Source organism: Hydrogenophaga sp. (genome assembly GCF_011772445.1).
GTDB lineage: Bacteria > Pseudomonadota > Gammaproteobacteria > Burkholderiales > Burkholderiaceae_C > Hydrogenophaga.
Map to the genome: position 1 here is coordinate 1 of NZ_WVZN01000032.1, position 56651 is coordinate 56651.

Consider the following 56651-nt stretch of genomic DNA (forward strand, 5'->3'; position numbering starts at 1 on the left):
GAATGTCCCCCGGACCGGCTGCGCCGGTCCTCCTCCTTTATTTCGCTACACAGAGCGCCCTGGCGCCCGATCCTCCAACCACGTGGGCGTGCCGCAGGTGGTGGTGTGCCTGGCTCTCCGTTGCCCGAGGGCGCTGGGTGGCCGACGCAGCGAAATAAAGGAGGAGCCAAGGGCACAGCCCTTGGCGGGGGACATTCGCGGAGTCGGCCACCCAGTGGCCTCGGGCCAGCAGAAGCAGTGGCCAGCAAGCGCCGGCCAACAACTACTCAGCCGTCCGCACGGTTGCTCTCCACCGAAGGCGGATCGATCGGCAACTTCGTCGCCATCACCTTGTCGATGGTGCGCCCGTCCATGTCCACGATCTCCAGGCGCCAGCCCTCCCAGGTGGCGCAGTCGCCCACGCGCGGCAGGCGGCCCGTCAGCAGCATCAGCATGCCGCTGAGCGTGTGGTAGCGGCCGCGCTCCTCGTCGGGCACGCTCGCCAGCTCCAGCCGGTCCTTCAACTCGGGCACGGGGATGTGGCCATCCAGCAGCCAGGAGCCGTCCTCGCGCTGCGTGGCCCAGGCGGTCTCCGGGTCGCGCGGCTGGAACTCGCCGGTGATGGCCTCGATGAGGTCCTGCAGCGTGACGATGCCCTGCAGCTCGCCGTACTCGTCGATGACGAAGGCCATCTGCACGTCGGAGAGGCGGAAGTTGTCCAGCAGCTCCATGCCCGTGATGGTCTCGGGCACGTACAGCGGAGGCTGCAGCGGCTGCTCGGCCAGCTCGCGCGCCGCGCCGCGCAGGGCCTGCGCCATCCACTGGCGCGCGTTCAGCACGCCCTGCAAGTTGCCCAGGTTGCCCTTGACCACGGGGAAGCGCGAATGCTCGCTGCTCTCCACGCGCGCCATGTTCACCTCGAAGGACTCTTCCAGGTCGAGCACCACGACGTCGCTGCGCGGCACCATGAGCGAGCCGATCTGGCGGTCGTCCAGGCGGAACACGTTGCGCACCATGGCGTGCTCGTGCGATTCGATCACGCCCGCGCTCGTGCCTTCGGCCAGCATGGCGTGGATCTCTTCCTCGGTCACGGCGTTGACGTTGCCTTCCTTCACCCCCAGCAGGCGCAGCAGCGCGCGCGTGGACACCGACAGCAGGATCACGAAGGGCTTGGTGGCCTTGGACAGCCAGTCGATGGGCCGCGCCACCAGGCGCGCGAGCGCCTCGGGGTAGGTCTGGCCCAGGCGCTTGGGCACCAGTTCACCCACCACGATGGAGAAGTAGGTGATGACCACCACCACCAGCGCCGTGGCGCCGTATTGGCTGGCCTGCGCCGGCGCGCCCAGGGTCTGCAGCCACAGCGCCAGCGGGCCGGCCAGCGCCGCCTCGCCGACGATGCCGTTGAGCACGCCGATGGAGGTGATGCCGATCTGGATGGTGGAGAGGAAGCGGTTCGGGTCCTCGCCGAGCTTGACGGCCGCGGCGGCCGCGCCGTCCCCTTCGTCGATGAGTTTCTGCAGGCGCGCCTTGCGCGCGGTCACGAGCGCCAGCTCCGACATGGCGAAGACGCCGTTGAGGAGGATGAGCGCGATCAGTAAGGCAATTTCCATGGGGGTGTGAGAAGCAAGTGCCGGGCCGTCCGCGGCCACTGCGCGGTGCGGCGGCGCTCGAAGGCGGACGGGGCGTGGGAAACGGGGGCCGGGTCAGGCGCGCCGGGGCGGGCGGAACGGGCCGTCCAGCAGGGGCCAGCTCGGCAGGCCCACGTTCGTGGACGCCCGGGCCGGCGTCATCACGTGCGCCAGCAGCGGTGCGGCGCGCCGCTGCAGCGTGTCGGGGAGGTCGGGGAGCTCGTCGCCCAGCGCGTGCTCCAGGTCGGCCAGGCCCTTCTGGCTCTTGGCGAGCGGGTCGCTGGTGGCGGACGTGGCCAGCGCGTCGGCCGCGCGCGGCACGTCGACGATGTGGTCCGGGATGCTGAAGCCCACCACCCCGAGCAGGAAATGGCAGGCGAACAGCGCGATGAGCCAGCGGCGCATGATGGACGGGCGATTCTACGGGACCGTCTCCGCAGGCCCGTGCAGAGGACCCGCGATCAGCGCGCGAGCGACTGTCCGTGCGCCTTCACGATTTCCAGGAAACGGCGCAGCCGCGCGGCCTGGAAACGCGCCGGCGGGTAGACCAGTTGCACGGGCAGCGGCTCGGCGCGCCAGTCGGGCACCAGGTGCACGAGTCGACCGTCGCGCAGGTCCTGCGCCACGAGCCAGGCCGAGACGATGGCCACCCCCAGACCCGCGAGCACGGCGTTGCGCAGGGCGTACAGGCTGTCGGTGCGCAGGCGCGGGCGGATGTCGAAGCGCTGCGCGTTGCCGCCGCCCACAGGGTGCAGGACCACGCGGTCCCGGTAGAAGGTCTGCAGGGCCAGCCAGGGCAGTTCGCGCAGCTGATCGGGCGTGCGCGGCGCCTTGTGCCGGCCCAGCAGCACGGGCGCGCCGATCACGATGCGCGGCAACTCGAACAGCGGCACGGCCACCAGGTTCGGGTCGCGCACCTCGCCGACCTGGATCGCGCAGTCGATGCCCTCGGCCGCAAAGTCGGGCTGGCGGTCGGCCAACAGCCATTCCACGCGCACCTCGGGGTGCGCGCGCAGGTACTCGGCCAGCGGCGCCATGAGGTGCTCCTGCCCCAGCGCGTGCGGCACCTGCACCTTGAGCGTGCCGCTGGCGGTGCGCCGCGAGCCACGCAGTTCTTCCTGCATGGCGTCCCACTCGTCGATCAGCGAACGCGCCATGGCCAGACAGCGTTCGCCGTCGGGCGTGAGCGTGGCCGCGTGGGTGGAGCGGCGCAGCAGGCGCACGCCGAAGTGGCGCTCCAGCGCCTGCAGGCGGCGGCTCACGGTGGGCTGGGTGGTGTTCAGTCGCTCGGCCGCGGCCGACAGGCTGCCGCTCTCGACGATGCGCACGAAGGTCTGCAGCAACTCGATGCGGTCGATGGCGAGTGTGGCTTCTTTCATGCGTTCGACGTATGAAGGGTGTTCGCGGTGAAGTCTATCCGGGGCGGCTTTTGTTGGGAAGAATTCGCCCCATTCCACAAACCGCATAGAGATCTCGACATGTCTTCCATTCATATGACGCATGACCAGCTCGCGACCCGGGCGGTCCCGGCCGGGCTGGCCCCGCTGCTCGCGGCCGGCGCGGGCTTCAGCGTCGCGGCCATCTACTACAGCCAGCCGCTGCTGCCCGACCTGGCGCGCAGCCTGCAGGCCGGCGAGGGCGCCATCGGCGCCGTGCCCATGCTCACGCAACTGGGCTACGCGGCCGGCATCCTGCTGCTCGCGCCGCTGGGGGATCGCTACGACCGGCGCCGCGTGATGCTGGTGAAGGCCGGGCTGCTGGCGCTGGCGCTGCTGGCCAGCGCGCTGGCGCCCGGCATGGCCGTGCTGCTGGCCGCGAGCCTGTTCGTGGGCCTCACGGCCACGCTGGCCCAGGACTTCGTGCCCGCGGCCGTGTCGCTGGCGCCCGAGCACCAGCGCGGCAAGGCGGTGGGCGCGGTGATGACGGGCCTGCTGCTGGGCATCCTGCTGTCGCGCGTGGTGAGCGGCCTGGTCACGCAGGCGCTGGGCTGGCGCGCCATGTTCGGGTTGGCCGCCGCGAGCCTGGTGTTGCTGGCCGTGGCGGTGTACTGGCGCGTGCCTTCGTTCCCGGCCGCCACGCGCCTGGGGTACGGCCAGTTGCTGCGGTCCATGGCGGGGCTGTGGCGCCAGCACCCGCCGCTGCGCCGCGCTGCGCTGGCGCAGGGACTGCTCGGCCTGGGCTTCAGCGCCTTCTGGTCCACGCTGGCCGTGATGCTGCACGCCCGCTTCGACCTGGGCAGCGGCGCGGCGGGCGCCTTCGGCCTGGCGGGGGCGGCGGGTGCGCTGGCCGCGCAGCTGGCGGGCCGCCTGGCCGACCGGCGTGGTCCGCGCCGCGTGGCCGTGCTGGGCGCCGGCGTCGCCGCGCTGGCCTATGCGCTGATGCTGGGCATGGACTGGCTGCCCGTGTCGGGCCAACTCCTGCTGCTGGTGCTCAGCGCCATCGGCTTCGATTTCGGCTTCCAGTCGGCGCTGATCGCCCACCAGAGCACCGTCTACGGGTTGGACGCGGCGGCGCGCAGCCGCCTCAATGCCATGCTCATCACGGCCATGTTCGCGGGCATGGCCGCTGGCTCCGTGCTGGGTGCGTTCGCCTACGCGCACTGGGGTTGGCCGGCCATCGCGGCCATCGGCGTGGTGAGTTCGGCGCTGGCCGCGCTGTGGCGCTGGCGGGCATAGCGCAGGGCGTCGCATGGGCTTCGTGTGACTGTCATGTGAACGTCACACACCGGGGCAATACTGGCCTGTTCGGTAGAAGAAGGACTGCGCCATGCTCATGAACCACAACGACGACCTGATGCGCCGCCTGAGTGACGACCTCATGGACGGCTACGACGAGGAACTCGAGATGGAAATCGAGGACCGCGACCTGAAGGAGGACGCGGACCCCGAAGCCGCCGCGCAGCGCAAGGAGGCGCGACGGGTCTACTTCCGCGAACTGTTCCGGCTGCAGGCCGAGCTGGTGAAGCTGCAGGATTGGGTGGTGAGCACCGGCCACAAGCTGGTGGTGGTGTTCGAGGGCCGCGACGCGGCCGGCAAGGGCGGCGTGATCAAGCGCATCACGCAGCGGCTGAACCCGCGCGTGTGCCGCGTGGTGGCGCTGCCCGCGCCCAACGAGCGCGAGCGCACGCAGTGGTACTTCCAGCGCTACGTGCCGCACCTGCCCGCGGCCGGCGAGATCGTGCTGTTCGACCGCAGCTGGTACAACCGCGCCGGCGTGGAGCGCGTCATGGGCTTCTGCGACGACGCGCAGCTCGAGTCCTTCTTCCGCACCGTGCCCGAGTTCGAGAAGATGCTCGTCAATTCCGGCATCCAGCTCGTGAAGTACTGGTTTTCCATCTCCGACGAAGAGCAGGAGGCGCGCTTCCTCGGCCGCATCCACGACCCGCTCAAGCAGTGGAAGCTCAGCCCCATGGACCTGGAAAGCCGCCGCCGCTGGGAGCTCTACACCAAGGCCAAGGAAGAGATGCTGGCGCGCACGAACATCCCCGAGTCGCCGTGGTGGGTGGTCCCGGCGGACGACAAGAAGACGGCGCGGCTCAACTGCATCCACCACCTGCTCTCGCTCATTCCGTACCACGAGGTGGAGCGGCCCGGCATCACGCTGCCCGAGCGCATCCGCCACGAGGGCTACCGCCGCCATCAGGTGCCCGGCGAGATCTACGTGCCCCAGGTGTACTGAACGCCGCGGGCGTCGCGCGGGCGAAAAAAAGCCGCCAGGCCGGGGCCTGGCGGCAATGCCTTGGATGTGCGGTCCGGTCAGAACTTGTAGTTGGCGGTGAGCGTGGCCGAGCGCGGAGCGCCCAGGGCCAGGCGGCCGCCGCCGTTGTTCAGCGCCATCAGGTATTCCTCGTCGAACAGGTTGTAGATGTTCAACTGCAGGCTGAGCTTCGGGTTGACCTGGTACTTGGCCATGGCGTCGGCGACCCAGTAAGACGGCACGTTGGGCATGTTGCCCTGGGCGCCGCTGGTGTTGACGAAGCGCTTGGCTTCCGACACGTAGCGTGCACCAAAGCCCATCGTGAGCTTGTCCCACTGGTACGAGGTCCACAACGTGGCGGTCAAGTCGGGCGACCAACGCACGCCGTCGGTGCCCACGCCTGCCGCGTTCAGCACGTCGATCTGCTTGGTGCTGGTCTTGGCCAGGCCAGCGGTGATCTGCCAGAAACGGGTGATCTGACCCGTTGCCGACAGCTCGATGCCCTGCACCTGGGTCTTGCCTTCCTGGACCGTGGCCCCAGTCAGTTGGTCCACCGTGGTCTGGTTGTCGTTGACGGTGCGGAAGATCGCGGCCGCGACGTTCAAACGCTTGTCGAGCAGGTCCCACTTGGTGCCCAGCTCGACCGTGTTGGTCTTTTGCGGGTCGAACGCAGGGTTGTTGATGTTGGTGGCGCTCGCGCTCAACTGGGTGAAGGCACCGGGAGGGGTGGAGGAGGTGGCGTACGACGCATAGACGCTCCCGTTTTCCGCGGGCTTGTAGACGCTGCCGATGCTCCAGCTCACCAGGCTGCGCGAGTCCTCGATCGGGGTGGCCCCCACGGCAGAACTCGAACTCAGCTTGTAGACGTCCACGCGCGCGCCGCCATTGATGGACCAGCGCTCGTTGAGCTCAGCGTTGTCGAAGGCGTAGACGCTGATGGTGTTGGTGGTGGTGCCCGATTCGTCGCCCGTGCGAGGACCGAAGTTGCCCATGGCCCGGTACGGGTCGGGGTTGTACAGATTGGCCGGCGCAGTGGCAGGCGTCGCGGCAACGTGCGCGAAGCTCGTCTGCTTCTCATGCAGCAGTTCCACGCCCGCGGCCAGCGAGTGCTTCACGCTGCCCGAGTTGAATTCGGTGTTCAGGCTGGTCTGGTTTGCCAGGATGCTGTTTTCCTGGTCGACACGCTGGCGCGACAGGTTCACCGTCCAGGCCGACAGTGGCCCGCCCGTATTGCCGATCCCCGCTCCGCCTGTGTTCATGCCGGTGAGCGTGCGGTCCATGTGCGTCTTGCCGTAGCGCGTGACGTTGCGAATCGTCGTGGCCTCTCCCAGGTCGTGTTCGACCTTGACGGTGAACATGTCGGCGTCGACCTTCTCGCGGTCGTTGACGCTGCCGTAGAAGTTCTCACGGCGCACTTTGGGGCCGATGACCGAGGTGTAGCCTTCGTAACCGATGGCCGGGATGCCGCCGTCGGGCACGTTGTCCTGGCGCAGGTGCTGGCTGAACAGGTGCACTCGGGTGGGCGTGTTCAGGCCGCTCACGTAGGAAAGGCCCAGGCCGTAACCCTTGTTCTCCACGAAGTCGCGGCCGTCCACACCGCTGTCTTGCGCCATGGCATTGAGGCGGAAGGCCGAGGTGTCGCTGAGTTGGCGGTTCAGGTCCACCGAGGCGCGGCGGCGGTCGCCGGTGCCGACGGTGCCGGTGACGCTGCTCTCGTCGCCCAGATGGGCCTGCTTGGACACCAAGTTGATGAAGCCCGAACTGGCACCACGACCGGTTTCGGCACCGGCGGCGCCTTTGACGATTTCGACCTGTTCCAGGTTGAACGTGTCGCGCGTGACGGCGCCCAGGTCGCGGATGCCGTCCACGAAGATCGACTGCTGCAGTGAAAAGCCGCGCAGCTGGAAGGTGTCGCCGGCGGAGGTGTTGCCGTTCTCACCCATCTGCATGGTGATGCCGGGGGTGTTGCGCAGGGCTTCCATCAGCGTGACGGCGCCTTGCTCCTCGATCACCTCCTTCTTGATGATCTGCACCGTCTTGGGCGTGTCCAGCAGCGGGGCGGTGAATTTCTCGTTGGCCGATTTTTCGGCCTTGTACGGCACCTCGGCCGCCTCTTTCACCGTGACGGTGGGCAGGGTGGTGCTGGTGGTGCCTTGCGCCATGCCGGCGGCGGGCGCGACGGCGGCCAGCAGGGCCAGGAGTTGGGTGGAAGGGCGAGGGGAGCAGCGGTGCTTGCGTGCCATGTTGGGTCCTTGAGGCAGTGGTGAGTCGGCTGGCTGGCTTCCTCATCACGGCGCGCAAGTGCCGGTGGGCACGAAGGGGAACGCTGGGTCGGTGGCTGGCTGCGGGCGAGATTATTGCTAATGAAAACGGTTCGCATTCACAATACATGCAAAATTTCCACACACTTTGTTGCGTTGGCACATCAACAGCCGCCCCTGGGCGTACCGATTGCCTGTGACAGCAGGAGGTGTCATTTCTGCTGCAAAGCACAAAAATCCCTATGGGCTGGATAAAGACTATTAATCCGACTCATCCATAGTCATCGACTATGATTGACCCTGTCGCGTTGAACACTGTTCGGCGCCGTCACCGTCTTTCCCTTTCCCCTTCAACCGCAACCAGGAGTTCCCATGTCCCTGATCAACACCACCGTTCAACCCTTCTCCACCACGGCCTTCCACAACGGCAAGTTCGTGCCGGTGAGCGACCAGAGCCTGCGCGGCGAGTGGTCGGTGCTGGTGTTCATGCCGGCGGCCTTCACCTTCAACTGCCCCACCGAAGTGGAAGACGCGGCCGACAACTACGCCGAATTCCAGAAGCTGGGCGCGGAGGTGTACATCGTCACCACCGACACGCACTTCTCGCACAAGGTGTGGCACGAGACCTCGCCCGCCGTGGGCAAGGCCAAGTTCCCGCTGGTGGGCGATCCGACGCACGCCCTGACCCGCGCCTTCGGCGTGCACATCGAGGAAGAAGGCCTGGCGCTGCGCGGCACCTTCATCATCAACCCCGAGGGCGTGATCAAGACCGCCGAGATCCACGACAACGCCATCGCGCGCGACATGAAGGAAACCCTGCGCAAGCTCAAGGCCGCCCAGTTCGTGGCCAAGAACCCCGGCCAGGTGTGCCCCGCCAAGTGGAACGACGGCGCCAAGACCCTGACGCCCTCGCTGGACCTGGTCGGAAAAATCTGACCACCCCCGCGCCGCGCCTGCGGCGCGTCACCCCCTCAAGGGGGCGATGCCTACCGACCGGCAAAGCCGGATCGGTGGCATCCCTGGTTGGAGCCCCTCGCTCCGCTGCTTCTGGCAGTACCGCTGCCCGATGGGCTTCGTGGCCCATCCAACAGCGGCATTGACGCCGGTCTTCATTGAAAGGAGTCCCCCATGCTCGACGACACCCTCAAGGCCCAGTTGCAGGCTTACCTGGGCAAGCTGCAGCGGCCCATCCGCCTCATCGGCTCGTTCGACGATTCCGCCTCGTCGCAGGAACTGCGCGAGCTGCTGCAGACCATCGCCGGCCTGTCGGACCAGGTGTCCTTCGACGACAGCGGCACGGACGAGCGCAAGCCGTCCTTCGTGATCGCCCGCGAAGGCGAGACCACGGGCGTGCGCTTCGCCGCCATTCCCCTTGGCCACGAGTTCACGTCGCTGGTGCTGGCGCTGCTGTGGACGGGTGGTCATCCGCCCAAGGCCGAGCAGGAGACGCTGGATGCCATCGCCACGCTGCAGGGCGATCTGCGCTTCGAGGTCTACATGAGCCTGAGCTGCCACAACTGCCCGGACGTGGTGCAGGCGCTGTCGCTGATGGCGATCCGCAACCCGGCCGTGCAGGTGACGGTGATCGACGGCGGCCTGTTCCAGGCCGAGGTGGAGCGCCGCCAGGTGATGGCGGTGCCCATGGTCTTCCTCAATGGCGAGGAGTTCGGCGGTGGCCGCATGTCGCTGGAAGAGATCGTCGCCAAGCTCGACGTGAACGCCGATGCGCGCGAAGCGGCCAAGCTGGACGCGAAAGACCCGTTCGACGTGCTGATCGTGGGCGGTGGCCCGGCCGGTGCCGCGGCGGCCGTGTACGCGGCGCGCAAGGGCATTCGCGTGGGCGTGGCGGCCGAGCGCTTCGGCGGTCAGGTGAACGACACGCTGGCGATCGAGAACTACATCAGCGTGCTGGAAACCGACGGCCCGAAGTTTGCCGCCGCGCTGGAAGCGCAGGTGCGCCACTACGGCGTGGACATCATGAACCTGCAGCGCGCCGAGAAGCTCGTGCCCGCCAGCGAGCCGGGCGGTCTGGTGGAGGTGCACATGGCCAATGGCGCCGCACTCAAGGCGCGCAGCGTCATCCTGTCGACCGGCGCGCGCTGGCGCAACGTGAACGTGCCCGGCGAGGCCGAGTACCGCAACAAGGGCGTGGCCTACTGCCCGCACTGCGACGGCCCGCTGTTCAAGGGCAAGCGCGTGGCGGTGATCGGTGGTGGCAACTCGGGTGTCGAGGCCGCGATCGACCTCGCTGGCATCGTCGAGCACGTGACGCTGATCGAGTTCGCCGACGCGCTGAAGGCCGACGCGGTGCTGGTGCGCAAGCTCCAGAGCCTGTCCAACGTGACGATCCACGTCAACGCGCAGACGACCGAGATCACGGGCGCCAACGGCACGGTGAACGGCCTGGGCTACAAGGACCGCGTGAGCGGCGAGCAGCACCACGTGGCACTGGAAGGGGTGTTCGTGCAGATCGGCCTGGTGCCCAACACCGAATGGCTCAAGGGCACGGTGGAGCTGAGCCGCTTCGGCGAGATCGTGATCGACGCCAAGGGCCACACCAACGTGGAAGGGGTGTTCGCGGCCGGCGACTGCACCACGGTGCCGTACAAGCAGATCGTGATCGCCGCGGGCGCAGGGTCCACGGCCGCGCTGAGCGCGTTCGATCACCTGATCCGCCTGCCGGTGGTGGAGGCGGCGGCGGCCGCGTGATCAGGCGGCCCCTGCCGTCCCCGCATAGCGCCTGAAGCGCTGCAGCAGCAGCGCTGCCGCTGCCCGGTGTGCAGCGGAGCGCTGGCCCGCGTCGGCCAGCCCGAGCAGGAACTCGAGCTGGTCGGCCGGCGATTTCCACAGCCAGTTCGAGCCCGCATGGGCGTGCAGGTCGACCAGCATGGCGTCGATGCCCGCTTGCGCCTGGGCCAGCCGGTCCTTGTCGAGCGCTTGCAGGATGAGCAGTTCGGCGTCCGCCACGGCGCTCCAGAAGTTCGGCGCGCGGGCGTGCTGGCGGCGCAGGCTGGTGCTGGCCTGCGCCAGGCGCCGCGGCTCCAGGGGGCGCCCGCGCACCACGTCGGCGGCCAGCAGGTTCATCGCGGGATGGAAGGCCTCGTCCTGGCCCTGGCGCAGGGCCAGGGTTTCAGCGCGCTGGTAGTGCTCGGCCATGCCCTCCAACGCCTTCGCGCAGGCCGAGTCGTCGGGAGCCAGTCCGCGCTCATGTGCCAGCCGCTCGATCTGCGCCAGTCGCTTGAAGGTGCCGCCTTGCAGGCTGGCGCGCTCGACGGAATCCGCCAGCGCCACCAGGGCCTGCAGGCTGTCGAGCGCGCGCGCCACGTCAGCTCGGGCCTGTCGCAGCGCCTCGGGCAGCGCGTCGGTCTGGCCGACGGCGTCGCGCAGGCGGTACCAGGCCCGGCGCGCCAGCACGTTGGCCAGTTGTTCCGCCGCCCGGATGCCCGCGCTGCCGTCGCCGGCGCGCACCGCCTGCTCGAACCAGCGCACGGCCTCGTCGAGCCGATCGGCTTCGCGCCAGGCCAGGCCGAAGGCCTCGGCAATGGCGCCGCTGCCGCCCCAGGGTTCCTGGAAACGGTCTTGCAGGTGGCGCAGGCGCTCGACCATTTCCGCGGGAGCGAGGTCGCCGGTGTTGCATTGCGCGATGAGCGATTCCAGCGCCACCACCAGCGCCGGCGGTGAAGCCACCGAGGCGTAGCGCTGCTCGGCCGGCAAGGGGGCGTGGGCCGCCTCGCCGCCAGCGCGCTGCCAGACCCAGTCGGGGTCGCCATAGCACTGGTAGGCGGCCCAGGTGTTGCTGCCGCCATCGGCGCGGTAGGCCTCGACGCGACCGGCCCACGCGGCGTCCATGAAGCGCTGGCCATCGAGCAGCCGGCGGTAGAAGGTGGTCGCGAAGGCCGCGGCGGCGCCGTCGGACACGGCCCAGCCGGCCGCCACCACGCAGCGCACGCCGATGCGGATCAACTGCTGGGCCAGGCCGGCGGCGAGTTCGCTGCGGTTGTCGGCCCCAGCCAGCGAGGCGCTCTTGTCCGCCGCGAGGTGGCAGCAGTTCAGGAACACCAGCTCCGGCACCACGCGCATGGCTTCGATTTCGCGCGGGCCGATGAAGGCGCCGTCGCTGAGCACCACGCCGCGCAGGGCCGGGCGGATCGGGCCCTTGTCGCGCGCGAGGGCGGCCTCGCCATGGCCGGCGATGTGCAGGACCCGGTAGGGCCGCTCGAACAGCGCGTTGATGATGTCGGCGGCGCCGGGCTTGTGGCCGTCTTCGTCGGCGATGAGGCGGCACACCTCGCTCTCCGCCAGGCCCTTGGGGCCCAGCAAGGCCGCGGCCACGGCACGGGCCTCGGCGCGTGCGCCCGGCAGTTCGGCCAGGGGCTGGGGGCCGCTGGCGGGCTCGCCCACCACCAGGGCGTGGTCCTCGATCGTGGCGTCGCGCACCTGGGCGCGGAACACCTCGGTGCGCAGGCGGCGCACCAGGCGGTTGCGGATGGCCCAGGGTTCCTTGGGGTCGCGCCGGCGGTCCAGCGGCGCGTCGAGCAGTTCCCAGGGAACGGTGGCCGAGCGGTCGTCGAGCTCGAGCACGAGTTCGCTGGTGCCTTCCAGGCTGCTCTCCAGGTCCTGCGGCACGAGCAACTGGAACAGCGTGCGGCCGAGCTGAGGATCGCGTGTGAGGTGGTTGGACGCGGTGGCGACCAGGTCGTGGATCAGGCGCTGCTGCAGCGGCTGCTGGCGCACCTCGCTGCGTGCGCGCTTGGTGTCCAGGGTGTAGGTGATCACGGGCTCGCCGTGGCGGTCGTCGTGCACGGTGGCGCTGACGAAGTCGTAGCCGGTGCCGCGGTAGCCGCTGTCCAGCGGGCGGCGCAGGGCGCCGGGTCCGGACTCGATGAGCGGGGCGAGGCGGAAATGCCCCTGCGCGGCGCCCGCCAGCATCTGCAGCGCCGACCAGGCCTCGGTCGCGCGGTCCAGGAACAACTCGTTGATGTGCAGGTGGCTCACCTGGGGCCAGCGGCCCTGGGCCAGGCGGGCGTTGGCTTCGCGCACGCCGTGCGCCAGGGCCTGGGCCGAGGTGCCCACGTGAATGCCGCTGCCGCCGCTGGCGATCAGCGTGCTGGTCAGCTCGAACTGCGCTGGCGGCCCCGCCGGGTCTTCGGCCAGGCGCAGGGCCCAGGCGATGGTGGCCTGGCAGATGGTGTGCACGAGCTGCGCGCTGCCCAGCTTGCCTTCGGCGCCGAGGCCGGCCACCACCACCCAGGGCGGCTGGGGCAGGCTCAGGGGACGCGCGGGGTGCTCGTGCCGGTTGACGAAGATCTGGTGGGTGCCGGGCGCTTCGGGGTACAGGCCGGCGGCCAGCGAGGCCGACAGCACGCCGCCCAGCAAGCGGTCCGCCACCGCCTCGGTCCCGGTGAGTCGGGACGAGACGTAGTGGCCCACCAGCAGTGTCTGACCGACGAAGACCAGGTCGCGGTTGTGCACGGTGATGGCCAGCGGCGGGGCGCCGGGCGGTGGCGCCGGTGCCGCAAGGGGCTCTTCGGGGTCGAGCAGCGCGTGCACGTCGACCAGTGGCTCGTCCACGGCGCGCCCCTGGCGCGAGGGGCGGCTGCGCACCGAGGGTGTCCCGGTGGGCCCGCCGGGCGCGCCGCGCGCGGCGCCACCCACCGGCTCCAGCCGCGTGGTCTCGCCGCGCTCGAGCAGGTCGAGGTAGGCGTCGAAGGCGCGCTCGGCCTTGGGCAGGTCGCCGTGGGCGCAGTCCAGCCGCCAGGCGCGCACGCCGGGCAGCAGGGCGCTCTCTTGTGTCACGCGGCCGTCGCCGCCATCGGGGCGGTCAAGGTAGACCAGGCCTTCGTCCTCGTCGAGTTCGTAGCCGGCGGGTGTGAAACGCGAGCGGCCGATCACCATGACGAGGCGGTCGCGGAACGCGGGCAGGGCCTCGCGCGCCTGCCGGTCGAGCCGCTCGCGCAGCGCGCGCGCCTGGTCCAGCACGGACTGCGGCGGGATGCCCCAGCGGTAGATGGCGCGCTGCGGTCCTTCGCTGTGCCACGCCAGCGCCCGCTCCAGGGTCTTCATGTCCTGCTCGGCCAGCTCGCTCCAGCGCTGGCTGGAGGCCAGACCCAGCGCCGGGTCCAGCAGGCCGGCCTGCAACTGCAGGAAGCCCGGCATGGCGGCCATGATCTGGCGCGCGCGGTGGTCCTGGAAAGGCAGGCCGAAGGCCACCAGCGCGTTGCCGAAGTTGTCGTCGCCCGAGAGCACCTGCATGGGCGCGAAGGAGCCGCCGTTGGGCGTGCCCAGCATGAGCAGGCGCGCGCCGGGGCGCTGCGCCCAGCGCTCCCACACGTCCGGCCGTTCGAGCTGTGCCGTGCGCGCAAGCACGCCGCCCATGGAGTGGGCGAGCAGGCGCACCGGTTGGCCGCTGTCCTCGCGCGCGGCCAGGGCCCGTTCCATGCACTCGGCAAGCCGGCGGGCTTCTTCCTCGATCGGGCGTCGCCAGTCGAAGTCGAAGGGAATGAGCTCGTGCGTCTCGCTCAGGCGCCGCGCGAGCTTGTCGTAGAAGGCGCCGATCGGGCCGTCGGGACGCACCTCGCCCGGCTGCCCCTGCCAGGCCAGGCGGTCGAGTCCGCCGATGATGCGCAGGCCCAGCCACACGCGCTGTCCGTCAACGGCCAGGTGGCTGCCCAGGATGCCGGGCAAGAGGATCACGGCGGGTCTGCGCGCCGCCTCCCGTGCGTCGCCGCGCGTGGGGGGCGCGCGCACGCCGGTCTCGCTCTGCCCCGCCCAGGACAGCGGGCCGATGGGGCGAAAGCCCGCCGGCTGTTCCTGCATGAGGCCGTCGCACACCGCCTGGGCGGTGCGCGGGTGGCTGAAGTAGGCGAAGTGCGTGACGTTTCCGCCGCGTTCGAGCACGAAGCTCGCGCCGGCCTGCGCGCCGTCGGCCGCGCGCGGCGCGCCGCCGTACATGGAGCGCGTCTGCACCACGAGGTCGTTGTCGGTCCAGTAGAAGGCGTCGGCCAGCAGCGTCTTGACCCAGGCGCGGACCGAGTCGCCTTCGATGTCGCCCGCCACCACGCGCAACTGGCCGGGCAGGGGGCCGCGCGCGTCGCTGGCGTGCAGCCACTGCACCAGTGGGCTCAACGGCGTCATGGCCTGCAAGCCAGGCAGCTCCTGCGGGTCGGTGCGGTGGCTGGCGACCTCGCCCAGGAAGTGGAGCAGTTGCGGCGCCACCGGCACACCGGCGAGCTCCAGCGTCCACTTGAGCACCGACACGTAGGCGTCGAGCCGTCCGGAGGCCAGCAGCGTGCCACGCGCGGGGCAGGCCACGCGCAGCAAGCGCTCGACGCGGATGTCGCGGCCCTTGAGCTCCGCCGCGAGCGCGCGCAGGGCGCGCAACTGGTCGCGGTGTCCCTCGGCCTTGAACGGCGCGAGCGCGGCTTCGTCGAGTTCGGGGTGCGCGCACACGCGCGCCAGCACCTCGCCCACCAGGCCGCCGCGCGAGTGGGTGAGCAGGTGCACGCGCGCGCCGTCGGGCAGGGCCTTGGCCAGCATCAGGGCGTTGTCGATCGGGCTCACGCTCAGCGTGGGGTGGTCGAGCGCGTAGACGCGGCCAGCGTAGTGGCCGAACAGCTCGCGCACGCGCTGCGGGTGGTGCAGCCAGAGCTTGCCGAAGGTGCCGTGGGTGTCGGAGAAGGTGCCGTGCAGCAGCACCAGCAGCGGCGCGCCCGCCGGCGCGGCGGGGATGCGTTCCAGCGGCGCCTCCCCCTTGAGCGAATCGCTCATGGCTTCGGCCGAGAGCGGGTGCACGCCGGGCGTCACCTGCTCGTCGAAGCGCCTGGCGAGGCGGCGCGCGGTGAACCGCGCCGCGGGCTCCAGCGCCATCCCGGTGATCACCTCCACCGCCGACAGCAGCGCGCTGCCCAGGCCGGCGCGTGTGGCGCCGCGCGGCGCCAGCCCGGGCCAAGCCAGTTGCGCGGGAATGGCGGTCTCGTCCGCGCCGGCGCGCACCGCCGCGGCCTGGGCCTGCATCAGGGCCTGCGCGGTGAGCGGGTGCAACACCAGAGAGGGCCCGTCGGTGATGTGCAGCACCACGGCGTCCTGTCCGGGCCGTGCGCTCAGGCGTTGGGGCGNNCGCGCCCACCTGCACACGCTGAAGCACCTGGCCCCGTGCACCGAGCGCGCTCGGCGCGCTGGCCGGACCGCCGCGCGTGGCGTCCGGGGACGCGGCCTGGCCGTGGACCACGAACACGATGGGGGGGCGGTCGACGCTCATGGATTCACCTCCGTGTGGCTCGCCCGCCCCCGGCCAGCGGTGCTGCGGGGGAGGGCGGCCCCGGGCGCCGGTCGACGCGCCGCCGTGGCCACGGGCGCTTGCCGCTGCGACCGGTGCAGCACCCCAGGCCCCGAGCGCGGCACCGCCAGGCGCTCGATGAAGTCGTTGCAGACCCAGCCTTCCAGGTCGGTCTCGCCGACCACCGCCACGCGGCTCCAGCGGTCCAGCGGCTCCAGCAGGATCAGCTCGGTCCCGCGCCGCAGCGCGGTGCCCAGCGCGGCGTGCTCGGCGCCCGGTCCGCCGCGGATGTTCAGCTTCGTGGCGGTGACCACCCAGCGCGGCGGCGCGTCGCTCCCGCGCCCCAGCGCACGGCCGCGCACGGCGGCCAGCGGAAACGCGGGGCCCGGGTCCAGCTTGCGCCCGCGCGCCACGTCCTCGTGGCCCAGCACGTCCTCCAGGTCGTAGTGCGCCACCAGCAGCTCGCACAGCTCCAGCGCGCGCCCGATCTGCGCTTCGGTGTAGTGGTGCCAGGGCCGCAGGCCGCCGCCGTGCTTGTGCTCGGCCAGCACCACCTCGTCCTCGGGGTAGGCCCGGCCGAACCAGGACACGCAGCGATCGCCTTCGCGGTGCAGCAGGCCGGCGTTGTCCATCTCGATGCCGATGGCCACCGGGTTGAGGCCATTGACACCGGCCCACTGGCTCACGCCCGCATGCCAGGTGACCAGGTTGAAGTCGGCCAGTTGCACGATGCGCCCGTCGCGCCCGAGCACGAGGTGGGCGGAGGCATTGCCTTGCGGCTTGCGCGCGCACAGCGAACGCACGGCGCTGTCGGTGTCGCGCCCCGCCGTGTAGTGCAGCACCAGGAAGCGCGGACGCAGCGTCCCGCCGGTATTGGGCGTCGCCTGGTGGCTCACGCCCGGCCCGCTCAGCCGGTGGTTGGCGATCTTGAGCATCTCGGCTCCTCGGACGAGAGGGGCACGCTGGAAAGGCGGTCGTGCCCGGACCGCTGGTTACACCGTAAAGGGCGTCTGTTGCAGGAATCCGGCCGCCGGGCCGAGCGTGAACAGATTGGGTGACTGCGTGGCCGGCAGGCCCGCGCGCACCAGCGCGTGCAGACGCGCATGGCTGCCCTTGAAGCGGCCGTCGTTCCACACGCGCAGCAGTTGGCCGGTGAAGGCGCCGTTGTGGTCGCCGTCCATGGAGAACTGGTTGTCCTGGCAGCCCGAGATCAGGATGACGGCGGGCTTGAAGTCCTTGACGATGGCGCTGAGGCGCTGGCTCACGGCGACATTGGCCAGCGCCGTGTCGGGGTCCACCGGTGCGGCGCTGGCGGCCTTGGCCACGTCCCGCTGCAGGTCGTCGTAGAAGGCGCGGTGCGCCTGGTACACGCGGCGGGCGATGTCGCGCGGCATCTGGCGCGGACGGCCATTGGCCAGGGCCGGATCGGGCGCGCGCGTGACGGTGCCGCTGTGGCAACTGTCGGACAGCACCAGCACGCGCACGCCCTGGCCAAAGCGGCTCAGTTCCAGGTACAGCTCGTCGTCGATGAACTGGCCGTCGTACAGGCACCAGGTTTCGTCGAGCTTGTCGTCCTCCTCGTCCTGGTCGCCGGTCACGTCGTCGACCTGACCCCCGTGGCCGGAGAACGTCAGCAGGAACAGATCGCCCGCCACGAGTGCCTTGGCGGCGGCGCGCAAGGCGCGCAGCACGTTGCGGCGCGTGGCCTTGGGGGTGATGAGCAGGCTGGCCTTCAGGCCGCGGGCGACGGCCAATGCGGCCATGTCATGGGCGTCGGCCTCGCAGGCCGCCAGCGGCCCGGTCCAGCCTTCGTAGGCATCGGCGCTCACCTCGTTGATGCCGATGTGCAGCGACAGTCCCCGGGGGGCGCCGCCGCTGTCCGCCTTGCCCTTCTTCGTCATGGCACCCTCCAGGGGTAACAATCCGTGAAACGCCGCACGGATTCTGGGAGGGCACCACAGGCGCGTCAATCGCGGGGGTCGCGCCGCTCCCCCAACTGAGGGAGGCGGGCCGCGGCGATCCGCCGGGGGCCATCAATATTCCAGGCGCTCGGGCCGCAGCTCCTGCAGGATGGTGGTGGCGATCTCCTCGATCGACTTGGTGGTGGTGGACAGCCAGCGGATGCCTTCGCGGCGCATCATGGCCTCGGCCTCGGCCACCTCGTTGCGGCAGTTCTCCAGGTCGGCGTAGCGCGAATTGGGGCGGCGCTCGTTGCGGATCTCGCTCAGGCGGTCGGGCGCGATGGTCAGGCCGAAGAGCTTCTTGCGGTGCGCCACCAGGGCCGGCGGCAGCTTGCGGCGTTCGAAGTCTTCGGGGATCAGGGGGTAGTTGGATGCCTTCAGGCCGTACTGCATGGCCAGGTAGAGCGAGGTCGGCGTCTTGCCGCTGCGGCTCACGCCCACCAGGATCACGTCGGCGCTCTCCAGGTCCTTGTCGCTCTGGCCATCGTCGTGCGCCAGCGAGTAGTTGATGGCCTCGATGCGGTCGTGGTAGGCCTTGCTCTTGGAGGCATCGGAGAAGCGGCCCACGCGGTGGTTGCTCTTGATGCCAAGCTCTTCCTCCAGCGGTTGAACGAAGGTGCCGAACATGTCGAGCAGCATGCCGCGGCAGTGGTGCTGGAAGACGTCGAGCACCTCGTCGTTGACCACGGTGGTGAACACCAGCGGGCGCTTGCCCTCCACTTCGGCGGTGTGGTTGATCTGGCGCACGGCCTGGTGGGCCTTGTCCACGCTGTCCAGGAAGGGCAGTCGCACCCGGCGCACCGTGGCCTCGAACTGGGCGAGGATGGCGTTACCGAAGGTTTCGGCGGTGATGCCGGTGCCGTCGGAGACGAAGAAAACCGTTCTGAGGGACATGGGAGGGCGTCCTTACAATCCGCTGCTGTTGCGTGGCGGGCCATTATCCGGGCCACGCCGCCCCCCGATTTCCGCCTTGCCCGGTGGCCGACCCACAACAGAAGCACAGGTCACACGCTGGCGCATGGACCCCCGGTTTTTCAACCTCAGGAGTTTTTCCATGTCCAACCTGTTCGAGCCGACCGCCCTGGTCGTGCCCTTCGAAAAGCTGCGAATGAGCGACGTCGAGTCGGTCGGCGGCAAGAACGCCAGCCTCGGCGAGATGATTTCGCAGCTGCCCAGCGGCGTGAAGGTGCCCACGGGTTTTGCCACCACGGCGCACGCCTTCCGGGAATTCCTCAAGCACGATGGCCTGGCCGACCGCATCAACGCCCGCCTGGGCTCGCTCGACACCGAGGACGTGCGCGCCCTGGCCGCGGCCGGCGCCGAGATCCGCGGCTGGGTCGAGGCCCAGCCGTTCCCGGCCGATCTGGAACAGGCCATCCGCGCGGCGTTCATCACCCTGAGCGAAGGCAATGACAAGGCCTCGTTCGCGGTGCGCTCCTCCGCCACCGCCGAGGACCTGCCCGACGCGTCCTTCGCCGGCCAGCAGGAGACCTTCCTCAACGTGGTCGGCATCGACGAGGTGCTGCACAAGATGAAGGAGGTCTTCGCCAGCCTCTACAACGACCGCGCCATCAGCTACCGCGTGCACAAGGGTTTCGCCCACGCCGACGTGGCGCTGTCGGCCGGCGTGCAGCGCATGGTGCGCTCCGACCTGGGCGCGGCCGGCGTGATGTTCACCATCGACACCGAGAGCGGCTTCTCCGACGTGGTCTTCATCACCAGCAGCTACGGCCTGGGCGAGACGGTGGTGCAGGGCGCGGTGAACCCCGACGAGTTCTACGTGCACAAGCCCATGCTCAAGGCGGGCAAGCGCGCGCTGATCCGCCGCAACCTGGGCAGCAAGCTGATCCAGATGGTGTTCAGCACGGCCGAGGAGAAGGCCGCGGAAGGCCCGCTCAAGGGCAAGCTGGTGAAGACCGTGGACGTGCCGGTGGAGCAGCGCAACCGCTACAGCCTGAGCGACGCCGACGTGGCGCAACTGGCGCAATACGCGCTGGTGATCGAGCAGCACTACGGCCGGCCCATGGACATCGAGTGGGGCAAGGACGGCACCGACGGCCAGATCTACATCCTGCAGGCCCGCCCCGAGACGGTGAAGAGCCAGGGCGCGGGCAAGACCGAGGTGCGCTACAAGCTCAAGGGCAAGGGCGCGGTGCTGGCCAGCGGCCGGGCCATCGGGCAGAAGGTGGGCACGGGCCCGGTGCGCCTGGTGCACAGCATCAGCGAGATGGACAAGGTACAGCCCGGCGACGTGCTCGTCACCGACATGACCGACCCCGACTGGGAGCCGGTGATGAAGCGCGCCAGCGCCATCGTCACCAACCGCGGCGGGCGCACCTGCCACGCGGCCATCATCGCGCGCGAACTCGGCATCCCCGCCGTGGTGGGCTGCGGCGACGCCACCGAGTTGTTGAAGGACGGCACCCTCGTCACCGTGAGCTGCGCCGAGGGCGACACCGGCAACATCTACGACGGCCTGCTCGAGACCGAGGTGACCGAAGTCAAGCGCGGCGAGATGCCCGATCTCGACGTCAAGATCATGATGAACGTGGGCAACCCGCAGCTCGCCTTCGACTTCGCGCAGATCCCCAACGGCGGCGTGGGCCTGGCGCGGCTCGAGTTCATCATCAACAACAACATCGGCGTGCACCCCAAGGCCATCCTCGACTACCCGCAGATCGACGCCGATCTGAAGAAGGCGGTCGAGTCGGTGGCGCGGGGCCACGCCTCGCCGCGCGCGTTCTACGTCGACAAGGTCGCCGAAGGCGTGGCCACCATCGCGGCGGCCTTCTGGCCCAAGCCGGTGATCGTTCGCCTGTCGGACTTCAAGAGCAACGAGTACCGCAAGCTCGTGGGCGGCTCGCGCTACGAGCCCGACGAAGAGAACCCCATGCTGGGTTTCCGCGGTGCGGCGCGCTACATCAGCCACGACTTCGCCGAGGCTTTCGCCATGGAGTGCGAGGCGCTCAAGCGCGTGCGCGAGGACATGGGCCTGACCAACGTGCAGGTCATGGTGCCCTTCGTGCGCACGCTGGCGCAGGCGCAGCGCGTGACCGAGCTGCTGGCGGCCAAGGGCTTGAAGCGCGGCGAGAACGGCCTGCAGCTCATCATGATGTGCGAGATCCCCAGCAACGCCGTGCTCGCCGAGGACTTCCTGCAGTACTTCGACGGCTTCTCCATCGGCTCGAACGACCTCACCCAGCTCACTCTGGGCCTGGACCGCGACTCGGGCCTGGAGCTGCTGGCGCACGACTTCGACGAGCGCGACCCGGCCGTGCGCGCGCTGCTCAAGCTCGCCATCGGCGCCTGCAAGGCCGAAGGCAAGTACGTGGGCATCTGCGGCCAGGGCCCCAGCGACCACCCCGACTTCGCGCAATGGCTGCGCGACGAGGGCATCAGCTCGATCTCGCTCAACCCCGACACGGTGGTCGACACCTGGCAACTGCTGGCGCAGCCCGGGGCCTGAGGTCTTCGGTATTCACCAAGACAACGGCCGGGGAGACCCGGCCGTTTTTCATTGCGCCGCAGCGAAGCACCCACGGGAAAACCCCGAGAGGGTTTGACCTGCCTGGGCGCCTTGTCTGACACCTTTGTAAGAAGGCGGTAAGTTGCCCGCCCAGAATCGCGGCAAATCAAGGCACACCCTTCGCATGCTGCTGCTTCTCTCCGCCCTCAAGCTGATCTTCGAGATCGCGCTCATGTCGCTGTTCGGCCAGTGGGTGCTGGGTCTGCTCGCTGGCGCCAAGCGAGACACCAATCTCTTCTATCAGATCCTCGCGCAGGTGGGCCGGCCCTTCGTGGTGATGGCGCGCTTCATCTCGCCGCGCAGCATCGTGCTTGACCGCCACGTGCCGCTCGTGGCCTTTCTCGTGCTGGCCTTTGCCTGGATCGTGGTGACCGCGCTGCGCATCAACCACTGCATCCACATCGGCGTGGAGTTGTGCAAATGACGGGTGCGCTCAATCGCTGGTTCCTTCGCCTGCAGATCAAGTCGCTGCTGGTGTTCAACCGGCGCCAGGCGGCGCTGGATCGCGTGGACAGCCTGCTGGCCATCGACCCGGACGACGCCTACGCCTGGGCCACGCGCGCGCACGTGCTGGCGGAGCAGGGCGACAAGGCCGGTGCGGCGCAGGCGCTCGAACGCCTCGTGAACCTGCAGCCGCGACACGCGGCGGGCTGGTTCAACCTCGGCTTCCTGCGCGAGGACCTGGGCCGCATCGACGAGGCCGAGGCCGCGTTTCGCCAGGCCATCGCCCTCGACGACACATTCGACCGGGCCTGGTACGGCCTGGCCCTGTGCCTGATCCGCCAGCGCCGTTTCGACGACGCCGTGGTGGCCCTCAAGCGCAACACCGAACTGCAGCCCATGAGCCCGTACGGCTGGTACCAGCTGGCGCGGGTCCATGTCGACCGGCAAGAGCCCGAGGAGGCGGCGAAGATCATTCGCCACCTTCGAAAGTTCGAGCCCAAGGTGGCCGCTCAGCTGGAGCGCGAAACCGGTCTGGGGAAATCCCCGGCTTGAAGCGCGCTGCCGCCGAGCGGCTGAGCAAAAGGGGTGCCGGGCGCGAGCCCGGTGCCGAGAACACGGACCGGTTGCAGGCCGCCATGAGGAGACGGTGGTGTCCGTGACGTGCCCGAGAGGGTCTTGTTGATGGAGGTCGACGCGATGCAATTGTCTGAGAAGCACCGCCACTACTGGCGGAAGAACCTCAACATCACGGCCATATTGCTTGCAATCTGGTTCTTCGTGACGTTCGTGGTGGGCTACTTCGCCCGGGATCTGAACTTCAACTTCTTCGGTTGGCCGTTCAGCTTCTGGGTTGGCGCGCAGGGGGCTCTGGTGGTCTACGTGGCCATCATCGGCTTCTATGCCTGGTACATGAACAAGCTCGACATCGAACACGGTGTCGACGAAGCCGAGGAGTGAACCATGGCAGGCATGTTTGAAACCGGCGCCGCCGGCGGTGCAGGCTCCAACGCTGCATTCAAGAAGCAGCTCAACAAGGTCTACAAGTGGTACACGGGCGGCTTCTTCGTCTTCGTGGTCGCCCTGGCCATCTTCGAACAACTCGGGCTGTCGCGCGAGTGGATCGGCTTCATCTTCCTGATCGCCACGATCGCGCTCTATGCGGGCATCGGCATCATGAGCCGCACCACCGACGCGGCGGAGTACTACGTGGCCGGGCGCCGCGTGCCAGCCGTCTACAACGGCATGGCCACCGGTGCCGACTGGATGTCGGCCGCGTCCTTCATCGGCATGGCCGGCACGCTGTACCTCTCGGGCTACGGCGGCCTGGCCTTCATCATGGGCTGGACGGGCGGCTATTGCCTGGTGGCGCTGTTCCTGGCGCCGTACCTGCGCAAGTTCGGGCAGTTCACCATCCCCGACTTCCTGGGTGAGCGCTACGGCGGCAACCTGCCGCGTTTCCTTGGCATCTTCGCCGCCATCCTCTGCTCCTTCACCTACGTGGTGGCGCAGATCTACGGCGTGGGCATCATCACCGCGCGCCTGACCGGCGTGGCCTTCGAGCTCGGGGTCTTCCTGGGCCTCGGCGGCATTCTGGTGTGCTCGTTCCTGGGCGGCATGCGCGCGGTCACCTGGACGCAGGTGGCCCAGTACATCATCCTGATCATTGCCTACATGATCCCGGTGGTGTGGCTGTCGGTGAAGCAGACCAGCGTGCCGGTGCCGCAGGCGATCTATGGTCAGCAACTGCTCAAGGTCACCGAAGCCGAGAAGCGCCTGATCAACGATCCGAAGGAGCTCGAAGTGCGCGGCGTGTTCCAGGCGCGCTCCGACGCGCTGGCCGCGAAGCTGAAGGATCCGGCCGCCGCCCTGGCCGCCGACAAGGCCGCTGCCGACAAGAAGCTGGCCGACCTGCGCGCCGCCAATGCGCCGAGCGCCGAGATCGCCGCCGCCGAGAAGGCCGTGGCCGACATGCCCAAGGACGAAGCCGCCGCGAAGGCCGCCTGGACCAAGGCCAAGGCCGCCGCCGACGCCAAGACCAAGCCGCTCAACGGCATGCCACGCCATGCGCAGCAGTACGCGGGCGATCCGAACGGGGACGCCGCGGCGCAGAAGACCTTCGACGAATCGCGCCGCAACTTCCTCGCGCTCATCTTCTGCCTGATGGTGGGCACCGCCGCCTTGCCGCACATCCTGATGCGCTACTACACGGTGCCCAGCGTGAAGGAAGCCCGCGCCTCGGTGACCTGGTCGCTGTTCTTCATCTTCCTGCTGTACTTCACGGCGCCTGCGCTGGCGGTGCTGGTCAAGTTCGAGGTGTTCACGTCACTCGTGGGCACACCGTTCAACAACCTGCCTGAATGGATCGCGGCCTGGAACCGCGTCGATCCCGGATTGCTCTCGGTGACCGACGTCAACAAGGACGGCATCCTGCAGCTCAACGAGATGAGCATCGGCGGCGACATCATCGTGCTGGCAACCCCGGCCATCGGTGGCCTGCCGTACGTGATCTCGGGCCTGGTGGCGGCCGGCGGTCTCGCCGCGGCGCTGTCCACCGCCGACGGCCTGCTGCTGGCCATCGCCAACGCGCTGTCGCACGACCTGTACTACAAGATGATCGACCCCAACGCCTCGACGGCGCGCCGCGTCACGATCTCCAAGACGCTGCTGCTGGTCGTGGCCCTGTGCGCCGCCTATGTGGCGGCCCAGAAGCCGGCCGACATCCTGTTCCTGGTTTCCGCGGCCTTCTCGTTCGCGGCGGCGGCGTTCTTCCCGGCCCTGGTGCTCGGCATCTTCTGGAAGCGCGCCACCGGCATCGCCGCCTCGCTGGGCATGATCGCCGGCCTGGGCGTGACCTTCTACTACATGGCCACGACCCAGCCCTGGCTGCGCTCGGTGTTCGGTGTCACCTCGCCGATCGAGCTGTGGTGGGGCATCCAGCCGATCTCCGCCGGCCTGTTCGGCGTGCCGATCGGCTTCGCCGTGATCATCCTGGTCAGCCTGGTGACCCCGGCGCCGAACAAGAAGATCCAGGAGCTGGTGGAGCACGTGCGCTACCCCAACCTGCGGGCCGCATGATCGGCGCCTGAGAGGCCTTTCACCCGCCCGAGGCGGGTGACTCCACGGCCCGGACCACCGCAAGGTGGCCCGGGCCTTTCACTTTTGTATAATCGCGGGCTTGCCTTGCTGCACCCCTGCTGACGCCTGGGGGCAGCTGTCAACCTCCCCGGCCAGGGTTTTCCGGTCGGCCGGGGTCATCCACAAGGAGAGTCCATGCGTCACTATGAGATCGTCTTGCTGATCCACCCGGATCAGAGCGAACAGGTTCCGGCCATGCTGGAGCGCTACAAGGGCATGATCACCGCCGGCGGCGGCAAGATCCACCGCGTTGAAGACTGGGGCCGCCGTCAACTGGCGTACCAGATCAACAAGCTGTCCAAGGCCCACTACCTCTGCGTCAACATCGAGGCCGATCAGGCCGTGATGAACGAGCTGGAGCACGCCTTCCGCTTCAACGACGCCGTGCTGCGCCACCTGAGCGTGCAGCGCAAGAAGGCCGACACCGGCCCGTCGTCCATGATGAAGACGGTCGAGCGCGAAGAGGCCCGCAAGGCCCAGCAGCAGTCGCAGGAGCAATCCGCCTGACGCCCCTGGCGTGAGGCTCGCGGGAATCGGGTGAACCGTTTTCAGTTGCAGGCCGCGGTGGTGCAGGTGCAGAACCTGCGCTACACACCGGCAGGCATCCCGGTGCTCAACCTCGTGCTCGAACACGAGTCGCAGCAGACCGAACTGGACACCCCCCGAACCGTCGCCCTCCAGATCCGTGCCGTGGCCTTCGGGCCCCTGGCCGAGACCCTGCAGAAACAGGCGCTCAACGAACTGGCGGTGTTTGGCGGCTTCCTCGCGAACGCGCGCAACGGCAAAGGCGTGGTTTTCCACATCCAGGCATTCAGCAAGACATAGGAAAGGCCCATCATGGCTGCACCCAAGCGTTTCAACAAAGACAAGCGCCCCAAGCGCAACACCCAGTCGCTGCTCTTCAAGCGCAAGCGCTTCTGCCGTTTCACCGTCGCCAAGGTCGAAGAGGTGGACTACAAGGACATCGACGTCCTGCGCGACTTCATCTCCGAGAACGGCAAGATCATTCCCGCGCGCCTGACCGGCACCCGCGCGATCTACCAGCGTCAGGTCACCACCGCCATCAAGCGCGCGCGCTTCCTGGCCATGCTGCCCTACAGCGATCAGCACCGCGTCTGATCGAGGAGCCCGACATGCAAGTGATTCTTCTCGAAAAAGTCCAGAACCTCGGCGCCCTCGGCGATGTCGTCAAGGTCAAGGACGGCTACGCCCGCAACTTCCTGATCCCGACCGGCCAGGCCCGCCGCGCCACCAAGGACGCCCTGGAGGCCTTCGAAGCCCGCCGCGCCGAACTGGAAAAAGCCGCTGCCGCCAAGCTGGCCGCTGCCCAGGCCCAAGGCGAGAAGCTCGCCGCCACCAGCCTCAAGCTCACGCAGAAGGCCGGTGTGGATGGCCGCCTGTTCGGGTCCGTCACCAACCACGACGTGACCGACGAGCTGCACAAGCTCGGCTTCAAGGAGGTGGTGAAGTCGCAGGTGCGCATGCCCAACGGCCCGCTGAAGGCCGTCGGCGACTACACGGTGCAGGTCAACCTGCACACCGACGTCACGGTCGACGTGGCCGTCTCGGTGCTGGGCGAAACCGCCTGATACCCGCGAGCCGTCCGGCTTGCCGAAAGCCGCTGTCTTCGGGCAGCGGCTTTTCTTTTTCCCGTCCCTGCCTGTCCCGCGTTTCGCACTGGATATGCAGGACTTCTCCCCAGCCTTGTCCACACCCGGGAGGGGTATCCGGGCTTACCATGCCCCTTTGCCCAGAAGCCGCATGTCCACCGCCTTTTCCAGCCCCTTTCCCGACCTTGGTAGCGGACTCGACGACACCGGCGACCGACAAGTCGCTCAGCTCCGCGTCCCCCCCCATTCCATCGAAGCCGAGTCCAGCGTGCTCGGTGGCTTGCTGCTCGACAACGGTGCCTGGGACCGCGTCGCCGACCTGCTCAACGACTCCGACTTCTACCGCTACGAGCACCGCCTGGCGTACTCGGCCATCGCCGCGCTGGTCAATGCGTCCAAGCCGGCCGACGTGGTGACGGTGTTCGAGCACCTGCAGAACCTCGGCAAGGCCGAGGAGGCGGGAGGCTTGGCTTACCTCAACTCGCTCGCGCAGTACGTGCCCAGCGCGGCCAACATCCGCCGCTACGCCGAGATCGTTCGCGAACGCGCCGTGCTGCGCAAACTCGTGGCCGCCAGCGACGAGATTTCCACCTCCGCCTTCAATCCGCAGGGCAAGCCGGTCGCCAAGATCCTCGACGAGGCGGAGCAGAAGATCTTCAAGATCGGCGAGGAAGGCTCGCGCATGAAGGAGGGCTTCCAGTCGATGGACCGGCTGGTGGTCGACCTGCTGGACCGCGTGCAGGAGATGGCCGACAACCCGCAAGACGTGACCGGCGTTCCCACGGGCTTCATCGACCTCGATCGCATGACGGCGGGCCTGCAGGGCGGTGACTTGATCGTGCTGGCGGCGCGCCCGTCCATGGGCAAAACCGCCTTTGCGATCAACATCGCCGAGCACGTGGCGCTCAACGAAGGCCTGCCCGTGGCCGTGTTCTCCATGGAAATGGGGGCCGCCCAGCTCGCGGTGCGTATCGTGGGCTCCATCGGCCGCATCAACCAGGGCCACCTGCGCACCGGCAAGCTCACCGACGAGGAATGGCCGCGCCTGACCGAGGCCATCGAGAAGCTGCGCCACGTCTCACTGCACATCGACGAGACGCCCGGCCTCACGCCGAGCGAGTTGCGCGCCAATGCCCGGCGCCTGGCGCGCACCTGCGGCAAGCTCGGCCTGATCGTGGTCGACTACCTGCAGCTCATGAGCGGCTCCAGCAGCGACGGTGGCGACAACCGCGCCACCGAACTTGGCGAGATCTCGCGTGGACTGAAGATGCTGGCCAAGGAGCTGCAGTGCCCGGTGATCGCGCTGTCGCAGCTCAACCGCTCGGTGGAGCAGCGCACCGACAAGCGCCCCATGATGAGCGACCTGCGCGAATCCGGCGCCATCGAGCAGGACGCGGACATCATCATGTTCATCTACCGCGATGAGTACTACACCAAGGACGCCTGCAAGGAGCCAGGGGTGGCGGAGATCATCATCGGCAAGCAGCGAAACGGCCCCACCGGGACCGTCAAGCTGGCCTTCCTGAACATGCTGACCCGCTTTGAAAGCCTGGTCGGCGGCGGAGACTATTGAGCGTCAGAGGACTTCAGACGCAAAGTCAGCCAGCCGCGAGCGCTCGCCACGCGCCAGCGTGATGTGCCCGCCGTGCGGCCAGCCCTTGAAGCGGTCCACCGCGAAGGTCAGACCCGAAGACCCTTCGGTGAGGTAGGGCGTGTCGATCTGCGCCAGGTTGCCCATGCAGATCATCTTGGTGCCAGGGCCCGCGCGCGTGATCAGCGTCTTCATCTGCTTGGGCGTCAGGTTCTGCGCCTCGTCGATGATCACGTACTTGTTCAGGAAGGTGCGCCCGCGCATGAAGTTCATGCTCTTGACCTTGATGCGGCTGCGGATGAGCTCGTTGGTCGCCGCGCGACCCCACTCGCCGGCGTTGCCGCCGTCGCCCTTGGCCAGGAACTCCAGGTTGTCGTCGAGCGCGCCCATCCACGGGCCCATCTTCTCTTCCTCGGTGCCGGGCAGGAAGCCGATGTCCTCGCCCACGCTCACGGTGGCGCGGGTCATGATGATCTCGGTGTAGCGCCGGTCGTCGAGCACCTGCGTGAGGCCGGCGGCCAGCGCCATCAGCGTCTTGCCCGTGCCGGCCGTGCCGGCCAGGGTCACGAAGTCGATCTCCGGATCCATCAGCAGGTTGAGCGCGAAGTTCTGCTCGCGGTTGCGGCTGGTCACGCCCCAGACGGCGTTCTTGAGGTGGGTGTAGTCCTTGAGCGTCCTGAGCACCGCGGTCTTGTCGCGGATCTCGGTCACGCGCGCGTACAGCGAGGGCTCGCCAGGTGCTTCGAAGTAGACGAACTGGTTGATGTAGAACTGGCTCACCGCCGGACCGCTGACGCGGTAGAAGGTGTGGCTGCCGCTCTGCCAGCTTTCGATGGTCTTGCTCTGGCGCGTCCAGAAGTCCTGTGGCAGCGCGAGCGAGCCCGGGTAGAGCAGTTCGCCATCGTCCAGGGTCTTGTCGTTTTCGTAGTCCTCGGCGGCCAGACCCAGCGCGCGGGCCTTCACGCGCATGTTGATGTCCTTCGACACCAGAATGACCTCGCGCTCCGGGTGTCGCTGGCGCAGCGCGGCCACCACGCCCAGGATCTGGTTGTCGGCCTTGCCCTGCGGGAGCGCGGCGGGCAGTTCGCCCAGCAACTGCTCCGTCTGGAAGAAGAGCTGCCCGCGCGCGGACTGGTGACCGGTGGCCGAGAGCTTCAAGCCCTTGGTCATGTCGCCGCCGGCCTGCGCGGCCAAGCCATCGAGGTTTCGGCTGGTCTGTCGACCGTTGCGCGCGACCTCGGTCATGCCCTTCTTGTGGCCGTCGAGCTCCTCCAGCACGATCATCGGCAGGTAGATGTCGTGCTCTTCGAAGCGGAAGAGGCTCATTGGGTCGTGCAACAGCACGTTGGTGTCGAGCACGAAGAGGCGGGCGGGACCGCCGCTGACGCCCTTGCCCGGGGCGCGGCGCCGCGCGGCGGCCACCGGCGACGGGGTGGCGGGTTTGACCGCGGCGGGTGCGGCCGGCTCGGGGCGTTCCGGGCGGCTCTTGAGTTCCAGGGCGGGCGCGGGAGCCGTCGCTGGCGCGCGGCGGGTCTTGGCCGCTGGCGCTGGCCGCGCCTTGCGGGGCGCGGGCGTTTCGACCGGCTCGGGTGCCGTCAGTGTGTCGTCGTCCGGGAGGATGTTCAGGCCGCCGCTGCGCTCGTCGAAGTCTTCGAGGCTGGCGTTGGAGGCCTTCAGGGAATAGGCGTCGGGGGCGAGGAGGGCGGCGCGTTTGGAGGGGGCGGGGGGCAGGGGCATGTGGGCTTCAGCGTGCGGGCTCGAAAAAACAAAAAGCCGCCGGGAGAACCGGGCGGCTTTGCGTGCGTCGGACGGGAGGGAAACAGCGGTGGACGGGGAAGATGCCCGAAGACATGCGGACCACTATACACCTTCCACATGTCGCCGAAGGCTCGGCGTGGCGGCGGGGCAGCGAGGTGTCGCTGCGCCGCACCATCGCGATCAGGCGGCCTTCTTGAGCGCCTTGACCGCCTTGAGCACTTCCTCGACGTGACCGGGGACCTTCAGACCGCGCCACTCCTGGCGCAGCACGCCGTCAGGTCCGATCAGGAAGGTGCTGCGCTCGATGCCCTTGACCTTCTTGCCGTACATGATCTTGTTCTTGACCACGCCGAACATGTGACACATTTTTTCCTCGGTGTCGGCGATCAGCTCGAAGGGCAATTCGAGCTTGGCCTTGAAGTCGTCGTGCGACTTCATGTTGTCGCGCGAGACACCGAACACCTGGGCGCCGGCCTTGACAAAATCCTTGTACTTGTCGCGGAACTGCATGGCCTCGGTGGTGCAGCCGGGCGTATTGTCCTTGGGGTAGAAATACAGCACGAGCGTTTGCCCGAGGTGGCTCTGGTGGCTGACCTTGATGCCGCCGGTGGCCTGGGATTCGAACTCGGGGATGGGTTTGTTGACAACGACGGCCATGCTGTGGAGACCCCTGACGTAAGTGGATGGTGTTGCGTTGGCTGCCCGAACGGCCGGACGGGCGCTCCGTATGCATACGGAAGGTCTGGCCGGGCAACAGCCCGCTATTTTACCTCCTCGGGGCCCGGATTACCCGTTTATGGGCGGGGATCCACCTTCTTGCAGGAGGGCCGCGGTGACGCGCCGCCCCTCACCGGCCAGGATGTTGTAGGTGCGACAGGCGGCCGCCGTGTCCATCGTTTCGACGCCAATGCCCCGTTCGAGCAGGCCTCGCAACAGGCGCGGCGCGACGAAACGCAAGCTCGAACCGCTGCCGAAGATGACCAGCTCGGGCGTGACGCCATCCGGCTCCACCAACGCCTCGAAATGGGCCGGCGTTAGGTCCTCGAAGCGCTGGCACTCCCAGGGGCGCAACTGCCCGGCCGCGCTCAGGACCACACTCGCCTCCTGCCGCTCGCCATTGACCGCAATCCAGCCTTCGCCGAGCGAGGTGATGGCGAGTTGGTGGGGCGTGTCGGGGTGCAGTTTCATGGGGCGTTCGCGCCCTGGGCGGGTCGGGGAACTGTGGTCAAATTGCCGGTTTGCTCGTGGCTGGCGAGGCTTGCATCTTAGCCCTGCGTGTCGCGATCCCGTCGTCGGAGGGACTTTGAAGACCATCCAGAAATCCGCCAAGCTCGCCAACGTCTGCTACGACATCCGCGGTCCCATCATGGACGCGGCGCGGCAGATGGAAGAAGAGGGCCACAAGATCATCAAGCTCAACATCGGCAACCTGGCGGTGTTCGGCTTCGATGCGCCCGAGGAGATCCAGCAGGACATGATCCGCAACCTGCCCAACTCGGCGGGCTATTCGGACAGCAAGGGCATCTTCGCGGCGCGCAAGGCGGTGATGCACGAGACGCAGCTGCAGGGCATCAAGGGCGTCACACTCGACGACATCTACCTCGGCAACGGCGCGAGCGAGCTGATCGTGATGGCGACGAACGCCTTGCTGGACGACGGTGACGAGTTGCTGTTGCCGGCCCCCGATTACCCGCTGTGGACGGCGGCGACGAGCCTGTCGGGCGGCACGCCGGTGCACTACATGTGCGAGGAGTCCAAGGGCTGGATGCCCGACATCGACGACATCCGCCGGAAGATCACGCCGGCCACCAAGGGCATCGTGGTGATCAACCCGAACAACCCCACGGGTGCGCTGTACTCCAGGGAATTGCTGCAACAGATCGTGGCCATCGCGCGCGAGCACGGGCTGGTGATCTTCGCCGACGAGGTCTATGACAAGGTGCTGTACGACGGCGTGAAGCACGTGCCCATCGGCAGCCTGTCCGAGGACGTGCTCACGCTCACCTTCAACTCGCTGTCCAAGAGCTACCGATCCTGCGGCTACCGCGCGGGCTGGCTGGTGGTGTCGGGCGACAAGAAACCCGCCAAGGACTACATCGAGGGCCTGAACATGCTCTCGAACATGCGCCTGTGCGCCAACGTGCCGGGCCAGTGGGCGATCCAGACCGCGCTGGGCGGCTACCAGAGCATCAACGACCTGGTGCAGGAAGGCGGGCGCCTGCGCCGCCAGCGCGACCTGGCCTACGAACTCATCACGGCGATCCCGGGGGTGAGCTGCGTCAAGCCGCAGGCGGCGCTGTACATGTTTCCGAAGCTCGATCCGGCGATGTACCCCGTGCAGGACGACCAGCAGATGTTCCTGGAACTGCTGCAGGAAACGCGCGTGATGCTGGTGCAGGGCTCGGGCTTCAATTACCCCGACAACCAGCACTTCCGCATCGTCTTCCTGCCGCACGAGGACGACCTGCGCGAGGCCATCGGCCGCGTCGCGCGCTTCCTCGAGCACTGGCGAAAACGCCACGGCAACTGAGTTCTTCTTATCTGACCGACCGATGAAACCGATTCAAGTGGGCCTGCTGGGCATTGGCACCGTGGGCAGCGGCACCTTCAACGTGCTGCGACGCAACCAGGAAGAGATTCGCCGCCGCGCCGGCCGCGGCATCGAAATCACCATGGTGGCCGACCTCGACGTGGCGCGCGCCAGGGCCGTGGTCGGTGAGGGCGTCACCGTGGTGAGCGACGCGCGCGAGGTGATCGCCAACCCCGACATCGACATCGTGATCGAGCTCATCGGCGGCTACGGCATCGCCAAGGCGCTGGTGATGGAGGCCATCTCGGCCGGCAAGCACGTCGTCACGGCCAACAAGGCACTGCTGGCGGTGCATGGCACCGAAATCTTCGCTGCCGCCTCGGCTCGCGGCGTGATCGTGGCCTTCGAGGCCGCGGTGGCCGGTGGCATCCCCATCATCAAGGCGCTGCGCGAAGGCCTCGCGGCCAACCACATCGAATGGATCGCCGGCATCATCAACGGCACCACCAACTTCATCCTCTCCGAGATGCGCGACAAGGGGCTCGACTTCGAGGTCGTGCTCAAGGAAGCGCAGCGCCTGGGCTACGCCGAGGCCGACCCGAGCTTCGACATCGAGGGCGTGGACGCCGCGCACAAGGCGACCATCATGAGCGCCATCGCCTTCGGCGTCCCGGTGCAGTTCCACAAGGCGCACGTCGAGGGCATCACCAAGCTGTCGGCCACTGACATCCGTTACGCCGAGCAACTGGGCTACCGCATCAAGCTGCTGGGGATCACGAAGCGGGCACCCAAGGGGATCGAGTTGCGCGTGCACCCCAGTCTGGTGCCGGCCAAGCGCCTGCTTGCCAATGTCGAAGGCGCGATGAACGCGGTGGTGGTGCACGGCGACGCCGTGGGCACCACGCTGTACTACGGCAAAGGCGCGGGCAGTGAACCCACCGCCAGCGCCGTCATCGCCGACCTGGTGGACGTGACGCGCCTGCACACGGCGGACCCGCACCACCGCGTGCCGCACCTGGCCTTCCAGCCCGACGCCATGAGCGACCTGCCGGTGCTGCCCATGAGCGAGGTCATCACCAGCTACTACCTGCGCATGCGCGTGGCCGACGAGGCGGGCGTGCTGGCCAAGGTCACGGGCGTGCTCGCGCTCAACGGCATCAGCATCGACGCCGTGCTGCAGCGCGAGGCCGACGAGGTGGGCGGCGAGGGCGCCACCAGCACCGACCTGATCATCCTCACGCACGACACGCGCGAAGGCACCATGGACACCGTGCTGGCCGAGTTGCAATCCCTGCCCACCGTGCTGTCGCCCATCGTGCGCATCCGCAAGGAAGAGCTTCGCTGACGTGAGGCACCCCCGCAGCGCCTTCGGCGCTTCCCCCCTGAAGGGGGCAACACCAGCGGCCCGGCCAAGCCGGTTCCGCGGTGTTTCCCGGTTCGACCGCGGCGCTCGCGGCGGATCGGGTGAGAGTGAAATGGACCGTTGATATGTTGTATCTCTCCACCCGCGGCCACGCGGACCGCAAGCGCTTCTGCGAAATCCTGCTCGAAGGCCTGGCGCCCGACGGTGGCCTGTACCTGCCCGAGCGCTACCCGCAAGTGGACGCCGCCAGCTTGCAGCGCCTGCGCGGTGTCTTCAACGAAGGCAAGCCCGGTGGCTACGCGGCGCTGGCCTTCGAGATCCTCTCGCTCTACATCGACGACATTCCCGCGGCCCATCTGCGCGCGATCTGCGAGCGCACCTACACCGAGGCGGTGTTCGGCAACCCGGCCATCGTGCCGCTCAAGCAACTCGACGACGGCTTCTACCTCGAGGCCCTGTCCAACGGCCCCACGCTGGCCTTCAAGGACATGGCCATGCAACTGCTCGGCCAGCTGTTCGAGTACGAACTCGGCCGCCGCGGCGAAGAGCTCAACATCCTGGGCGCCACCAGCGGCGACACCGGCAGCGCGGCCGAGCACGCCATGAAGGGCAAGCGCGGTGTGCGCGTGTTCATGCTCAGCCCCCACGGCCGCATGAGCCCCTTCCAGCAGGCGCAGATGTTCAGCCTCACGGACCCGAACATCCACAACATCGCCGTCGAGGGCGTGTTCGACGATTGCCAGGACATCGTCAAGGCCGTCAGCAACGACCTCGACTTCAAGCGCCGCCACAAGATCGGCACGGTCAATTCCATCAACTGGGCGCGCCTGCTCGCGCAAGTCGTCTATTACTTCGCCGGCTATTTCCAGGCCACGGGCAGTGACAGCGAGCGCGTGAGCTTCACCGTGCCCAGCGGCAACTTCGGCAACGTCTGCGCCGGTCACGTGGCGCGCCAGATGGGCCTGCCCATCCACCGCCTGGTGGTGGCCACGAACGAAAACGACGTGCTCGACGAGTTCTTCCGCACCGGCGTCTACCGCGTGCGCGGCAGCGCCGACACGCACGAGACCTCCAGCCCGTCCATGGACATCTCCAAGGCGAGCAATTTCGAACGCTTCGTCTTCGACCTGGTGGGCCGTGACCCCGCGCGCTGCAAGGCCCTGTTTGCCGACGCGCTGCCGCGCGAGGGCCGCTTCGATCTCAGCGGCGACGCCGTCTTCGCCGATGCCTCCGCCCACTACGGCTTCCTGAGCGGGCGCAGCACCCACGCCGACCGACTCGCCACCATCCGCGACGTCGACCGCCGCTTCGCCGTGGTGATCGACACCCACACCGCCGATGGCGTGAAGGTGGCGCGCGAGCACTTCGAGCCGGGCGTGCCCATGGTGGTGCTGGAAACCGCGCTGCCGATCAAGTTCGCCGAAACCATCGTCGAGGCGCTGGGCCACGAGCCCGAGCGCCCGGCCGCCTACGCGGGCATCGAGGCGCTGCCCAAGCGCGTGAAGGTCATGGCGGCAGACGCGGCGGCGGTCAAGGCGTACATCGCCGAGCACACCACGGCCGCATGAACGTCGTCGGCTTCGCGGGCTTCTCGGGTTCGGGCAAGACCACGCTGGTCGAGCAGCTCATCCCGGCCCTGCGCCTGCGTGGGCTGCGCGTCTCGGTCATCAAGCACGCGCACCACAGCTTCGACATCGACCACCCCGGCAAGGACACCTGGCGCCACCGCGAGGCCGGCGCCGTGGAGATCGTGGCCGCCTCGCCCAGGCGCATGGTGGTCATGCGCGAGTTCGAGACCGAGACCACGCACGACGTGCACGCGCTGGTCGCGCGGCTGAGCGCCGCCGTGGACTGGGTGCTGGTCGAGGGCTTCAAGGCCAGCAGCCTGCCCAAGGTCGAGGTCTGGCGAGAGGCCAGCGGCCAGCGCGTGATCTACCCGGCGCAGCCGCTGGTGCTGGCCATCGCCACCGACAGCCCCGCCGCCCTGCCCGAGCCACCCGCACGCCCGGTGCTGGATTTGAACGCCCCCGATGACGTGGCCGCGTGGCTGGTCGACAATGCCAGCCGGTTCCACTACAGCCCACCCGAGAAGACATGAACGCCCCGGCCCGCGCGCCCCTGATGGCCCTGGACGACGCCCTGGCCGCCTTGCTCGGCCGCGCCGCGCCCCTGGCCGGCACCGAATCGGTGCCTACCTTCGACGCCGTGGGCCGCGTGCTCGCCCAGGACCTGGTGAGCGCCCTGCAGGTGCCCCCGCAAGACAACTCCTCCATGGACGGCTACGCGGTGCGCCGCGCGGACGTGACGGAAAAGGGCGTGGTCCTGCCCATCAGCCAGCGCATCCCGGCGGGCCACGCAGGCGAACCCCTGCAGCCAGGCACCTGCGCGCGGATCTTCACTGGCGCCCCCATGCCCGAAGGCGCTGACGCCGTGGTGATGCAGGAGGACACGCGCGAGGTCGGCGGAGACCTGCACGCGGTGCACATCGACGCCATTCCCGAGCCCGGCCAATGGGTGCGCCGCAGCGGCGAAGACGTGGCGCGCGGCGCCACCGTGCTCACGCGCGGCCAGCGCCTGGACGAGGGCGCGCTCGGCCTGGCGGCCAGCCTGGGGCTGGCGCACCTGAAGGTGGTGCGCCGTCCGCGCGTGGCCCTGTTCTCCACCGGCGACGAACTCGTGATGCCCGGCGAAGTGCCGCCCGAGGCCATGAAGCCCGGCGCCATCTACAACTCCAACCGCTTCTTCCTGCGCGCGCTGCTGCAGCGCTTCGGCTGCGAGGTGAGCGACCTCGGCATCGTCCCCGACAAGCGCGAGGCCACGCTGGCCGCGCTCAAGACGGCGGCCGACCACCACGACCTCATCCTCACCAGCGGCGGCGTGTCGGTCGGGGAAGAAGACCACATCAAGCCTTCGGTGCAGCAACTCGGTGGGCTCGACCTCTGGCAGATCGCCATGAAGCCGGGCAAGCCGTTCGCTTACGGCCACGTGCGGCGCGACGCCGGCGCGGGCGCCGACGCCGCCACCGCCTGCCACTTCATCGGCCTGCCGGGCAACCCGGTGTCCAGCTACGTCACCTTCCTGCTGCTGGTGCGGCCCTTCCTGCTCAAGCTGCAGGGCGTGGCCGACCCCGCCGCCCTGCGCCTGCCGCCCGCCACGCCGCTGCGCGCCGACTTCAGCCTGCCGCGCGCCGACAAGCGCCGCGAGTTCCTTCGCGCGCGCCGCCATGGCGACGGTGGCGTCAAGCTCTTTCCCAACCAGAGCTCGGGCGTGCTCACCTCGGTGGTCTGGGCCGACGGCCTGATCGACAACCCATCGGGCACCACCATCGCACCTGGCGACACCGTGCGCTTCGTCGCCCTGTCGGACCTGCTCGCATGAACACCATCCAGTTGCGCTACTTCGCCTCCATCCGCGAGGCCATCGGCACCGGTACCGAGCGGCTCAGCACGGCGGCGCCCACACTGGCCGCGCTGCGCGACGAACTCATCGCGCGCGGCGGCGCGCACGCCGAGGCGCTGGCGCGCGGCAAGGCCGTGCGCGTCTCGCTCAACCAGACCATGGCCGACGAATCCGCCGCGCTCGCCGATGGCGCCGAGGTGGCTTTCTTCCCGCCCGTCACCGGGGGATGAGCGTGGCCAGCCGGGTCTCCATCCAGACCGATGACTTCGACCTGAGCACCGAGGTCGCGCGCCTGCGCGCGCAGGACAAGGGCGTGGGCGCCGTGTGCAGCTTCATCGGCACCGTGCGCGATCGCAACGACGGCCAGTCCGTCAGCGCGATGGAGCTGGAGCACTACCCCGGCATGACCGAAAAGGCCATCGAGGCCATGATCGACGAGGCCTTCCGCCGCTTCCAGATCCTGGGCGCACGGGTCATCCACCGCGTGGGGCCGCTCCAGCCACTCGACCAGATCGTGCTGGTGGTCGTCAGCTCGGCGCACCGCGGCCAGAGCTTCCAGGCCTGCGAGTTCCTGATGGACTACCTCAAGACCCGGGCGCCGTTCTGGAAGAAGGAAGAGACGCCCGCCGGCGCGCGCTGGGTCGACGCGCGCGTGAGCGACGACGCGGCGCTGGCGCGCTGGGGCATCCAGGCGGGCAACGCCTAAAAAGCTGGCGATGGGCCCTGCCGTGATTGAGGCCATCGAACGCAACACGGTCCAGGCCGTGGCACCGGAGCATGTGGACGAGGGGCTGCCCGGCTGGCTGCTGCCCATGGACCGCGGCACCGTGGGGCGGGCGCAGTGCGCGGTGCCGCTGTCGCACGCGGTGCCCGACCCGGCCCTCATCGACACCATTGCCGAGCGCTACCGAGCGCGTGGCTTCGCGGTGGCCTGGCGCTTGCCCGAATTGCCCGAGTGGGACGCCTTCGTCCATGCCCTGGCCGAGCGCGGTTTCACCCGCACCCAGCCCACGCAAACCCACATCGCCGAAGCCGCCGAACTGTTGCGGCGCCTGCCGGACCCGCCGCAGGGCATCGAACTGCGCCTGACGGACACGCCCGACGCGGCCTGGCTGGCCATGTTCCTCGGCGAAGGGCTGGACCCGGTGGACGGCGCGAGCCGCTCGCGCGCGCTCTCGCGCGCCGTCGGCACGCGCTTTGCCAGCCTGAGCGAAGCGGGCCAGACCCTGGCCTGCGGTGCCGCCAGCTTCAGCCACGGCTGGTTGGGCGTGCACGGCATGCGCACGGCGGCGCGCCAGCGCGGGCGCGGCTTGGCGGGCATGGTGCTGCGCGCCATGGCGGGTGAGGCGCTGCGCCGGGGCATCCCGCGCGTGTTCCTGCAAGTCACGGCGGACAACACGCCCGCGCTGGCGCTCTACCAGCGCGCAGGCTTCCAACTGGCCTGGCCGTACGCCTACTGGAGAAATTGAACCACCCCTGCCGCGCTTTGCGCGACCCCCTCAAGGGGGCGGCACCTGCAGCCCGGCGGAGCCGGTTCCGGTGCCCTGGGGCGCTGTCGATGTCCTGCCGGCTTGAAAATGACCCCATCGCCGCCATGTGCTTGGCAATCCACTTTTTCCGGAGCGCCCCTCTCATGCGTCTCGACAAACTCACCACCAAATTCCAGGAAGCCCTGGGCGACGCCCAATCGCTCGCCCTGGGCAATGACCACGCCTACATCGAGCCCGTGCACCTGTTGCTGGCCATGCTGCGCCAGACCGACGGGCCGGTGTCCATCCTGCAGCGCGCCGGCGTCAACGTGCCCGGCCTGACCCAGGCGGCCGAAGCGGCCGTCAAGCGCCTGCCCCAGGTGCAAGGGCAGGAGCAGGTCCAGGTCGGCCAGGAGCTGGCCAAGCTCTTGCAGGCCACCGAGAAGGAATCCATCAAGCGCGGTGACGCCTTCGTCGCCAGCGAGCTCTTTCTGCTGGCCGTGGCCGACGCCAAGGGCGAGCTGGGCCGCATCGCCAACGAGAGCGGGCTCTCGCGCAAGAGCCTGGAATCGGCCATCGCCGCCGTGCGCGGTGGCCAGCAGGTGGACAGCCCCGAGGCCGAAGGCCAGCGTGAGGCGCTCAAGAAATACACCATGGACCTGACCGAGCGCGCCCGCGCCGGCAAGCTCGACCCGGTGATCGGCCGCGACGACGAGATCCGCCGCGCCATCCAGGTGCTGCAGCGGCGCACCAAGAACAACCCCGTGCTCATCGGCGAACCCGGCGTCGGCAAGACCGCCATCGTCGAGGGGCTGGCCCAGCGCATCGTGGCGGGCGAGGTGCCCGACAGCCTGAAGGGCAAGCGCGTGCTGAGCCTGGACATGGCCGCGCTGCTGGCCGGCGCCAAGTACCGCGGCGAGTTCGAGGAGCGCCTCAAGAGCGTGCTGCACGAACTGGCCAAGGACGAGGGCCAGATCATCGTCTTCATCGACGAGCTGCACACCATGGTGGGCGCCGGCAAGGCCGAGGGCGCCATGGATGCGGGCAACATGCTCAAGCCCGCGCTGGCGCGCGGCGAGCTGCACTGCGTGGGCGCCACCACACTCGACGAGTATCGCAAGTACATCGAGAAGGACGCCGCGCTGGAACGCCGCTTCCAGAAGATCCTGGTGGACGAGCCCACGGTGGAGGACACCATCGCCATCCTGCGCGGCCTGCAGGAAAAGTACGAGGTGCACCACGGGGTGGAGATCACCGACCCGGCCATCGTGGCCGCGGCGAAGCTCAGCCACCGCTACATCACCGACCGCTTCCTGCCCGACAAGGCCATCGACCTGATCGACGAGGCCGCGGCCAAGATCAGGATCGAGATCGACTCCAAGCCCGAGGCCATGGACCGGCTGGACCGCCGTCTCATCCAGCTGCAGATCGAGCGCGAGGCCATCAAGAAGGAAACCGACGAGGCCTCGCAGAAGCGCCTGGGCCTCATCGACGTCGAGATCGACCGGCTCAAGCGCGAACTGGCCGACCTGGAGGAGATCTGGAAGGCCGAGAAGGCGCAGGCCCAGGGCTCGGCCCAGGTGAAGGAAGAGATCGACAAGCTGCGCCACCAGATCGAGGAGTTCACCCGCAAGGGCGACTTCAACAAGGTGGCCGAGCTGCAGTACGGCAAGTTGCCCGAGCTGGAGAAGCGCCTGAAGGACGCCCAGGCCGCCGAGACCGGCAAGAAGGACGCGGGCCGCCCGCAACTGCTGCGCACCCAGGTCGGCGCCGAAGAGATCGCCGAGGTGGTGGCGCGCGCCACCGGCATCCCGGTGAGCAAGCTCATGCAGGGCGAGCGCGACAAGCTGCTGCAGATGGAAGACAGGTTGCACCAGCGCGTGGTGGGCCAGGACGAGGCCATCAGCGCGGTCGCCAACGCCATCCGCCGCTCCCGCGCGGGCCTGTCCGACCCGAACCGCCCCATCGGCTCCTTCCTGTTCCTGGGCCCCACCGGCGTGGGCAAGACCGAGCTGTGCAAGGCGCTGGCCGAGTTCCTGTTCGACAACGAAGAGCACATGGTGCGCATCGACATGAGCGAGTTCATGGAGAAGCACTCGGTCGCGCGCCTGATCGGCGCGCCGCCCGGCTACGTGGGCTACGAGGAGGGCGGCTACCTCACCGAAGCGGTGCGCCGCAAACCTTACTCGGTGCTGCTGCTCGATGAAGTGGAGAAAGCCCACCCCGACGTCTTCAACGTGCTGCTGCAGGTGCTGGACGACGGCCGCCTCACCGACGGCCAGGGCCGCACCGTGGACTTCAAGAACACCGTGATCGTGATGACGAGCAACATCGGCTCGCACATGATCCAGTCCATGGTGGGCCAGCCCTACGACGAGGTGAAGGAGGCGGTGTGGGGCGAGCTCAAGGGCTACTTCCGGCCCGAGTTCCTCAACCGCATCGACGAGACCGTGGTGTTCCACGCGCTGGACGCGAAGAACATCGAGGCCATCGCCGCCATCCAGCTCAAGGCGCTGCAGGCGCGCCTGCAGAAGATGGACCTGCGCCTGGACGTTGCGCCCGCGGCGCTCGCCGAACTCGCCAAGGTTGGCTTCGACCCGGTGTTCGGCGCCCGCCCGCTCAAGCGCGCCATCCAGCAGCGCATCGAGAACCCGCTCTCCCGGCTGCTGCTGGAGGGGCGCTACCCGCCCAAGTCGGTGATTCCGGTGGGCGTGGACCCGGTGCGCAACCCGGGCGTGTTCGAGTTCGGCGAACCGGTGGCGATGGACTGAGGCCCGGGCCGGGTGCCCTGGGACGACGGCCGGCGGCGCTCAGGCCGCCTCGTCGTCGGTCTCGGCCAGTACCGGCACCTGGACGTCTTGCAGGTAGCCCTGCGCGGCCAGCCGGCGGGCCAGGTCGCGCACGTCCTCGCCCAGCAGGCGCGAGAGTTCGCGCAGGCTGCGCCGGCCATTGGCCATCAGCAGCAGGGTGTGCGCCCGGCGGTCCAGCCCGTCGGGGCGGGCCAGCGCCTCCCAGGCGCGCGGCGTTTTCGTGTACAGCTTGCCTTCCATGTCACGGCGAGGATGCACCAACGGCGTGACCTCGCGATGAAAGCACGCCTGGCCGTCAGACAAATTCAAGAACCGGGCCAACCCGGCTTCCCGCCGTCCGCGCCCCATCGGCGACCGATTGGAACCCCAAGGGGTACCCCTGTCCGGAAAACGGCCGATCACCACATCGATCACATCTGACGACGCTATAACCGTGACCTGCATCACGTGACGATTGCAGGTCCCTCGCCCCCATGACCGTTCCCTCTCCCTTGTTGGAGCAGTGCTTCGAGGAAGCCATCCGCCACGCGGCCCCCATGCTGGGCCGCTGCATCGACGTGGGCGTCTCCTCCCTGCAGAACGAGGAGAAGGAGATGCGCGAGGTGGCCGCGCGGGACCGCGCGGCGCGGTCCTGGTTCGCGCTGCTCAAGCACCGCAACGCCTGGGGTCCCAGCTTCGCGCAGCGCCTGAAGGCCGCGTTGCGCACCGGCTACAACGAGGGCAACACCTCCAGCCTGGCGCTGCTGTCCAACACCGAGCTGCTGGCCCTGGTGGACGACAACGCGGTCGCCGAATCCATCGAATCCGCCAAGCTGCTGCAGAACCTGCTGCCCGAGGTGGAGCAGGCCCTGGCCGTGCTGGACGCGCGCATGAGTTCGCTCATCGGTCTGGACACCGTGCATGCCGAGAAGAACCCGCTGCGCCCCTCGGTGTACGTGCGGGTGCTGCGCGAGCTGCTGGCCGCCAGCGAGAACGACGCCGAGGTGCGCACCCTGTGGATGCGCCACCTGGCCCCGGTGCTGGGCCGCGAACTGCGCGGCCTGTACGAAAACCTGGCGCTGATGCTGCAGCGGGCCAACGTGCAGGAGGCCAGCTACCGCGTGCGCCTGGTGGCCGACCCGCAGGCCACGCGCCCCACGCCGCCCAAGCGCGACCTGCTCGACTTCGAGTTCACCCCCGGTGGCGTGGCCACGGAAGGCCACGCCCCGGCACCGGCCCAGCCGGCCTATGGCCTCATGCCGGCCATGGGCGACCTGGCCCGCGCCCACCCCACCATCGACCACGACGTGATGCAGCAGTTCCTGCAGCACGGCGGCGAGGAGTTCGAGCAGTCGCTGGACGAGCAGTACTACCGCCAGCTCGACCGCGAGATGGCGGCGGTGAAGGCCGAGGCCGCGCTCCCCGTGCTCGACGACGTCGTGCTGGAAGAGGAGCGCACGCGCTTTCGCGACCTGCCGGTGGTGGACCGGCCCGCGCGCGGCGTCAGCATCGGCTCGCAGCTCAACCAGCAGGACTGGGGCGACTTCGCCAGCGCCGTGCGGCGCTCGCGCGAGCTGCTCGACCTCAAGCGCCAGGCCCGTTCCGTGGGCCAGGCCGTGGGCCTGGACGTGGTGCGCAAGCTGGTCAACCAGGTCGCCCGCGACCCGCTGCTGCTGGCGCCGGTGCGCGAGGCCGTGGTGGCGCTGGAGCCCGCGCTGCTCAACCAGGCGCTCACGCAGCCGCGTTATTTCAACGAAGACGCCCACCCGGCGCGCCGCCTCGTCGAAAGCGTGGCGCAGCGCAGCTTCCGCTACAACGACGAGTTCAGCGAAGAGTTCGAGTCCTTCTTCGGCCCGGTGCGCGACGCGTTCCGTCAGCTCAACGAACGCGCCAGCAAGGAGCCCAAGGCCTTCGGCGAGGCGCTGGACAAGCTGCGCGGCCACTGGCGGTCGCAGGACGAGCGCGAGCAACAGCAGCAGAAGGACCGCCTGCACGCCCTGCGCCACGCCGAGGAACGCCAGGCACTGGCCGACCGCATCGCCTGGGACCTGAGCCAGCGCGCCGACGTGGAGAACGCGCCGGGCTTCATCCTCGACTTCATCTACGGCAGTTGGGCGCTGGTGCTGGCGCAGGCCGAAATGGGCCTGCCCGACAGCCAGAACGACCTCAACGCCTACCGCAAGGCCGTCACCGACCTGCTCTGGAGCATCCGCAAGGAAGTGACCCTGCGCCGCCCGGCCGACCTGTTCCGCATCATCCCCGGCCTCATCAAGACCCTGCACCAGGGCCTGGACGCCCTGGGCAAGACCCGCGACGAAACCAAGCCCTTCTTCGACGCCCTGATGCGCCTGCACGAGCCGGTGCTGGGCCTGCGCCGCGCCAAGGTGCGCAGCGACTCGGGCCATTCCGATCCGATCCCGCTGGAGCAGATCGTCGACCCGACCGTTTTCGACGAGTTCGCGCCGGCCACCCCCGAGCAGCGCCTGCCCAAGGCGGCCGCGCAGCCCTGGCTGGGCCAGAAGGAACTGGCCGAGGCGGGCTTCGAGGACACCCTGGCCTCCGACCTCGGCGGCCTGCATGGCGAGGTCGACTCCGACAGCATGCCCCTGGGCGGGGAGGGCGAGGCGCTGGACGCCGAGCAACTGCTGATGTCGCTGCGCGAAGGCACCTGGGTCGACCTGTATTCGCATGGCGAGTGGCTGCGCGCCCAGCTCATCTGGGCCAGCACGCGCGGCACCCTGTTCATGTTCACCAGCCGGGGCGGGCGCGCCCACTCCATGACCAAGCGCGTGTGCGTGCGGCTCATCCGCAACCGCTGGCTGCGCCCGGTCGAGGCCCGGCCGGTGGTGCAGACGGCGCTGGAATCGGTGCTGGCGTCGGGTGCGCCCCCGGTGCTGGAACCCGTGAGCGTGCAGTAACCGTTCGCGCACCCGCGTGGCGCGGGCTGGGTACCATCTCGGCCCATGACTTCCGCCGCCGCCGCCCTGGGCACGCTGCCCCCTGCCCATCCTGCCCCGCTCAAGCAAGACGCCGCCGTCATCGGTCTGGTCGGCCTGGCGCACGGCACGTCCCACTTCTCCCACATGCTGCTGGCGCCGCTGTTTCCGGTGTTCATCCGGGACTTCGGCCTGGGCTTTGCCGACGTGGGCCTGCTGATGACGGTGTTCTTCGTCATCTCGGGCATTGGCCAGGCGTTGTCGGGCTTTCTGGTCGACCGCGTGGGCGCGCGCCCGGTGCTGTTCGCGGCCATCAGCTGTTTCCTCGCCGCCTCGCTGGTGGCTTCTCAGGCCACGGGCTACTGGGGGCTGATGGCGGTGGCCGTGCTCGCGGGCATCGGCAACGCGCCGTTCCATCCCTGCGACTTCACCATCCTCAACCAGCGCGTCTCGAATGAGCGCCTGGGTCACGCCTTCAGCGTGCACGGCGTCACCGGCAGCCTGGGCTGGGCGCTGGCGCCGGTGTTCCTGGTCGGCATCACCAGCATGAGCGACTGGCGCACCGCCTACTACTCGGCGGCGCTGCTCTACCTGGGTGTGCTGGCGCTGCTCTGGTGGCAGCGCGACAAGCTGCTGACCCAGGTGGTGGTGCGCGCGCCCGCGGCGCCCGGCGCGGCCAAGGCGCGGGACCTGGACTTCCTCAAGCTGCCCGTGGTCTGGTGGTGCTTCGCCTTCTTCCTGCTGTCCACCATGACCTTGGCCGTGGTGCAGAGCTTCGTGCCGTCCATCCTGCAGGCGGTCTACGGCACCTCGATGGAGGCCGCCACCTTCACCGTCAGCGCCTACATGCTGTGTTCGGCCGTCGGCATGTTCGTGGGCGGCTTCGTGGCGGTCTACGGCCAGCGGCGCCGGATCAGCAGCGACACCGTGCTGGCCTGGGGCATGGGCCTGGGCGCGCTGCTGATGCTGCTGTGCGCCACCGGCTGGTTCGGTGAGGCCGGCACCATGGTCGTGCTCGCCGCCACGGGCTTTGCGCTTGGCGTGGCCGGGCCCAGCCGCGATCTGCTCATCAAGCGCGCCACCCCCAAGGGCGCCACGGGCCGGGTCTACGGCACGGTCTACTCGGGCCTGGACGTGGGCTTCGCGCTTTCGCCGCTGGTGTTCGGTGTGCTGATGGACCACGGCTGGTACGCGGCCACGCTGGCCGGCGGCGCCGTCGTGCTGGCCCTGTCGGCCTACGCCGCGCTCGGCGTGGGCAAGCGCGTGGAGGCGACCCGATGAGTGCACCGATGAAACTCGCTGGCCACCTCCTCGTCGAGTGCCTGATCGAACAGGGCGTCACGCACGCCTTCGGTGTGCCGGGCGAGAGCTTCCTCGCCGTGCTCGACGGCTTTCACGCGCACGCGGACCGCATCCGCTTCGTCACCAACCGGCAGGAAGGCGGCGCCGCCTTCATGGCCGAGGCCCAGGGCAAGCTCACCGGCCGCCCGGGCGTCTGCTTCGTCACGCGCGGTCCGGGCGCCACCAACGCCTCGATCGGCGTGCACACGGCCTTCCAGGACAGCACGCCGATGGTGCTCTTCGTGGGCGACGTGGCCAGCGACGCGCGCGACCGCGAGGCCTTCCAGGAAGTCGACTTCGCCGCCTTCTTCGGCCCGTCCACCAAGGGCATGGCCAAGCGCGTCGAGCGCATCGACGACGCCCGCCGCATCCCCGAGTACGTGGCGCGCGCCTTCGCCACCGCCATGAACGGGCGCCCGGGCCCGGTGGTGCTGGTGCTGCCCGAGGACATGCTCACGCACGAGGTGGACACCGCGCCCTTGCCGCGCGTGGAGCCCGTGCAGGCCTGGAGCGACCCGGGCGCGCTGCGCGAGCTGCGCAGCCTGCTGCTGGCGGCCGAGCGGCCCTTCGTCATCGCCGGCGGCGGTGGCTGGACGCCACAGAGCGCCGCTGCCTTGCAGCGCTTCGCCGAGGCCTGGCGCCTGCCCGTGGCCAACGCCTTCCGCTTCCAGGACTGCTTCGACAACCACCACGCGCAGTACGCGGGCGACGTGGGCCTGGGCATCAACCCCGCGCTGGCGCGGCGGGTGCGAGAGAGCGACCTGCTCATCGCCCTGGGCCCGCGCCTGGGCGAAAGCACCACGGGCGGCTACACGCTCATCGAAGCGCCCGTGCCGAAGCAGAAGCTGGTTCACATCCACGCCAGCGCCGAGGAGTTGCACCGCGTCTACCAGCCCGCGCTCGCCATCCAGGCCAGCATGAACGCCGCCGCGCGCAGCCTGGAGGTGCTGAGCCCGCCGCCCAGCCTGCCCTGGGCCGACTGGACGGACGCCTGCCACGCCGACTACCTCGCCAACATTCACCCGGCCAACGGCGGCGTGCAACTGCCCGGGCCCATCGACATGCCGGCCCTCGTGCACACCCTGCAGCGGCTGCTGCCGGCCGACGCCGTGCTCACCAACGGCGCGGGCAACTTCGCGAGCTGGCTGCACCGCTTCTACCGCTACCCCGGCCTGGCGCGCGGCCACAAGACGCAACTGGCGCCCACCAACGGCGCCATGGGCTATGGCGTGCCGGCCGGCATCGCCGCGTCCATCCTCACCGGGCGCACCGCCTTCACCATCGCGGGCGACGGCGACTTCCTCATGAACGGGCAGGAGCTGGCCACCGCCGTTCAGCACGGCGCGCGCAGCATCGTGCTGCTGCTGGACAACGGCACCTACGGCACCATCCGCATGCACCAGGAGCGCGAATACCCCGCGCGGGTGAGCGGCTCCAACCTCAACAACCCCGACTTCGCGGCCCTGGCGCGCGCCTACGGCTACGCCAGCGAGCGCGTCGAGCGCACCGCCGACTTCGAGCCCGCCCTGCAGCGCGCGTTGGCGCACCCGGGCGGCACGGTCATCGTGGTGCCGCTCTCGCCCGAGGTGATCACCACCCGGGGCACGCTCACGGCCATTCGCGAAGCCGCCCTCAAGCGCTGAATCCGGCGCCGAGCCCGCCCCGGCCGCGGGGCGGAATGTGAATACATCACAGGTTTAGACCCCAACACGGCACAGTATCCAGCGCCTGTCAGTGAAAAACTTTCCGTCATACGGAGGTATTCATATGCGACAGGCAACTGACACGGTTTGGGGGAGCAGCACGCAGTTTTCGACGGGCGAGGCCAGGGCCTTGAGCCAGGCCCACCTGCTGCGGGTGTTCGACGAGGTGGACTACGGCATGCTGCTGCTCGACCCGCAAGGGCGCATCCTGCACGCCAACCACCTGGCGCGCCACGAACTGGCGCAGCGGCGCGTGCTGCGCGCCTGCAGTGGCAACCTCATGGGCAGCAGCGCCGAGCACAGCGAGCGCATCCAGCAGGCGCTGGACGCCGCCAGCCGCGGCCAGCGCCGCCTGCTGCTCATGCGCGAAGGCGAGCGCGACCTGTCCATGGCCTTCACGCCGCTGTCGCACCCGCTGGAAGACGACACGCCCACCGTGCTGGTGCTGCTGTCGCGCCAGAGCGCCAGCGACAACCTGGCCGTGCGCATGTTCGCCCGCGCCCTGAGCCTGAGCCCCACCGAGGAGGTGGTGATGCTCGCCCTGTGCCGCGGCCTGGACGTGCAGGAGATCGCCGCCGAGAACGGCGTGGCCATCTCCACCGTGCGCAGCCAGGTCAAGACCTTGCGCGAGAAGGCCGGCGCCAGCAGCGTGCGCCGCCTGCTGCAGCGGGTGAACAGCCTGCCGCCCGTGGTGCCTGCCTTGCGCATCATCACGCCGGTCGCGCACAATCCGGTGGCCTACTCCCACCCGTAGCCACCACCGGATGCCCTTAGCCAGCGCTTCGACTTTCCCCTCGCAGAACACGCAGCACATCGAAGCACTGGCCGCGCAAGGGATCCAACGCCGCTATCGCCGCGGCGCCTTGCTCATTCAGGAAGGCGAAACCGGCGACACCCTGTACATCGTGCTGCAAGGCCGCCTGCGCGCCTACGTGGCCGACGCCTCCGGCCGTGAACTCACCCTGGGCCTGTACGGCCCGCTCGAGTACGTGGGCGAGATGTCGCTCGACGGCGGCCCGCGCTCGGCCAACGTGGAGGCGGCCGAGGCCAGCACCTGCTCGGTCATCACGCGCGAGCGCCTGCTGGCCTACATCGCCGAGCACCCCGAATTCGCCTTCGAACTCATGGCGCGCCTGATCCGCCGCGCGCGCCTGGCCACCGAGAGTGCGCGCAGCGTGGCGCTGATCGACGTCTATGGCCGGCTGGTGAAGCTGCTCAACAGCTGGGCGCTGGAGCCGCAGGACGAAGACGGCGCGCGTCCGCTTCGCGAGCGCCTGACGCACCAGCAGATCGCGCAGCACCTGGCGTGCTCGCGCGAGATGGTGAGCCGGCTGTTGAAGGACCTGGAGAACGGCGGCTACATCGCCGTGCGCGAGCGGCGGATCTGGTTGCTGAAGAACCTGCCGGCGCGGTGGTGAGCCACCGGCAGGTTCCGTCCGTGTTCAGCTCAGGCCGTTGAGCAAGCGCCGCGCTTCCTTCGGCGCCGACGAGCTCGTGCCCGCCAAGCGAACCGAACTGCCGCTCAGGCTGCCCGTGCTGCGCACCCCCCACAGCGCGGGGTTGTCGTCGCACGCGGCCAGGGTTTCCGGCACCAGCTTCACGTCGGGCCGCTGCGCGCGCGCCGGGCCCGGGTCGGGCCGCTGCGGCGAGTAGCGCGCGAAGCGCGAGAGGTTCTGCGGCCCGTTGTCGGCCACGCGCGTGCCACCCGCGCTGACTGTGCGCCGCCCGGTGGACAGGCTGTTGAACACGCCGCTGCGGCGGATGGCGGTGGGGTTGCCAGGCTGGTCCACCCAGCCGTTCAGGTTGCCCTGGGTGTCGTAGAACCGGTCCTCCAGATACGACTGCCGCCCGCCCGTGTGCAGCCCGAGGGCGATGTCGTCGCGCTCCACGTAGGCGTCGAACACCACGGCGCTGCGGCCCCGGTTGCGCAGCGTCACCGTCCACACGCCGCAGGGGGCCAGCGGGTGGTCGTGCTCATGGCTCCCCGTGCATTCCAGCGCCAGCAGCGCGCAGGTGCCGCGCTCCCCCAGTGCGCTTCGCGTGGGGTAGATCAGGGTCCACAGCGGCTGGCCCTGCGCGTCCGTCCACATGCCCGACTGGCCCTGTGTCAGCGTCACCGCCTGCTCCGGACGGTCCGGCGGTGCGACGCTCAGGCTCACGCCCTCGGCGCCATCGGGCAGCCAGATCTCCAGGAAGCTCTGCGTGTGGTCGTCGGGCTGGATGCGCCAGTGCAGCGGCAGCGACTCGCCCGGTGCGAGCGTGGCGTTGGCGTGCGTGCGGCCCTGGTAGCCGTTGCCGGCGGGCAGGGTGATGCGCAGGCGCCCGCCGAGCTTGTCCACCAGCTCGTCCATGGCCGCTTCCAGCAGCGAACTGCCGTCGTGCGGCCCGGCCAGGGTGCCCCAGCTCACGTTGACCACGATGTCGGCGTCGTCCGCGCAGCGCGAGACGATGTACACCAGGCCGTCGAGCACGCTCACGTTCATCGCGCCGCCGGAGGTGTCGAGCACGTTGGCCCAGTCGAGCTGCACGGCCACGATGGCGCTGCGGCTGGCGGCGTCGTCCAGGCCCGGGTCGAGCGGGCCGCCGGGCGCGGTGGCCAGGCCCGTGACGTGGGTGCCGTGGTTGACCGGGTGCGACAGGTCCCAGAGCTGCACGTACTGGTACAGCGCTTCCTCGTCCACCTGGCCTCGGCGCGTGAACTCGGCCCGCACGCGGTCGATGTCCTCGCGGCTCAGTTCGTGGCCGTAGCCCATGTCGTCCGGCCGAGGGCCGGCGCGGCGCGGGTCCAGCGGCACGCGGCGGTGGCCGGGCGTGCCGGGCCAGCGGCCGCCGTAGAAGTTGTCCTGCCGCCAGAAGTGCCGCACGCGCGTGCGGCCCTTGCTGTCGAGGAAGGCTGAGTTGGCGACGGCCAGGCCGCCGTCGATGACGCCCAGCACCGGTCCGCGCACGCGCTGGCGCGGCGGCCGTGGCTGGCACTGCGGCGTGCAGAACTCGCTCAGGCCCAGCGGCAATTGCTCGACGGGCAAGCCCAGCTCGAAGCGCTCGATGAGGCCCCGCAGCGCGGGCCGGGTGCGCCATTGCCGGAAGAACTCGCGCGAGACGCGCGCGCTGCAGTGGCGCAGGCCGGGCACCAGCAGGTAGGCCTGTGGAATGCGCAGCCAGTCGGCCGACGTGGCGTCCACGAGCTGGCGCACGTCCACGCCCTCGCGCAGGCCGATGACCAGGGGGAGCCACTTGAGTTTTTCGCGCTCACGGCCGTGCACCTGGTACCCCATGAAACCGTCGGCCTCGGCCCACGCCAGGTACGGGTCCATGCCGTTGATGGCCCCGGGCGCGGACCAGTCGATGCCCGTGAATTCACCCCTTGGCAGCGGGCTCCAGCTCATTGGAAAGCCTCCGCGCAGCGCGCTGTGGCGCGAGCGCCTTCGAGCGGTCGTGCGCCGCTGCTCATGGCCATTCCTTCACGGCTTCTTCCCACAGCCAGTTCAGCAGCGGGGCCTCGCCCACGGCGCGGGCGCGCGGGTCGCGGGTGTAGGGGTAGCCGCTGGCGTGGTCCATGGGGTCGTTCAGGCTGAAGTCCTTGGGCGCGCCATCGGGCTCCTGGAACAGGGCCGAGTTGAAGCCGCGCGCGTGCACCTTGCCACCCGTGGCGCGCGCCACGATGAACTCGGCCAGCGCGGTGCCCAGCAGGCGGCCCGCGGCGCTGTCCACCGGATAGTGCACGCCGGCCACGGTGCGGTTGATGGCGATGCGCGCGGCCAGGCGCTGCAACTGCTCGCGGCTGGCCACGCCGTTGCCGGGGTGGCGCGCGGTGGTGGGCGAGCCGGCGTCCAGCAGGGCCTGCAGCAGCGTGGCGGCCAGGAAGGCTTCGGTGGAGTGGCCACTGGGCCAGGCGCCGTGTCCCGGGGTCGGGATCATGGGCTGAATCTGCGGCGAGAACTCCACCGGGCGCGTGGTGGAGAAGATGAACTTGAAGCGCTGGGTGACACTGGCCGCGAGGTTGAAGGCCACCTCCAGCAGTTGCAGCGTCTTGCCGTGGCGGTGCGCGGTGAGGCCCACGACCGAGCTCCAGAAGGCGATGGGGTAGCCCATCTGCTCGACGATCTCGAGCGAGCGGTCGGTGCGCAGGTCGGCGTAGGCGGCGACGAGCGAGAGCTGCTTCTTGAGCAGGGCCTCGTCGGGACCCTTGAGGGTGACGAGGGTGTGCGGCGCGCCCTGGCGCGTGTACTGCAGTTCGGCGCGGTACTGGCGCGCGTTGGTGCCGAAGCTCAGGCCTTCCATGAGCTCGGAGCCGATGGCCTGTACGCGCGGGCCGTCGGCCCAGCGCTTGAGGTTGGTCGGGTCGTTGAAGGCGGGCCATTTCACCTTCAGCGTCGGGCCGTCGTAGGGGCCGACGATGGCGGCGCGGGAGAGGGTCAAGGCGTCTGCAGACGCGAGGTAGGGCACTGCGCCAGCAGGTGCGCCATAGCCCCCGCTGTAACCGCCACTGTATCCACCGCTATAGCCGCCACTGTATCCACCGCTATAGCCGCCGCTGTAACCACCACTCATGCTGTCCTCCTTGAATAAATGATTGATTCGAATCAGTGAATGGGCAGGCCCAAGGCCTTGAGCACCCTTGCGCCATGCTGGCGCAGACGACTCTCCCGACCTGATGCCAGATAACGATCAAGCGTCAGGTCGGGTTGGAGTTTGAGAATGGTGTCCAGTGTCTTGCGGGCCCCTTCGACGTCACCGATTTCGTATTGGGCAATGACGTATGCGCGAAGCGTTGGCAAGTGGTAGCAGTTCTTCTGCAAGGAAACGCGGCACTGTTCTGCTGCCTGCTCGTGTTGACCCATCGAGAGGTAGCAGTTCGCCAGCATCATTTCGAAGTAGTACTTTTGCGGATCGAGTGGGGAAAGGTGCAGTGCCGTTTCTGCCTCGACCACGGAGTCCTGAGCGGTGCCCCACATGGTGGACCAGACGCTGCGGTATAGCCAGGCCATCGGGTCGTTGGGGTTGTTGAGTGTCGACTCGAACAGCAATTGCCGCGCAGCGTCGATATCGGCGCCCAGATGGCACAGCGCATGCCCCTTGATCGCCATCGCCAGCGAGCTGTGGGGCTCCAGGTCCAGCGCGCGATCCGCCACCGCGATGGCCGCGCGGAAGGTCTGCGCCGGCTCGGGCGCCAGGCCCTGCACCACCTGCATGATGTGCCACTTCGCCAGCCAGGCCCAGGGCGTGGCCACGCGTTTGTGCCGGTCCACCACGGCCTCCAGCAGTTGCTGGCTGCGCTGCAGGTCGCGCGGCGTGGAGCGGTGCATCAGCGTGATGCCGCCCAGCATCAGCGCGTTGCTGTCGAGCTGCGGTACCGGCAGCACCAGCGTGCGCTGCACCATGTGCTGCAGCAGGGCCTCGGCGCAGGCCTCGCTCAACTGGTGAATCAACTGGCTGTCGCTTTGCAGCAGGTCCATCACCTCGCCGGCCAGGCGCTCGGCCCACACCACCTCGCCGCGGCGGTTGTCGCACAGCTCGGCGTTGATGACGACCTTGTCGCCATAGCTCACGTAGCTGCCGCTCAGCGTGTACGCCGCCTCCAGCCGCTGGCCCACCTCGGCCGCCGTGGCCTGCCGGCCCCGGAAGGCGCTGGTGGACAGGCGCGAGATCACGCGCAGGTCGGGACTGCGCGAGAGCTGGGTGATCACGCCGTCGGCCAGCAGCTCGCCGATGACGTACTGCTCCTGCGAGTGGCTGCGCGTCTCGAAAGGCACCACGGCGATGCTGGGGCGGAAATCGCTGGTGGCGGCCTCGGGCGCGGGCATGCGCGGCACCGCGCCTTGTGCGGAGACGGGTGTCACCGTCCAGGTGCGCACCGGCTCGGGCCAGTGCTTCAGGTAACTCTCGCCGCGGTCCTGCACCTCGGCGTCGATGCCGACCACGATGGCGTCGTACACGCTGGCGGTGACCACGGTTTCGCCCGGCGTGGCCAGGTCGGCCACGCGGGCGGCCAGGTTCACGCCCTGGCCGTAGATGTCGTTGTCGTCGACGTAGAGCTGGGTGGCGTTGAGCCCGGCCCGCAGGTGCAGTTGCTGCGCCGCCGGCAGGTTCTGGTTGGCCGCGTCGAAGTGGCGGTGCAGCGCCAGCGCGGCGCGCACGGCCTGGGCCGGGTGCTCGAATTCGGCGAGCAGGCCATCGCCCAGGCTCTTGACCAGGCGCCCGCCGTGCGGGGGGAAGACCTCGGTGGTGGCGTGGTGCACGAAGCCGCGCCACAGGCGCACCACCTGCTCTTCGTTGTGCGCCATCAGGCGCACGGACTCGACGAGATCGATCACGAGCACGGTCTTGTGCTGCACCGGCGGCAACTCCACGGCCTGGCCAATGGGCGGCACAGCAGGCTCGGAAGAGAAGGGCGCGGGAGAGGGGACCATGCGGGCAAATGTGACCAAACGATTCAGTTTCGCACAATCGATATCGCGCGATGAGGCCAATCGCCGATGAACGCTCAGAAACGACAAAGCCGACGGGGCGTCGGCTTTGTCGGGTTCACCGCCGTTTCAAGGGCGGTTGGGGGATCACTTGAGGTGATCGTTGACGAGCTTGGTCATCTCGAACATGGAGGCCTGGGCCTTCTTGAAGATTTCCTTCAGCTTGGCGTCGGCGTTGATCATGCGCTTGTTGACCGAGTCCTGCAGCTTGTTCTTCTTGATGTAGTCCCACACCTTCTTGGTCACCTCGGTGCGCGGCAGCGGGTTGCTGCCGACGATGGCGGCCAGCGCGGCGCTGGGGGTCAGGGCCTTCATGAAGGCGGCGTTGGGGGTTCGCTTCTTGGCGGGGGCCTTTTTCGCGGGGGCCTTCTTCGCGGCGACCTTCTTGGCCGGAGCAGCGGCTTTCTTCGCCGGGGCTTTCTTGGCCGGAGCGGCCTTCTTCGCCGGAGCGGCTTTCTTGGCCGGGGCGGCTTTCTTCGCCGGGGCCTTCTTGGCCGGAGCGGCCTTCTTCGCCGGAGCCTTCTTCGCGGCGGCTTTCTTCGCAGTTGCCATGGTTGATTTCCTTCTAGAAGTTGATGTATCGCTGGTGGAGAACGCGCTCTCTCACAAGCGTCATGATGCTAATGGAGTTGCACGCGGCTTCCAAGGAGGAAGACGCGCTTTTGCAAGGGGTGGCCCGCGGTAAACGGCGCTTTTTGGCGCGGAAAACAACACTCCACGGGGGTGTGTGCGCCAGCGAGCGCTCCAGAGCGAGCGCGCAGGCGCGTGGGGCCGGTGCTTGTCTTCGACAATGCGCGCGTGCCGAAACCACCCATGAGGAGCCTGCCATGAACCCTGCTTCCCCCGCCACCTGCGATCTTTGCGACGCCCACAAGGCCGACGACAGCGGCGCGTTTCGCGTGCTGCCGCCGGTGTGGCGGCACTTCGGCGCGCGCCGCGCGTTCCATGGGCTGGTGAGCACGGTGAAGTGCTTCGAGGACAACTCGCTGGTGAAGGCGGCGGTGGAGAGCGCCGGCGAGGGGCGCGTTCTGGTGGTGGACGGCGGCGGCTCGCTGCGCCGCGCGCTGCTGGGCGGCAACCTGGGCGCGGCGGCGGCGCGCAATGGCTGGGCGGGGGTGGTGATCGACGGCTGCGTGCGCGACGTGGCCGAACTGGCCGCATGCGATGTGGGCATCTGTGCGCTGGCACCGATGCCTTTGCCGACCGAGCGGCGCGGCGAAGGCCAGCGCGATGTCGCGGTGCGCGTGCAGGGGGTGTGGGTTCGTCCGGGGGACTGGCTCTACGCGGACGAGGACGGGGTGGTGGTCAGCTCCGTTCGGCTTTGAGCTGGGTGGCTGGCGGTTGTGGCGCTTGCTTGCCTACTCCTCGCGAAGCTCGCAGCCACTGGGTGCCTTGTTCCGCGAATGTCCCCCGCCAAGGGCTGCGCCCTTGGCTCCTCCTTTATTTCGCTACACAAGGCACCCAGCGTCTGCGAGCCACAGACACGGTGGCGCACCAACGGACCGAGTGCCAACGAGGTCGTCGGTGATCGGGTGTCCGGCGTAGCGACATAAAGGCGGAGGAGTGGAGCGCGTCAGCGATCCGCTCCGGGGGACAGTCGCGGAGCCGGACACCCGAGCGCCGATGACCGGGGTAGTCGGAGAAAACCCGGAGAACCGAGGAAGCCTCAGCCCATGAGCCCCTTCCAGAGCATGTACGCCGCCAGCAGATAGAGGATGCCCGCGAACACCCGCTTGAGCGAGGCGATGGGCAACGCATGCGCCGCGCGAACGCCGAGGGGTGCCATCAGCACGCTTGCGCAGGCGATGACCACCAGCGCCGGCACATAGATGTAGCCCACCGAGTTGGCCGGCAGGTTGGCCACGCCCTGGCCCGACACCACGTAGCCCGCCGCGTTGGCCAGTGCGATGGGAAAGCCCAGCGCCGCGCTGGTGGCCACCGCGTTGTGGATCGGCACGTTGCACCAGGTCATGAAGGGCACCGACACGAAGCCGCCGCCCGCGCCCACGAGGCCCGACAGAAAGCCGATGACGCCGCCCGCGCCGAGTTGGCCGGCCGTGCCCGGCATGGTGCGCGTTGGCTTGGGTTTGCGGTCCAGCAGCATCTGCGTGGCAGAGAAGCCCACGAACAGCGCGAAGAACAGCGCCAGCCACGAGCCCTTGAGCAGCGCGAACACGCCCATGCTCGCCACCACGGCGCCCAGCACGATGCCCGGCGCCAGGCGCTTGACGATGTCCCAGCGCACCGCGCCGCGCTTGTGGTGCGCGCGCACGCTCGAGATGCTGGTGAAGATGATGGTCGCCATCGAGGTGGCGATGGCCATCTTGACGGCCAGGTCGGGCGCGACGCCGCGGCCGTTGAGGATGAGGGTGATGAACGGGACCATCAGCATTCCGCCGCCGATGCCCAGAAGGCCCGCGAGGAATCCGGTCCCCACGCCGAGCAGTGCGAGCTCGGCGATCAACAGGGGTTCAAGTGGCATGAAAGGTGTCTGCAAGTGAGTGCCGGGCCGTTAGCCTGAACCGGGGTTCAGGTGGGCGAGGGCAACGCGGCTTCGGGTTCGTCTGACGCGAGACGCTCGCACCAGCCGCGCAATGTACCAAGCCCGGGCTCAATGAGCATTGGTTCAAGGACATGAGAACCCGGCACACACTGCAGACGGACGCAATTTTAGGAGCAGTGCAAAACCCCTGCGGACCATCGGTCGGTGCGTGTGCGCGTGCTGATGGGCGGCGCGCGGTCACGCGGATTTCATCAGAGCAGCCGACCGTCCTTGTCCAGCGTCTGGTC

At 68.9% G+C, this 56651-nt stretch carries 47 protein-coding genes (1 of these 47 running past the window's edge); 29 read left to right on the forward strand and 18 right to left on the reverse strand.

From position 1 onward, the window contains the following. Positions 1–266: 266 nt before the first annotated feature. The 3 genes from GTO19_RS13515 to GTO19_RS13525 all read right to left on the reverse strand — a co-directional run bounded on the left by GTO19_RS13515 (position 267) and on the right by GTO19_RS13525 (position 2986). Positions 267–1589, reverse strand: a complete 1323-nt coding sequence (locus GTO19_RS13515) for a hemolysin family protein (RefSeq protein ID WP_291021739.1) — start codon at positions 1587–1589, stop codon at positions 267–269. Between the two features lie 93 nt (positions 1590–1682). After that, entirely contained in the window at positions 1683–2012 is a 330-nt protein-coding gene (locus GTO19_RS13520; RefSeq protein ID WP_291021740.1) for a hypothetical protein, read from the reverse strand. 56 nt (positions 2013–2068) lie between these two features. Next, entirely contained in the window at positions 2069–2986 is a 918-nt protein-coding gene (locus GTO19_RS13525) for a LysR family transcriptional regulator (RefSeq protein WP_291021741.1), read from the reverse strand. A 99-nt stretch (positions 2987–3085) separates the two neighbouring features. On the opposite strand from GTO19_RS13525, the gene GTO19_RS13530 reads away from it, so the two are divergent. Next, complete coding sequence (locus tag GTO19_RS13530) at positions 3086–4282, forward strand: MFS transporter (RefSeq protein WP_291021742.1); 1197 nt, start codon at positions 3086–3088, stop codon at positions 4280–4282. 97 nt (positions 4283–4379) lie between these two features. Then, positions 4380–5285, forward strand: a complete 906-nt coding sequence (gene ppk2 / locus GTO19_RS13535) for a polyphosphate kinase 2 (RefSeq protein WP_291021837.1) — start codon at positions 4380–4382, stop codon at positions 5283–5285. 77 nt (positions 5286–5362) lie between these two features. Here ppk2 and GTO19_RS13540 read toward each other — a convergent pair whose 3' ends face one another. After that, positions 5363–7546 carry a catecholate siderophore receptor Fiu gene (locus GTO19_RS13540; protein ID WP_291021743.1) on the reverse strand — a complete coding sequence of 728 codons (2184 nt, stop codon included), beginning with the start codon at positions 7544–7546 and terminating at the stop codon, positions 5363–5365. 390 nt (positions 7547–7936) lie between these two features. Between GTO19_RS13540 and ahpC the strand changes: the two genes are divergently transcribed. Both ahpC and ahpF read left to right on the forward strand, forming a co-directional pair. Beyond that, positions 7937–8500: an alkyl hydroperoxide reductase subunit C gene (ahpC, locus tag GTO19_RS13545; protein WP_291021744.1), complete on the forward strand. Its 564-nt coding sequence runs from the start codon at positions 7937–7939 to the stop codon at positions 8498–8500. Between the two features lie 192 nt (positions 8501–8692). Further along, entirely contained in the window at positions 8693–10273 is a 1581-nt protein-coding gene (gene ahpF / locus GTO19_RS13550; protein ID WP_291021745.1) for an alkyl hydroperoxide reductase subunit F, read from the forward strand. Here the strand turns inward: ahpF and GTO19_RS13555 are convergent, their stop codons facing one another. From GTO19_RS13555 to GTO19_RS13570, 4 genes are all read right to left on the reverse strand, one after another. Next, a complete protein-coding gene (locus tag GTO19_RS13555; protein ID WP_291021746.1) occupies positions 10274–15637 on the reverse strand; it encodes a CHAT domain-containing protein in 5364 nt (1787 codons plus the stop codon). Positions 15638–15817: 180 nt separating this feature from the next. Continuing rightward, positions 15818–16774: an N-acetylmuramoyl-L-alanine amidase gene (locus GTO19_RS13560; RefSeq protein ID WP_291021747.1), complete on the reverse strand. Its 957-nt coding sequence runs from the start codon at positions 16772–16774 to the stop codon at positions 15818–15820. A 57-nt stretch (positions 16775–16831) separates the two neighbouring features. Further along, positions 16832–17740, reverse strand: coding sequence for a caspase family protein (locus tag GTO19_RS13565; protein WP_291021748.1), 909 nt, complete (start codon positions 17738–17740; stop codon positions 16832–16834). 132 nt (positions 17741–17872) lie between these two features. Further along, complete coding sequence (locus GTO19_RS13570; protein ID WP_009520635.1) at positions 17873–18694, reverse strand: pyruvate, water dikinase regulatory protein; 822 nt, start codon at positions 18692–18694, stop codon at positions 17873–17875. Positions 18695–18854: 160 nt separating this feature from the next. Here GTO19_RS13570 and ppsA point away from each other — a divergent pair, with 160 nt between their 5' ends. The 10 genes from ppsA to dnaB all read left to right on the forward strand — a co-directional run bounded on the left by ppsA (position 18855) and on the right by dnaB (position 28088). After that, positions 18855–21266 (forward strand): phosphoenolpyruvate synthase, encoded by a 2412-nt coding sequence (gene ppsA, locus GTO19_RS13575; protein WP_291021749.1) that lies wholly within the window; start codon positions 18855–18857, stop codon positions 21264–21266. 184 nt (positions 21267–21450) lie between these two features. After that, complete coding sequence (locus GTO19_RS13580; RefSeq protein ID WP_291021750.1) at positions 21451–21750, forward strand: hypothetical protein; 300 nt, start codon at positions 21451–21453, stop codon at positions 21748–21750. After that, positions 21747–22322 (forward strand): tetratricopeptide repeat protein, encoded by a 576-nt coding sequence (locus GTO19_RS13585; RefSeq protein ID WP_291021751.1) that lies wholly within the window; start codon positions 21747–21749, stop codon positions 22320–22322. The genes GTO19_RS13580 and GTO19_RS13585 overlap by 4 nt, the downstream gene beginning before the upstream one ends. A gap of 144 nt (positions 22323–22466) precedes the next feature. Next, complete coding sequence (locus GTO19_RS13590; protein WP_291021752.1) at positions 22467–22727, forward strand: DUF4212 domain-containing protein; 261 nt, start codon at positions 22467–22469, stop codon at positions 22725–22727. Positions 22728–22730: 3 nt separating this feature from the next. Beyond that, the gene (locus GTO19_RS13595) at positions 22731–24845 is read left to right on the forward strand and encodes a sodium:solute symporter family protein (protein ID WP_291021753.1); all 2115 of its coding nucleotides are present in this window, start codon (positions 22731–22733) and stop codon (positions 24843–24845) included. A 195-nt stretch (positions 24846–25040) separates the two neighbouring features. Beyond that, positions 25041–25412, forward strand: coding sequence for a 30S ribosomal protein S6 (gene rpsF / locus GTO19_RS13600; protein ID WP_070397866.1), 372 nt, complete (start codon positions 25041–25043; stop codon positions 25410–25412). 30 nt (positions 25413–25442) lie between these two features. Beyond that, the gene (priB, locus tag GTO19_RS13605) at positions 25443–25730 is read left to right on the forward strand and encodes a primosomal replication protein N (RefSeq protein ID WP_291021754.1); all 288 of its coding nucleotides are present in this window, start codon (positions 25443–25445) and stop codon (positions 25728–25730) included. A 12-nt stretch (positions 25731–25742) separates the two neighbouring features. Beyond that, on the forward strand, positions 25743–26024 hold the full coding sequence (gene rpsR / locus GTO19_RS13610; RefSeq protein ID WP_009520643.1) for a 30S ribosomal protein S18: 282 nt from the start codon (positions 25743–25745) through the stop codon (positions 26022–26024). A gap of 14 nt (positions 26025–26038) precedes the next feature. Then, positions 26039–26494 carry a 50S ribosomal protein L9 gene (gene rplI, locus GTO19_RS13615; RefSeq protein WP_291021756.1) on the forward strand — a complete coding sequence of 152 codons (456 nt, stop codon included), beginning with the start codon at positions 26039–26041 and terminating at the stop codon, positions 26492–26494. A 172-nt stretch (positions 26495–26666) separates the two neighbouring features. After that, positions 26667–28088, forward strand: coding sequence for a replicative DNA helicase (dnaB, locus tag GTO19_RS13620; protein ID WP_291021758.1), 1422 nt, complete (start codon positions 26667–26669; stop codon positions 28086–28088). Positions 28089–28091: 3 nt separating this feature from the next. Here the strand turns inward: dnaB and GTO19_RS13625 are convergent, their stop codons facing one another. From GTO19_RS13625 to GTO19_RS13635, 3 genes are all read right to left on the reverse strand, one after another. Continuing rightward, on the reverse strand, positions 28092–29843 hold the full coding sequence (locus GTO19_RS13625) for a PhoH family protein (protein ID WP_291021760.1): 1752 nt from the start codon (positions 29841–29843) through the stop codon (positions 28092–28094). 201 nt (positions 29844–30044) lie between these two features. Next, on the reverse strand, positions 30045–30521 hold the full coding sequence (locus GTO19_RS13630) for a peroxiredoxin (protein ID WP_291021762.1): 477 nt from the start codon (positions 30519–30521) through the stop codon (positions 30045–30047). Between the two features lie 129 nt (positions 30522–30650). Then, complete coding sequence (locus GTO19_RS13635; protein WP_291021764.1) at positions 30651–31052, reverse strand: Mth938-like domain-containing protein; 402 nt, start codon at positions 31050–31052, stop codon at positions 30651–30653. Positions 31053–31167: 115 nt separating this feature from the next. Here GTO19_RS13635 and GTO19_RS13640 point away from each other — a divergent pair, with 115 nt between their 5' ends. The 9 genes from GTO19_RS13640 to clpB all read left to right on the forward strand — a co-directional run bounded on the left by GTO19_RS13640 (position 31168) and on the right by clpB (position 41396). Next, a complete protein-coding gene (locus GTO19_RS13640) occupies positions 31168–32394 on the forward strand; it encodes a pyridoxal phosphate-dependent aminotransferase (RefSeq protein ID WP_291021765.1) in 1227 nt (408 codons plus the stop codon). 22 nt (positions 32395–32416) lie between these two features. Continuing rightward, on the forward strand, positions 32417–33739 hold the full coding sequence (locus GTO19_RS13645; RefSeq protein ID WP_291021767.1) for a homoserine dehydrogenase: 1323 nt from the start codon (positions 32417–32419) through the stop codon (positions 33737–33739). 143 nt (positions 33740–33882) lie between these two features. Then, positions 33883–35325 carry a threonine synthase gene (gene thrC, locus GTO19_RS13650; protein ID WP_291021770.1) on the forward strand — a complete coding sequence of 481 codons (1443 nt, stop codon included), beginning with the start codon at positions 33883–33885 and terminating at the stop codon, positions 35323–35325. After that, positions 35322–35855 carry a molybdopterin-guanine dinucleotide biosynthesis protein B gene (gene mobB, locus GTO19_RS13655; RefSeq protein WP_291021772.1) on the forward strand — a complete coding sequence of 178 codons (534 nt, stop codon included), beginning with the start codon at positions 35322–35324 and terminating at the stop codon, positions 35853–35855. Before thrC ends, mobB begins: the two co-directional genes overlap by 4 nt. Next, a complete protein-coding gene (glp, locus tag GTO19_RS13660; protein ID WP_291021774.1) occupies positions 35852–37135 on the forward strand; it encodes a gephyrin-like molybdotransferase Glp in 1284 nt (427 codons plus the stop codon). The genes mobB and glp overlap by 4 nt, the downstream gene beginning before the upstream one ends. After that, entirely contained in the window at positions 37132–37386 is a 255-nt protein-coding gene (moaD, locus tag GTO19_RS13665; RefSeq protein WP_291021776.1) for a molybdopterin converting factor subunit 1, read from the forward strand. The genes glp and moaD overlap by 4 nt, the downstream gene beginning before the upstream one ends. Beyond that, the gene (locus GTO19_RS13670) at positions 37383–37862 is read left to right on the forward strand and encodes a molybdenum cofactor biosynthesis protein MoaE (RefSeq protein ID WP_291021778.1); all 480 of its coding nucleotides are present in this window, start codon (positions 37383–37385) and stop codon (positions 37860–37862) included. Before moaD ends, GTO19_RS13670 begins: the two co-directional genes overlap by 4 nt. 22 nt (positions 37863–37884) lie before the next feature. Next, on the forward strand, positions 37885–38625 hold the full coding sequence (locus GTO19_RS13675) for a GNAT family N-acetyltransferase (RefSeq protein WP_291021780.1): 741 nt from the start codon (positions 37885–37887) through the stop codon (positions 38623–38625). Positions 38626–38789: 164 nt separating this feature from the next. Continuing rightward, on the forward strand, positions 38790–41396 hold the full coding sequence (gene clpB, locus GTO19_RS13680; RefSeq protein WP_291021782.1) for an ATP-dependent chaperone ClpB: 2607 nt from the start codon (positions 38790–38792) through the stop codon (positions 41394–41396). Positions 41397–41435: 39 nt separating this feature from the next. Here the strand turns inward: clpB and GTO19_RS13685 are convergent, their stop codons facing one another. Continuing rightward, positions 41436–41675: a hypothetical protein gene (locus GTO19_RS13685; RefSeq protein WP_291021784.1), complete on the reverse strand. Its 240-nt coding sequence runs from the start codon at positions 41673–41675 to the stop codon at positions 41436–41438. 233 nt (positions 41676–41908) lie between these two features. On the opposite strand from GTO19_RS13685, the gene GTO19_RS13690 reads away from it, so the two are divergent. The 5 genes from GTO19_RS13690 to GTO19_RS13710 all read left to right on the forward strand — a co-directional run bounded on the left by GTO19_RS13690 (position 41909) and on the right by GTO19_RS13710 (position 48812). Further along, positions 41909–44332 carry a DUF1631 family protein gene (locus tag GTO19_RS13690; RefSeq protein WP_291021785.1) on the forward strand — a complete coding sequence of 808 codons (2424 nt, stop codon included), beginning with the start codon at positions 41909–41911 and terminating at the stop codon, positions 44330–44332. Between the two features lie 45 nt (positions 44333–44377). Continuing rightward, on the forward strand, positions 44378–45631 hold the full coding sequence (locus tag GTO19_RS13695; protein ID WP_291021787.1) for an MFS transporter: 1254 nt from the start codon (positions 44378–44380) through the stop codon (positions 45629–45631). Continuing rightward, the gene (locus tag GTO19_RS13700; protein WP_291025868.1) at positions 45628–47334 is read left to right on the forward strand and encodes a thiamine pyrophosphate-binding protein; all 1707 of its coding nucleotides are present in this window, start codon (positions 45628–45630) and stop codon (positions 47332–47334) included. Before GTO19_RS13695 ends, GTO19_RS13700 begins: the two co-directional genes overlap by 4 nt. Before the next feature lie 190 nt (positions 47335–47524). Continuing rightward, the gene (locus GTO19_RS13705; RefSeq protein ID WP_035622028.1) at positions 47525–48148 is read left to right on the forward strand and encodes a LuxR C-terminal-related transcriptional regulator; all 624 of its coding nucleotides are present in this window, start codon (positions 47525–47527) and stop codon (positions 48146–48148) included. Between the two features lie 10 nt (positions 48149–48158). After that, positions 48159–48812 (forward strand): Crp/Fnr family transcriptional regulator, encoded by a 654-nt coding sequence (locus GTO19_RS13710; RefSeq protein WP_291021792.1) that lies wholly within the window; start codon positions 48159–48161, stop codon positions 48810–48812. A 24-nt stretch (positions 48813–48836) separates the two neighbouring features. On the opposite strand, the gene GTO19_RS13715 is transcribed toward GTO19_RS13710, so the two are convergent. The 4 genes from GTO19_RS13715 to GTO19_RS13730 all read right to left on the reverse strand — a co-directional run bounded on the left by GTO19_RS13715 (position 48837) and on the right by GTO19_RS13730 (position 54413). Then, positions 48837–50780 carry a S8 family serine peptidase gene (locus GTO19_RS13715; protein ID WP_291021794.1) on the reverse strand — a complete coding sequence of 648 codons (1944 nt, stop codon included), beginning with the start codon at positions 50778–50780 and terminating at the stop codon, positions 48837–48839. Between the two features lie 61 nt (positions 50781–50841). Continuing rightward, positions 50842–51813, reverse strand: coding sequence for a phosphatase PAP2 family protein (locus GTO19_RS13720; RefSeq protein ID WP_291021795.1), 972 nt, complete (start codon positions 51811–51813; stop codon positions 50842–50844). Positions 51814–51977: 164 nt separating this feature from the next. Continuing rightward, positions 51978–53765, reverse strand: a complete 1788-nt coding sequence (locus GTO19_RS13725) for an adenylate/guanylate cyclase domain-containing protein (RefSeq protein ID WP_291021797.1) — start codon at positions 53763–53765, stop codon at positions 51978–51980. A gap of 183 nt (positions 53766–53948) precedes the next feature. Then, positions 53949–54413: an SWIB/MDM2 domain-containing protein gene (locus GTO19_RS13730; protein WP_291021799.1), complete on the reverse strand. Its 465-nt coding sequence runs from the start codon at positions 54411–54413 to the stop codon at positions 53949–53951. 275 nt (positions 54414–54688) lie between these two features. Here GTO19_RS13730 and rraA point away from each other — a divergent pair, with 275 nt between their 5' ends. Continuing rightward, entirely contained in the window at positions 54689–55186 is a 498-nt protein-coding gene (rraA, locus tag GTO19_RS13735) for a ribonuclease E activity regulator RraA (RefSeq protein WP_291021801.1), read from the forward strand. Between the two features lie 341 nt (positions 55187–55527). Here rraA and GTO19_RS13740 read toward each other — a convergent pair whose 3' ends face one another. Both GTO19_RS13740 and GTO19_RS13745 read right to left on the reverse strand, forming a co-directional pair. Continuing rightward, positions 55528–56343: a sulfite exporter TauE/SafE family protein gene (locus GTO19_RS13740; RefSeq protein ID WP_291021803.1), complete on the reverse strand. Its 816-nt coding sequence runs from the start codon at positions 56341–56343 to the stop codon at positions 55528–55530. Positions 56344–56615: 272 nt separating this feature from the next. Then, positions 56616–56651, reverse strand: the end of a protein-coding gene (locus tag GTO19_RS13745; protein WP_291021805.1) for a cell division protein ZapA. 375 nt of this gene lie beyond the right edge of the window; the window shows 36 of its 411 coding nt (coding positions 376–411); its start codon lies beyond the right edge, outside the window; the stop codon is at positions 56616–56618.

What these genes read in the sequence shown, in the direction of transcription:
- GTO19_RS13515 (WP_291021739.1), bottom strand. Translation starts at nt 1,589, where the DNA reads ATGGAAATTGCCTTACTGATCGCGCTCATCCTCCTCAACGGCGTCTTC.
- GTO19_RS13520 (WP_291021740.1), bottom strand. Translation starts at nt 2,012, where the DNA reads ATGCGCCGCTGGCTCATCGCGCTGTTCGCCTGCCATTTCCTGCTCGGG.
- GTO19_RS13525 (WP_291021741.1), bottom strand. Translation starts at nt 2,986, where the DNA reads ATGAAAGAAGCCACACTCGCCATCGACCGCATCGAGTTGCTGCAGACC.
- GTO19_RS13530 (WP_291021742.1), top strand. Translation starts at nt 3,086, where the DNA reads ATGTCTTCCATTCATATGACGCATGACCAGCTCGCGACCCGGGCGGTC.
- ppk2 (WP_291021837.1), top strand. Translation starts at nt 4,380, where the DNA reads ATGAACCACAACGACGACCTGATGCGCCGCCTGAGTGACGACCTCATG.
- GTO19_RS13540 (WP_291021743.1), bottom strand. Translation starts at nt 7,546, where the DNA reads ATGGCACGCAAGCACCGCTGCTCCCCTCGCCCTTCCACCCAACTCCTG.
- ahpC (WP_291021744.1), top strand. Translation starts at nt 7,937, where the DNA reads ATGTCCCTGATCAACACCACCGTTCAACCCTTCTCCACCACGGCCTTC.
- ahpF (WP_291021745.1), top strand. Translation starts at nt 8,693, where the DNA reads ATGCTCGACGACACCCTCAAGGCCCAGTTGCAGGCTTACCTGGGCAAG.
- GTO19_RS13560 (WP_291021747.1), bottom strand. Translation starts at nt 16,774, where the DNA reads ATGCTCAAGATCGCCAACCACCGGCTGAGCGGGCCGGGCGTGAGCCAC.
- GTO19_RS13565 (WP_291021748.1), bottom strand. Translation starts at nt 17,740, where the DNA reads ATGACGAAGAAGGGCAAGGCGGACAGCGGCGGCGCCCCCCGGGGACTG.
- GTO19_RS13570 (WP_009520635.1), bottom strand. Translation starts at nt 18,694, where the DNA reads ATGTCCCTCAGAACGGTTTTCTTCGTCTCCGACGGCACCGGCATCACC.
- ppsA (WP_291021749.1), top strand. Translation starts at nt 18,855, where the DNA reads ATGTCCAACCTGTTCGAGCCGACCGCCCTGGTCGTGCCCTTCGAAAAG.
- GTO19_RS13580 (WP_291021750.1), top strand. Translation starts at nt 21,451, where the DNA reads ATGCTGCTGCTTCTCTCCGCCCTCAAGCTGATCTTCGAGATCGCGCTC.
- GTO19_RS13585 (WP_291021751.1), top strand. Translation starts at nt 21,747, where the DNA reads ATGACGGGTGCGCTCAATCGCTGGTTCCTTCGCCTGCAGATCAAGTCG.
- GTO19_RS13590 (WP_291021752.1), top strand. Translation starts at nt 22,467, where the DNA reads ATGCAATTGTCTGAGAAGCACCGCCACTACTGGCGGAAGAACCTCAAC.
- GTO19_RS13595 (WP_291021753.1), top strand. Translation starts at nt 22,731, where the DNA reads ATGGCAGGCATGTTTGAAACCGGCGCCGCCGGCGGTGCAGGCTCCAAC.
- rpsF (WP_070397866.1), top strand. Translation starts at nt 25,041, where the DNA reads ATGCGTCACTATGAGATCGTCTTGCTGATCCACCCGGATCAGAGCGAA.
- rpsR (WP_009520643.1), top strand. Translation starts at nt 25,743, where the DNA reads ATGGCTGCACCCAAGCGTTTCAACAAAGACAAGCGCCCCAAGCGCAAC.
- rplI (WP_291021756.1), top strand. Translation starts at nt 26,039, where the DNA reads ATGCAAGTGATTCTTCTCGAAAAAGTCCAGAACCTCGGCGCCCTCGGC.
- dnaB (WP_291021758.1), top strand. Translation starts at nt 26,667, where the DNA reads ATGTCCACCGCCTTTTCCAGCCCCTTTCCCGACCTTGGTAGCGGACTC.
- GTO19_RS13625 (WP_291021760.1), bottom strand. Translation starts at nt 29,843, where the DNA reads ATGCCCCTGCCCCCCGCCCCCTCCAAACGCGCCGCCCTCCTCGCCCCC.
- GTO19_RS13630 (WP_291021762.1), bottom strand. Translation starts at nt 30,521, where the DNA reads ATGGCCGTCGTTGTCAACAAACCCATCCCCGAGTTCGAATCCCAGGCC.
- GTO19_RS13635 (WP_291021764.1), bottom strand. Translation starts at nt 31,052, where the DNA reads ATGAAACTGCACCCCGACACGCCCCACCAACTCGCCATCACCTCGCTC.
- GTO19_RS13645 (WP_291021767.1), top strand. Translation starts at nt 32,417, where the DNA reads ATGAAACCGATTCAAGTGGGCCTGCTGGGCATTGGCACCGTGGGCAGC.
- thrC (WP_291021770.1), top strand. Translation starts at nt 33,883, where the DNA reads ATGTTGTATCTCTCCACCCGCGGCCACGCGGACCGCAAGCGCTTCTGC.
- mobB (WP_291021772.1), top strand. Translation starts at nt 35,322, where the DNA reads ATGAACGTCGTCGGCTTCGCGGGCTTCTCGGGTTCGGGCAAGACCACG.
- glp (WP_291021774.1), top strand. Translation starts at nt 35,852, where the DNA reads ATGAACGCCCCGGCCCGCGCGCCCCTGATGGCCCTGGACGACGCCCTG.
- moaD (WP_291021776.1), top strand. Translation starts at nt 37,132, where the DNA reads ATGAACACCATCCAGTTGCGCTACTTCGCCTCCATCCGCGAGGCCATC.
- GTO19_RS13670 (WP_291021778.1), top strand. Translation starts at nt 37,383, where the DNA reads ATGAGCGTGGCCAGCCGGGTCTCCATCCAGACCGATGACTTCGACCTG.
- clpB (WP_291021782.1), top strand. Translation starts at nt 38,790, where the DNA reads ATGCGTCTCGACAAACTCACCACCAAATTCCAGGAAGCCCTGGGCGAC.
- GTO19_RS13685 (WP_291021784.1), bottom strand. Translation starts at nt 41,675, where the DNA reads ATGGAAGGCAAGCTGTACACGAAAACGCCGCGCGCCTGGGAGGCGCTG.
- GTO19_RS13690 (WP_291021785.1), top strand. Translation starts at nt 41,909, where the DNA reads ATGACCGTTCCCTCTCCCTTGTTGGAGCAGTGCTTCGAGGAAGCCATC.
- GTO19_RS13695 (WP_291021787.1), top strand. Translation starts at nt 44,378, where the DNA reads ATGACTTCCGCCGCCGCCGCCCTGGGCACGCTGCCCCCTGCCCATCCT.
- GTO19_RS13700 (WP_291025868.1), top strand. Translation starts at nt 45,628, where the DNA reads ATGAGTGCACCGATGAAACTCGCTGGCCACCTCCTCGTCGAGTGCCTG.
- GTO19_RS13710 (WP_291021792.1), top strand. Translation starts at nt 48,159, where the DNA reads ATGCCCTTAGCCAGCGCTTCGACTTTCCCCTCGCAGAACACGCAGCAC.
- GTO19_RS13715 (WP_291021794.1), bottom strand. Translation starts at nt 50,780, where the DNA reads ATGAGCTGGAGCCCGCTGCCAAGGGGTGAATTCACGGGCATCGACTGG.
- GTO19_RS13730 (WP_291021799.1), bottom strand. Translation starts at nt 54,413, where the DNA reads ATGGCAACTGCGAAGAAAGCCGCCGCGAAGAAGGCTCCGGCGAAGAAG.
- rraA (WP_291021801.1), top strand. Translation starts at nt 54,689, where the DNA reads ATGAACCCTGCTTCCCCCGCCACCTGCGATCTTTGCGACGCCCACAAG.
- GTO19_RS13740 (WP_291021803.1), bottom strand. Translation starts at nt 56,343, where the DNA reads ATGCCACTTGAACCCCTGTTGATCGCCGAGCTCGCACTGCTCGGCGTG.